We start from the raw sequence: 49644 nt of genomic DNA on the forward strand, positions 1-49644 counted from the left end.
CGTATCCCGCGCTGTGGGAGGCGTGGGTCACGCCGGTTCGTGCCGACCACTGGCTGCTCGACCTCTGGCGCGCGAACGAGACGCTCCTGGCGCGCTCCGGCGTCCCGCCCGCGCAGATCGACAACCCCCGCGTCTGCACGGCCTGTCATCCCGAGCTCTTCTACTCCTATCGCAAGGGCAACCGCGGTCGCCTCGTCACCCTCGCCGCGCTCCCGAGATGACGCGAGGAGACGTCGACGGTGGTCGCAGCGCGCGTCGATGGGGAGGTGTGGCGGGGGGCGCTGATGGCAGCGCGCGTGGATGGGGAGGTTTGGAGGGGGCGCGCCTCGTGCCCCCTCCAATTCAATAATGCTAGAATCGCCGAAGATGGACGAGATTCGCATCAACCTCGAGCGCGTGCGCGAACGGATCGCCCGTGCCGCCGAGCGCGCGGGCCGTCGCCCCGACGACGTGTTGCTGGTCGGCGTCAGCAAGACCGTCGACGTCGGGCGGATCCGGCAGGCCGTGGCCGCCGGCCTGCCGGCGCTCGGCGAGAATCGCGTGCAGGAAGCGCAGGCCAAGATCGCGGCGCTGGGTCGACCGGTGCCCTGGCATCTGATCGGGCACCTGCAAACCAACAAGGTGCGCGCCGCCCTCGAGCTCTTCGACGTGATCCAGTCCCTCGACCGGCTGGAGCTGGCTCGCGAGTGCGATCGTCGCGCCCGCGCGCGCGGACGGCCGGTCGCGGTGCTGATCCAGGTCAACGTGGCCGGCGAGGCCTCCAAGGGGGGCTTCGCTCCGCACGACGTGGGTGCCGCCATCGACGCCATCGGGGCGCTCGAGCACCTGGAGCTGCGCGGGCTCATGGCGATCCCCCCACCGGTGGAGCGCGCCGAGGAGGCTCGGGGCTGGTTCCGGACGCTGGCCCAGCTCGGCAAGCGACACGGCCTCGGCGAGCTCTCGATGGGCATGAGCGCCGATTTCGAGGTGGCCGTCGAGGAAGGCGCCACCATGGTGCGGGTGGGCACGGCCATCTTCGGGGCGCGGCCGCCTCGCGAGGAACGTTCCACCCCATGAGCGTGAAGGGCCAGAAAGTCGGGTTCGTGGGTTCCGGCAACATGGGGGAGGCTCTCATCCGGGGGCTGGTGGCCGCCAACGTCGTGCCGGCCGAGGCGGTGTGGGCCAGCGACGTGCGCGGGGAGCGTCTGGCCGAGCTGGGCGCGAAGTACGGCATTCGGCAGGCCAGCGACAACAGCGAGCTGGTGCGGCAGGTCGACGTCGTGATCCTGGCCGTCAAGCCCCAGATCATGGCCGCGGTGCTTCGCGAGATCGCCCCGGCGCTCACCCGACGGAAGCTCGTCATCTCGCTGGCCGCCGGCGTGTCGACGGCCCGGATCCGATCGGCGCTCGGCCGGGAGGTGCGTCTCATCCGCGTCATGCCGAACACGCCCGCCCTGGTGCTGGAGGGCGCCACCGCGATCGCCCGGGCCGACGGGCTCGAGCCCGACGACCTGGACACCGCCAGCGAGATCTTCAGCGCCGTGGGGCGCGTCGTCGTGCTGGAGGAAGAGCTCATGGACGCGGTGACGGGCCTGTCCGGCTCGGGTCCGGCCTACGTGGCCCTAGTCTTAGAGTCGCTGGCCGACGGCGGCGTGAAGATGGGCCTCGACCGGATCACGGCCATGACCCTGGCGACCCAGACTGTGCTGGGCGCGGCCAAGCTCATCCTCGAGACCGGGATGCATCCCGGCGCGCTCAAGGACATGGTGAGCTCCCCCGGGGGCACGTCCATCGCCGGTATCGCGGCGCTGGAAGAGGGCGGCATCCGGACCACCTTCATCAAGGCGGTCGAGCGGGCCACGCAGCGGTCCAGAGAGCTGGGGCAGGGCGCCGCCTGATGTTCGTCTTCAGCAACCTGGTGCTGGCGGCGGCGCGCATCCTGGAGTTGGTGCTGTGGGCCTACTTCTGGATCATCATCGCCCGGGCCGTGCTGTCGTGGGTCAACCCCGATCCGTTCAACCCCATCGTCCGCTTTCTCTACCGGGCCACCGAGCCCGTGCTGCGGCCGATTCGGCACCGGCTGCCCACTCTGACCATGGGGCTCGATCTGTCCCCCATGGTGGTGCTGCTGGCGATCTATTTCCTGGAATCATTCCTGGTCGGATCGCTGCGCGATCTGGCCATCAGCCTGAGGTAGTCGGAGGACCCGATGCGGCTCACTCCCCTCGATATCCGGCAGCAACAGTTCACGGTCCGGATGTTCCGTGGTCTCGATCCCCAGGAGGTCGACGCGTTTCTGGAGGACGTGGCCGAGGACTACGAGTCGGTGCTCAAGGAGAACGGGCTGCTCCGGGAGCAGCTGAGCGCTCTGGAGGAGCGCAGCCGGGGGCTGGTCGACCGCGAGAAGGCCCTGCAGGACACGCTGCTCACCACCCAGCGGCTGGCCGAGGAGATGAAGGAGAGCGCCCGCCGCGAGGCGCAGCTCATCATGCGGGAGGCCGAGCTCAGGGGCGACAAGTACGTGGAGGATCTCCGCGCCGAGGAGGCGCACATCCGCGGCCAGATCAACGAGCTCAAGCGGGCGCGCCGCCAGGTCGCCGAGGATCTGCGGGCCACGCTCGACCGGTACCACCGGCTGTTCACGCTGGATCTGGCCGACGACGACGCCAAGGATGGCGACGCCCGCTAGCGGCACGCTGGTGCGCGTCCGGGTCCAGCCGCGGGCCGCGCGGAACGAGATCGTGGGCTGGCGGGCCGACGAAGTGCTGGGCGTGAGGGTAACGGCCGCGCCGGTGGAGGGACGGGCCAACGCGGCGGTGACCGAGCTGCTGGCGGCCGCCCTCGGTCTGCCCCGCTCGGCCGTCCGGGTGGCCCGGGGCGAGCGCGGGCGCGACAAGCTCGTACGGGTGCAGGGATTGAGCGCCGGTGAGATCCGGAATCGGCTGGGCGCGGTGGAGGGAAGATCATGAGGGCAACACTGATTGCGGCAGGCCTGGCGATGGCGATGGCGGCCGGCGCGGTGCCGGCGTGGGCCGAGCACGGGGCGGAGTCGAGCTCCGTCGATCTGGACGTCGATCTCCGGGTCGATCGTGACGGCTTTCGCGTGGCTGGACAGCTGCTGGGCCTCGGAAAAGTCTACGGCGCCTGGCTGAACGGGCGGGTGCGCGCCGACGGGTTGAGTCTCGATGGCCGCGTCCAAGAGGGCAGCCGGGCCTTGAACTTCAAGTTGAACGCCGAGATCGCGCGCCGGTGGCTGGACGCCTTCGGACGGAATCCGATCTGACGGCCTCGATCGCTCCCCTCCGCTGGTCCGGCGATCGCCTGGTCCTCCTCGATCAGACCCGGCTTCCCGGCGAAGAGGTGGAGCGCGTCTGCGCCCGCTGGGAAGAGGTCGCCGAGGCGATCCGCGCGCTGGTCGTCCGGGGCGCCCCGGCCATCGGCGTGGCCGCCGCCTTCGGCCTGGTCCTCGCCGCCCGCCAGAGCGCAGCGACCACGTTCGAGGAGCTGCTGGCGGATCTGGAGACGGCGAGCAAAGGGTTGGCCGCCACACGGCCCACCGCCGTGAACTTGTTCTGGGCGCTGGAGCGCATGCGCCGGACGGCGCTGGCCGCCCGGCATGTGCCCCTCGCCGAGGTGCGGACCCGGCTGGAGACCGAGGCGCAGGCCATCCTCGACGAGGACGTCGCCGGCAATCGCGCCATCGGCAGCCACGGCGCCGTGCTGGTTCCGCCGGGAGCCCGCATCCTCACCCACTGCAACGCCGGGGCGCTGGCCACGGCGGGCTACGGCACGGCGCTCGGGGTCGTACGCGCCGCCCACGCCGCCGGCCGGGTGGCGCTGGTGTGGGTGGACGAGACGCGCCCGGTCATGCAAGGCTCGCGGCTCACCGCGTGGGAGTGCGTGCGCGACGGCATTCCTCACCGCCTCGTCGCCGATGTCGTCGCCGCCTCGCTGATGGGCCGCGGCGAGGTCGACCTGGTGGTGACCGGGGCCGATCGCATCGCCGCCAACGGGGACACCGCCAACAAGATCGGGACCTATGCGCTGGCCGTCCTGGCCCGCCACCACGGGGTGCCGTTCTACGTCGCGGCGCCCTGGTCCACCATCGATCCGTCCCTGCCCTCCGGGCTGCAGATCCCGATCGAGGAGCGCGATCCCCGGGAAGTCCGGGGCGTGGCCGATCGGCTCACCGCGCCGGCGGCGTCGCCGGTCTACAATCCGGCCTTCGACGTGACCCCCGGCACGCTGATCACCGCGATCATCACCGAGCGCGGGATCTACCGGCCGCCGTACCGCTTCGCCACATGACTGCCGCGCGATGGTGGCGAACCCCGACATCCACATCGCCCGGCGCTTCCACGACCTGACCACCCACACGCCGCATTCTGTCCGTACCAGCAGTCACACGCTGGACTGGGACATCAAGCCGTTCCCGTTCAAGGTCTACCCCGAGCTGCCGGCGCTGCCGTTGCCCCGCGAGGTGGCTCCCGTCGCGGTCGACACGCTGGCGGCGCTGGACTCGAGCGCAACCCGCCCGGCGTCGGCCATGACGCTCGAGCACCTGAGCACGCTGCTGTACCTGGCGGCAGGCGTGACGAAGAAGAAGACGTACCCGGGCGGCGGCGAGGTACTGTTCCGCGCCGCGGCCTCGACCGGCGCGTTGTATCAGACGGAGGTCTACGTAGCGGCCGGTGCCGTCGAGGGCCTGGACCCCGGCCTCTATCACTTCTGCCCCGGGGACTTCACGCTCCGGCGGCTGCGCGCCGGCGACGTGCGAGCGCCGCTGGGCGAGGCCGCCGCCGACCCTGACGTGGCCAGGCGGGCGGCCACGATCGTGCTGACGGCGATCTACTGGCGCAACACCTGGAAGTACCAGGCCCGGGGCTGGCGCCATCTGTACTGGGATTCGGGAACGATGCTGGCCAACCTGACTGCGGCCGGCCAGGCGCTCGGTCTGACGCCCCGTGTGCTCACCGGGTTCGCCGATCCTCAGGTCAACCACCTGCTCGGCCTCGACGCCGACCGCGAGGCGGCGCTCGAGCTGGTCACCCTCGGTCCCGCCACGGTTCCCGCCGCCCCGCGGCCCGATCTGGACGACATCCGCCACGACGTCATGCCCCTGTCATCTCAAGAGGTCGACTACCCGATCCTGCGGGAAATGCAGCAGGCCTCCATGCTGCAGACGCCGGACGATGTCCGGTCGTGGCGCCGCAGCTCCCCGCCGGCGTCCCGCGCGCCGCGGGGACCGCTCACCGCGCTGCCTGCGGCCCTCCGGGCGGCGGGACGAGCCCTCGACGACACCATCCAGCGCCGCGCCTCGACCCGGCGTTTCGGTCACGCACCTCTGGAGCTGGCGCAACTGGCCACGACGCTCTGGTGGGCCACCCGCCCGGTCCAGATCGACGTGCCGGCGGGCCTCGTGGACGTCTTCCTCGTCGTCAACGCCGTCGACAGTCTGGAGCCAGGGACGTGGCGGTACTGGCCGAACAGCCACGCCCTGGAGCGCCTGGCCGCGGGTGAGTTTCGCCGTCAGTCGGCGTTCCTCACGCTGGAGCAGGCGCTGGGAGGGGACGCGGCGGTCACGCTCTATTTCCTGGCCCCGCTGAACGCGCTGCTGGCGGCGTACGGCAACCGCGGTTACCGGCTGGCCAACCTGGAAGCCGGGCTGATCGGCGGCCGCGCCTACCTGGTCGCCTACGCATCGGGGTTCGGCGCCTCAGGCCTCACCTTCTATGACGGCGAGGTCGTCCGCTTCTTCTCGCCTCACGCCGAGGGGCTCGATGCGATCTTCGTCACCGCGCTGGGCAAGGCCGGCCGCTCGTCGTGTTAGAGTCGGGAGCATGAAGAAATACCAGCTGATGGCGCCCGGCCCCACGCCCGTCCCCAGTCAGGTGCTGCTGGCCATGGCGCAGCCGATGATCCACCATCGGACTCCGGAGTACGAGGCGCTGTTCGCCGAGGTGCGCGAGCAGCTCAAGTGGCTGTTCCAGACGTCGCAGGACGTCGTCCTCCTCACCTGCTCGGGCACAGGGGCGATGGAGGCGGCGGTGGTCAACACGCTGTCGCCCGGGGACACGGTCGCCATCATCCGGGCGGGCAAGTTCGCCGACCGTTGGGCCGAGATCGCCGGGATCTACGGGCTGCAGACGGTGACGCTGGAGGCGGCCTTCGGGGCGACGGTGGCGCCGGGGCGGCTGGGCGAAACGCTGCGCGCGCGGCCCGAGGTCAAGGCGGTGCTCGTTCAGCACAGCGAGACCTCGACCGGCGTGCTGCACGACGTCCGGGGCTACGCCGAGGTCACGCGGGGCACGGGCGCCCTGCTCGTCGTCGATGCGGTGTCCAGCCTGGGCATCGCCGATCTGCCCATGGACGCCTGGGGCGTGGACGTGGTCGTGGCCGGCTCGCAGAAAGGGCTCATGCTGCCTCCGGGGCTGGCTTTCTGCGCGCTGAGCGAGCGGGCCTGGCGCCAGACGGCCCACTCGCGGCTGCCCAAGTACTACTTCGACCTGGTTGCCGAGCGCAAAGCGGGCGCCAAGAACGACGTGCGCTTCACTCCCGCCGTCGGCATCGTCGTCGGCCTGCGCGAGGCGCTGCGGCTGATGCACGCCGAAGGCCTGGGGAACGTGTTCCGGCGCCACGACCGGATGGCCCGGGCCACCCGGGCCGGTGTGGAGGCGCTCGGGCTGCAGCTCTTCGCCCGGGCCACGCCCAGCCCGGCCGTCACCGCGGTCACGGCGCCGGCCGGTATCGACGGCGAAACCATCGTGGCGACCTTCGCGAAGACGCACAACATCACGATCGCCGGCGGGCAGGGAGAGATGAAGGGCAAGCTCTTCCGCCTCGGCCACATGGGGTATGCCGTCGAGTTCGACGTCATCACGGCGCTGGCCGCGCTGGAGCAGGTGCTGGCCGACCTCGGACTGCCCGTCGACTTCGGCGCCAGCGTGCGCGCCGCCCAGAAGGTCTTCGCCGAGAAGGTCTAGGTCCCTGGCGGGCCAGGCGGTAGTGGGCGGTGACGCTCACGGTGATTTCCAGCTGTCCCGGTTCCACTGGTCCCGGCGCCATCGCCGCGCTCACCGTCGCGCCAAACCGCTCCCCCAGCTCGGGCCGGGGTAACGGGCCACCGTCGGTCAGGCTGACGAGCTCGCCGAGACGGAGGCCCGCCGCCTCAGCGAGCTGACCGGCCTTGGTCTGGGCGTCGCGCACGGCGAGGGCGCGGGCCTCGGCTTCGGCCCTGGCGGGGTCGGAGACCCTGAAGCGGACGCCGCGGATCGTGGTGGCGCCGGCGGCCATGGCCGCCTCCACCAGACGCCCCACGGCGGTCAGCTCGCGGATGCGCACCTGCACCACGTTGACCACCCGGTAACCGGCGATGCGGGCGCCCTCGTCTTCGCTCCGCCGCGGGGCCGTCACCGGATCCACCGAGTACGCCACCGTCGTGATGTCGCGCTCGCTCACGCCGAGGGTTTTCAGCCGCTCGAGCACCGCCTGCATCTGCCGCGCCGCCTGCGCCGTCGCGTCGGACAGGCTGGGCGCGCGTAGCTCGACGCCGAGATGTGCCAGCGCGGTGTCCGGCACGACGGCGACCTTGCCGGTGCCCCAGACGGTGATTCCCGCGCCCGGGCGCGCTCGCGGCTCGGACACGTCGACCGCCAGGCAGCCGCCGAACAGGCCGGCGGTGAGCATGAGGCTCCCCACGATCCACGCGCGTGACATGCGCTCCTCCTCGGCGGCGGTGCTCCGGCGCGCCTTCAGGATACCCAGAAAAGGGGCTAGAATGGCGGGGTTGTCATGAGCTTGCGATTGTTCGTCGTACGGCACGGGGCCACCGAATGGTCCAGCGCGCGTCGATTCGCCGGCAGCCGCGACATCCCGCTCAGCGAGGACGGCCGGCGGCAGTGCGAGGCGGTGGCTCGGGCCCTGGCCGAGAGTCGGCCAGCCGCGGTGTGGGCCAGCCCCCTGGAGCGGGCGCGGACCTCGGCCGAGATCCTGACCAGGCCCCACCGGCTGCCCGTGCGCCTGGACGGGGCGTTTCGTGAGATGGGCTTCGGGCAGTGGGAAGGGCTGACGCGCGAGGAGGTCGCCGCCCGCTTCCCCCGCGAGTGGGAGGCCTGGCGGACGAGCCCGACGGCGGTGACCGCACCGGATGGCGAGTCGGTCGCGGCGGTGGCCGCCCGCGTGGCCGCCGGCCTCGAGGCCTTGCGGAGCCAGCACGATGGCCAGACGGTCATTCTGGTATCGCACGCGATGGTCATTCGCCTGCTGGTCCTGGACGCGCTGGGTCTCGACCTCGACCGACTGTGGACGGTCGAGGCCACACCGGGCGGCATCTCCGAGCTGGAGTACCGCAAGGACTGGGTCACCCTGCATCGGATGAACACGCTGGCGCACCTGGAGGAGGCGGAGGTGGCGCCGTGAAGCCGCTGCCCACCCAGCTCCCCAAGGGCACGCGCATCTACCTGCCCGACGAAGCGGCCCGCAAGCGCCACGTCGAGACGCGGTTGTTCGAGGTCTTCGGGCGCTGGGGCTATCGCGAGATCGTCACCCCCACCTTCGAGTTCTTCGACGCCATCGCCAGCGGCACCGACCAGGCGCTCCAGGAGAACATGTTCAAGTTCGTCGACCGCGAGACGGGACGGATGCTCGCGCTGCGGGCGGACATCACGCCCCAGGTGGCCCGCATCGTCGCCACCCGGCTGCGCGACGAGGGCAAGCCGATCCGCCTCTGCTACGTCACCAACGTCTTCCGCTACGACGAGCCCCAGCTGGCGCACTACCGGGAGTTCTCTCAGGCCGGCGTGGAGCTGATCGGCCTGGACAAGCCCGAGGCCGAGGCCGAGCTGATCGCCATGACGGTCGAGGGGCTCCGCGCGCTGGGGCTCAGCCGCTTCCAGATCGACGTGGGCCATCCCGACTTCTTTCGCGGCCTGACGGAGGAGCTGACGGTCGACGGCAGCCGTCTGCGCGAGGTGCGAACGGCCCTCGCCCGGAAGGACGTGTCGTCGTTGGAACGCCTCGTCGGCGCCCTGGCCCCGCCCCCCCACGTCGGCGAAGCCCTGCTGGCGCTGCCGGCTCTGTTCGGTCGGGCCGAGGTCCTGGAGCGGGCGGCGCGCTTCGCCCGCAACGCCCGCTCCGAGCGCGCGCTGGCCAACCTGGGCGAGGTCCATCGGCTGCTGACGATCTACGGGCTGGCCGACGCCGTCCTGCTCGACCTGGGCGAGGTTCGCGGCTTCGATTACTATTCGGGGACGTACTTCGAAGCCTACGTGGCCGACTTCGGGGCCGCCGTGGCCGCGGGCGGGCGGTACGACCAGATGCTGGAACGCTTCGGCTACGCCTGCCCGGCGGTGGGGTTCGCCTTCGACGTGGCCCGGGCGCTGAGCGTCATGGAGGCCCAGGGGGTGACCGTGGAGCTGACCGGCCCCGACTTCTTCATCGTCGATTCCACCCGGGAGAAGACCGCGGCGCTGTCGCTGGCACGCCGGCTGCGGGATTGCGGGGCCTCGGTGGCTCGGGACATCGTCACCCGTGGGCTCGAGGACTCCCTGGCGTACGCCCGGAGCCAGCGCGTGGCCCGCGTGTTGATCGTGGGCAGCCCCGACACGGAGACGGGAGAGATGCTGGTGCTCGACCTCAAGACCGGCGTCCGGGAGCGGCTCGCCATCCGGGCGGCGCTGCAAGATCCGGAGGCGCTCCTGGCCGGCGTACGGGGGGCGCGGCATGCCTAACATCGTCGTGGCCGGCACGCAATGGGGGGACGAGGGCAAGGGTAAGGTCGTGGACGTGCTGGCTCCCCACGTGGATGTCGTGGTCCGGTATCAGGGCGGCAACAACGCCGGCCACACCGTCGTGGTCGGGCGCGAGAAGTACGTCCTGCACTCGATTCCCTCCGGCATCCTGCACCCCGGCTGCCGGTGCGTCATCGGGTGCGGGGTCGTGGTCGATCCCGGCTCGCTCATCGAGGAGATGGAATCGCTGGTGCAGCGCGGCGTCGGGCTCGACGGCACGCTGTTCATCTCCAAGAACGCCCACCTCATCCTGCCGTACCATCCCGCCCTGGACCTGGCCTCCGAGGCCAAGCTGGGCCCGCGGCGGATCGGCACCACCGGCCGCGGCGTCGGGCCGGCCTACGTCGACAAGGCGGCCCGCGTCGGCATTCGCATGGGTGACTTGCTGGACGAGCGGCTGTTCCGGGCCAAGCTCGAATACAACGTCGCCCAGAAGAACCGCCTCCTGCGCGAGCTCTACGACGCGGAGACCTTCACGGTGGAGGCCATCTACCACCAGTATCGGCGCTACGCGGGCTGGCTCGCCCCCTACGTCACCGATACGGCCCTGCTGCTGTCGAACTGGATCGAGCGCGGCTACCAGGTGCTGTTCGAGGGCGCCCAGGGCACGATGCTCGACATCGACCACGGCACCTATCCCTACATCACGTCGTCCTCCACCACGGTGGGCGGGGCGACGACGGGTACGGGGGTGCCCCCCACCCGGATCCACGGGGCGCTCGGCGTGGCCAAGGCCTACACCACGCGGGTGGGCGGCGGACCGCTGCCCACGGAGATGAGCGGCCGCATCGCCGAGGAGATCCGCGCCCGCGGCAACGAGTACGGCGCCACCACGGGGCGGCCGCGACGATGCGGGTGGTTCGATGCCGTGGTCCTGCGCTACGCGGTGCGCGTCAACGGCTTCGACACGGTGGCCCTCACCAAGCTCGACGTGCTCGATCAGTGCGAGACGGTGAAGATCTGCACGGGCTATCGGTATCGGGGGGACGTCCTCACCGATTTTCCGCAGGAAGAGGCGGTCCTGGCCGAGGTGGAGCCGGTCTACGAGGAGGTCTCGGGCTGGCTGACTCCGACGGGCCACGCGAAGCTCGAAGGTGATCTGCCGGCCAAGGCCCGCCGGTACCTCGAGCAGCTTCAGGAGCTGATCGGCGTGCCGTTCTGCATGATCTCCACGGGGCCCCAGCGGGACGACACCATCCTCTGCGAGGATTCGCCGCTGCACCGCTGGTTCCCCTCCGTTCGTACCAGCCTCCTCTGAAGGCTGGCCGCGGCCGGTGGGAAAAACTTTTCCTACGACGCGGAGAGTCGATGGCGACGGGGTCCGGCCCCGCGTATGCTCTTTGGAGCCCTCATGAGCACGTTCCAGGGGCCTACGACGGCGTCCCCCCCAGGCAGCCGGCGGTTGTCGACGCGCGCCTACCTCGTCGTTCTCGTGCTGGCGGCGTTGCTGCCCGTGCTGCTGTTCGCGAGCATCCTGATCGGGTATCGCGCGTACGAAGCGCGGGCGGTCATCGAGGAAGGCACGCGCGATACCGCCGGGGCGCTGGCCACCGCTGTCGACCGCGAGCTGCTCAGCTCGATCACCGCGCTGCGGGCCTTCGCCGCGTCCCAGCATCTGGAGCGCCACGATCTGCGGACGTTCTACGACGACGCTCGCCGGGTCGTGGCCACGCATCCCAACTGGATCGCCGTCGCCGTCTTCTCCCCTTCGGGCGCCCAGCTGCTCAACACCATGTACGACCTGGGCACGCCGCTGCCGTCGCCCGTGGATCAGAAGAGCTTCGATCGGTTGACCGAGAGCCGTCAGCCGGTCGTGGGCAGCCTCGTCCGCGGGCCCGTCACGGGCGTCTGGCACTATCCGGTTCGGGTCCCGGTGATGCGCGATGGACGGCTCGAATACGTCGTCACCGCGGTGGTGTCGACCCAGGCCATCCACGATGTCTTGACGGCCCAGCGCCTGCCCGCCGGCTCGGTGTGCGTCGTCTTCGACGCCCGCGGGCGCATCGTCGCCCGGACCGACGATGGCGATCGATTCCAGGCCATCACGGCGGCGAGCCTCCTCGGCGACGCCTCCGGCCCCGAGGGCTGGGTCCGGGGCGACAACGGGCAGGGGGGCGCGACCTACGCGGCCTACGTGCGGCCGCCCGCCTCGGGCTGGACAGTGGCCCTGGCCACCGACGCCGCGGTCATCGACGGCCGGTTCTGGGGGTCACTGCAGACGGTCGTGATCGGGGGGCTGATCTTCGTGCTGGCCGCGGCGCTCGGCGCCGGGCTCCTGGCCCGTCGCCTGGCCAGATGGCTGGCCGACCTGGCCGCCTCCGCGGAGTCGCTCGGGCGCGGTGAGGCGCCGGCCGTCGCCTCGTCGCCGGTTGTCGAGATGGATGCGCTGGCCCGGGCCATCGCCATGGCCGGGCGCGAACGCCGGGACGCCGAGACGTTGCTGGCCAGTCAGAAGGCGGCCCTGGAGCTGATCGCCACCGGAGCGCCGCTGGCTACGGTGCTGGAGGCGCTGGCCCGGGCCGCCGGGCAGGAGACGCCCGATGCGCTGGTCGCGATCCAGCTCGCGGACCGCGACGGCGGCCGGGCGACGTACGGGTCGGCGCCGAGCGCCTCGGATGGCCCACCGGCGATCGACGTGCCGATCTTCTCCTCGACGGGACAGGTCCTGGGCTCCTTCACCACCTACTTCCGTCTGGCTCGGCCGGCCACCGAGCGCGAGCGCCGCACGGTCGAGATCCTCGCGCGCACGGCGTCGATCGCCATCGAGCGGGCCCAGGGGGAGGTGGCCCTGCAGGAGAGCGAGGAGCGCTACCGGCTCGTCGGCCGGGCCATCAGCGACGTCATCTGGGACTGGAACGTCGTCACCGGAGAATTCGTCTGGAGCGACGCGCTCAAGACGGTGTTCGGGTACGACCCGCAGCTCAGCGTGGGCATCAAAGGCTCCCAGGCCTGGTGGATCGAGCACATCCACCCCGACGACCGTGAGCGCGTTCGCCGATCGCTGCAGACCGCCATCGAGGCCGGAGCCGAGCTGTGGGCCGAGGAGTACCGTTTCCGGAAGGCTGACGGCACTCACGCCGTGGTCACCGACCGCGGCTGCATCCGGCGCGATTCGATGGGGCGCCCCCTGCGCATGGTGGGCTCCATGCTGGACGCCACCGAGCTCAAGCGCGCCGAAGAGGAGCGCGGCCGCCTCTTCGAGCGCGAGCAGACTGCCCGTCGGGACGCCGAGCGGAGGCGGCTCGAGGCCGAGGAGCTCGTCCGCCTGGCCCGTGTCCTGACCGAGGATCTGGATCTCTCGGCCGTGGCCGAGCGTACTGTCCAGAACGTCCCCCGCCTGTTCGAAGTCGAATCGGCCGTGCTGCAGCTCCGGCAGCTCGACGGCTCGCTCGTCGTCGCGGCCTCGGCGGGCCAATCTCCGAACATCTTTCCGCGCGGCCACGTCACCTCCCCGGGCACGGGGCTGGGGGCCCGGGCCATGGCGGAACGCCGGCCGGTCTGGACGTCGGACATCCTGCGCGAGCCCGACGTCGTGCTCAGCGAGGACGTTCGGGCTCGCCTGGCCGCCACCGACCACCATGCGGTGCTGGCCGCCCCGCTGGTGGTCAAGGGCGAGGTGCTCGGCGTGCTCGCCCTCATCGATAACGTGACGCGCCGCTTCTCGCCCGGTGAAGTCGGTCTCCTGCAGGCGCTGGCCGATCAGGCCGGGCTGGCCATCAGAATCGTCCAGCTCTACACGGGAGCCCAGGAGGCCCGGGTGGAGGCCGAGGCGGCCAACCGGGCCAAGGATCAGTTCTTGGCCACGCTCTCCCACGAGCTCCGCACGCCGCTCAACGCGATGGTCGGCTGGCTGCGGATCCTGCGCGGCGGGCAACTCGACGAAGAACGGATGGCCCACGCCCTGGACGTCCTGGACCGCAATACCCAGTTACAGGCGAAGCTGGTGGACGACCTGCTCGACGTGTCCCGGATCATCGCCGGCAAGCTGCAGCTGGAGAAGCGCGTCGTGGAGATGGTGGGCGTGGTGGAGCAGGTGGTCACCTCCCTTGCCGACAGCGCCCAGGCCAAGGGATTACGCCTGCGGCATCGGCTCGATCCCGGGGCGGGGCCAGTGTACGGCGACCCCATGCGGCTACATCAGGTGGTGGCGAATCTGCTGTCTAACGCCATCAAATTCACGCCGGCGGGCGGCGAGGTCGAGGTTGTCCTGGAGCGCCACCAGGCGACCGTGCGCCTGGCCGTGCGCGATACCGGGCAGGGCGTGGAGCCGCAGTTGCTGTCGGACATCTTCGACCGCTTCCGCCAGGCCGACAGCACGAGCACCCGGGCCTACGGCGGTCTGGGGCTGGGGCTAGCGATCGTGCGCCACCTGGTCGAGCTGCACGGGGGGACGGTGCGCGCCCACAGCGAGGGACGTGACCGGGGCGCCACCTTCACCGTGGAGTTGCCGGTGATGCCTCTGCGCGAGGCTATCTTGGAGCACGACGGCGCAGGCCGCGAGCTGCTGGAGCTCAAGACCGTCCCGGGTCACCTGGCCGGGGTGCGGGTCCTGGTGGTCGACGACCATACCGACTCCGGCGAGCTGATCGGGATGGTGCTCGAGCAGGCCGGGGCCGTCGTCCAGCTGGCTCGGTCCGCGGAAGAGGCGCTCGCCTACCTGCGCCAGGCCTCGGTCCATGTCCTGGTCAGCGACCTTTCGATGCCGGGGATGGACGGCTACCAACTTCTCGGCGCAGTCCGCGCCATGGAGCGCATTCGTGGCAGGGACCCGGTCTCGGCCGTCGCCCTCACCGCCTACGCCGGCGGCGAGGATCGAGCCCGCGCCCTCGCCATCGGGTTCCAGGCGTTCGCCTCCAAGCCCATCGAGCCCGCCGAGCTCATCGATCTGGTCGCCAAGACCATGGACGGCCGCGAGCACCGGGTCCCCGACGACCTCTAGCCCGCCACCCCGAGACGATGGCCCGTTCTTCGCATGCGCTCCCGCTCAGGGAGGACAGCCATGCCTCAGTGTGAAGTGTGCGGCAACGTGTACGACAAAGCGTTCGAAGTGATCTCGGGTGGCAACCATCACGTCTTCGACAGCTTCGAGTGCGCGGTCCATCGGCTGGCTCCGGTGTGCGAGCACTGCCAGTGTCGGGTGATCGGCCACGGGATCGAGTCGGAAGGACATTTTTACTGCTGCGCCCATTGCGCCCGCAGCGCCGGTGTCCACGGGGTGAGCGATCGCGCCGGGGAGCGTGCCGCCTGAGCCGCCCAAGGGAGCCGGGGCTGGGCCGTCGGGTAGCCGCGACGCTGATCGGTCTGGTGCTGGCGGCACACGCGGGCTGCGCATCGAAGGAACCCGGCCGCGTGCGTGTCGTCACCGACGCCAGCCTGGTTCAGAGTTGTCAGGTGATCGGCACCGTCGCCGACAACGAGCTGGAGGACCTCCAGCGAAAGGCGGCGCGGGTCGGCGGCAACGTCGCGCTTCTGACACCGGAGCGGAAGTCCAAAGGCGGGTACTTCGGCCTCCAGGACTACATGACGGCCGACGTGTACCGGTGCGAGCAGGCTCGTCGGTGACGTCCCGCTCAGGGCACAAAGCCCTGGCAACGTCCCCGAGCGCCCGGTAAACTCGCCCCGAGCCGTTAGCTCAGTTGGTAGAGCACCTGACTTTTAATCAGGGGGTCCAGGGTTCGAATCCCTGACGGCTCACCAACAACTTCAGTTACTTCACCGACACCCCACTGACCGCGACGGGCTCTTGCGCTGAAACTTTGGTGGGCTCGGACTCTGGAGAGGAGAGAACGCCGTCCAGCACGGCGACGGCCGCGCGGAGGTGATCGGGGGCGAGGTGGCTGTAGCGCATCGCCATGGTGATCGTCTGGTGGCCGAGCGCCTCCTGCACCTCCTTCAGCGTCCGCCCCCGCTGCACGAGCCACGAGGCGAAGGTGTGACGGGCACTTCACGACGCCGGCCGCTCTTGGTGAGCTCCAGCCGGACCACGCCTCGCGACCGGTCGATCCGGTCCCAGGTGGGCCGAGAAGGGGAAGGCGCACTCGCGTCGGCTGCCCGGCGCGCTGCGATCCCTCACGGAGCCCGTCAAGGCCGCGAGCGATCAACTCCTCAATCAGGACTTCGGCCGGCGATTCGAGGAGGAGTGTGAGAAGCTTCGTGCGCCCAGGATTCGTCTCGAATTTCCCGGCCGGCAGGGTCAGGTCGCCAGGCGGAAAGCTGTCGCTCCCGGCCACCGCCGGCCGAGCGAGACGCTCTCTCGGAAGGGGAGCAGAAAGTCATCGCCCTGTTCTTGCCGAGGTGAGGTTGAAGCAACCTCCGCCCCCGTGGTCTTCGACGATCCGATCACGAGCCTCGACTGCCGGTGGATGAGCGAGGTGGTGGGCCGGATCGTGGGGCTCTCCGAAGAGCGGCAGGTCATCGTCTTTACGTACACATCTGGTTTACGACCGAACTCCTCTCACACTTCGAAAAGCGCCCGGCGGAGTGCGCGTTCTATCACGTCCAGAGCGACGGCGAACGCGTCGGCATCGTGAGCAAGGGTACGCATCCGCGGTCGACACGGTTGCTGCCCTGCGGGGCAAGATCAATGACCTGATCCAGCACGCGCGGAAGGCGACGGGAGAAGCGCAGCAGGCGCTCATCGCGAACATGAGGATGACCGAGCTCCCGGAGATCAGATGTGATCGGGCCAAGGCCACCGTGGAGAAGATCATGCCCGTCCACGATCGGTGCTGCCGCTACATCGCCTCCCATTCGCAGCCCCGTGAGACCCTCAACGTTAGGCCCTCGAGGGGGACTGGAAAGCTGTCCAGGAGGCGCGAGAGGCCTACCTGAAGAAGTGAGGCATCCTGCTCCTCGCTTCCGCTCCCTGGTTCCCCGTCAAGCAGGCCCTCTTGCCTTTGGCTCCTGGTTGTGCACAAATATTCGCCTCATGAGCATCCGTTCAACCTCCACCGACGCCGAGCTCCTCGTCCGCGCGAGCCGCCTCTACTACCTCGAGGAACGGGGCCAGGCCGAGATCGCCCGGCTCCTCCGCATCTCCCGGCCCGGCGTGAGCCGGCTCCTGCGGCGGGCGCGCGACTCGAAGATCGTCGAGATACGCGTGCGCGAGACGACCGGGAGCGAGGACTGGAGCGGCCTGCAGCGGCGGCTCGGGGTCAAGGAGCTGCGCGTCGCGGACGAGGGCGGGATCGAGGCCGTGGGCAGCCTCGGCGCGCGGTTCTTCGAGCGCGCGGTCCGACGCGGCGACGTGGTCGGGCTCACGGCCGGCACCACGCTCTCGGCCTTCGTGCAGGCGGTGGCCCCGCCGCGGCCCGTGCCGATCGAGATCGTCCCGCTGGTGGGTGCGCTCTGGGACACCGGCGAGGACTACGACGGCTCGTTCCTCTGCCAGGAGCTGCGGCGGCGCACGGGCGGGACGCATCACGTGCTCAGCGCGCCGGCGGTGGTGCGTACGGAGACGCTCATGCGCTCCCTGCGCGCGGAGCCGCGGGTGCGGAACGTCGTCGAACGGTACGGCGCGCTCGACAGCGCCTACCTGGGGATCGGCATCGTGGCGGAGGATCATCCCATCGTCGCCGCGGCGAGCGCGGGGAAGCGCGCGGTCGTGCCGCGGGGCGCCGTCGCGAGTGTCGGGTGCCTGTTCTTCGACGCCCGGGGCGGGCTCTGCGCGACCGCGCTCGACCGCCGCGTGCTCGGCATCACCCACGACCAGCTCCGCCGGGTCCCGGTGCGGGTGGGCCTGGCCGCGGGCGCGCAGAAGCGCGACTCCGTCCTCGCGGTCGCGCGCGGCGGCCTCCTCGACGTCCTCGTCATCGACGCCCCGCTCGCCCGGAGCCTGAGCGCGGCCACCAATCAAGGATGATCGCCATGTCCACGGAGCTCTTCCAGTTCGCGCCCGGCCGCGAAGGCTACTACGGGGAATTCGGCGGCGCGTTCGTGCCCGAGATCCTCCACGAGACGCTCGCCGAGCTGCGCGCCGCCTTCGACGACGCCCGGAACGATCCCGCGTTCTGGCGCGAGTACGTCGACGTGATGGTCACCTACTCGTGCCGGCCGACGCCGGTGACGTACTGCGAGAACCTGACACGCCTCCTCGGGGGCGCCCGAATCTACGTCAAGCGGGAGGACCTGAACCACACCGGCGCCCACAAGGTGAACAACGTCATGGGCCAGGGGCTGCTCGTCAGGCGCATGGGGAAGCGGCGCGTGATCGCCGAGACCGGGGCCGGGCAGCACGGCGTCGCCACCGCCACCATGGCCGCGCGGCTGGGCCTGGCCTGCACGATCTACATGGGCGAGGACGACATCGCGCGCCAGCGGCCGAACGTCTTCTGGATGGAGCAGCTCGGCGCGGACGTCGTCGCCGTGACGGACGGGACGCGCACGCTGAAGGACGCGATCAACGCGTGTCTTCGCGACTGGGCCGAGTCGATGGCCGACACGCACTACGTCCTGGGGACGGTGTGCGGTCCGCATCCATTTCCCCGGATGGTGACGTACTTCCAGTCGATCATCGGTCAGGAAGCGCGGGCGCAGATGCTGCGGATCACGGGCGCCCTTCCGCGCCGGGTCTACGCCTGCGTGGGCGGGGGCTCGAACGCCTCCGGGATCTTCGCCGGCTTCCTCGACGACGCCTCCGTCGAGCTCGTCGGCGTCGAGGCCGGCGGCAAGGGGGTCGACACGGAACAGCACGCGGCGCGCCTCGCCGGCGGGCGCGGCTGTCCGGGCGTCGCGCAGGGCTACAAGAGCGTGTTCCTCCAGAACCACGAAGGCCTCATGCACGACACGTGCTCCGTGGCCGCGGGCCTCGACTACATCGGTGTCGGCCCGATCCTCGCCCACCTGCACGCGCAGGGCCGGGTGCGCTTCGAGGCCGCCACCGACGCGGAGGTGGTCGAGGCGCTGCGCCTCGTGATCCGGCGCGAGGGGCTCCTGCCCGCGCTCGAGAGCGCGCACGCGTTCGTCACGGCCCTGAAGGAAGCCCCGCACCTCTCCGGCGCCGATGCGATCCTCGTCAACCAGTCCGGTCGCGCCGACAAGGACATCTTCACCGTCGCGGAAGCGCTCGGCGACGAGCGTTGGAAGCGGTTTCTCCGCGAGAAAGCCGCGCGATGACGCGGGTGGACGCCACCGGCCTCGAGCGCGACGTGCGCGACGGGCTCGCGAAGAAGCCGATCCTGCTCATGACGCACCTGGTGGTCGGCTATCCGTCGCTCGACGCCAACTGGACGATGCTCGAGGCGATGGACGCCGCCCGAGTGGACCTGGTCGAGCTGCAGCTTCCGTTCAGCGAGCCGATCGCCGACGGCCCGCGGTTCGTGAAGGCGAACCAGGAGGCGATCCGGGCCGGCACGTCGTGGACCACCTACTTCGACTTCGCGGCGCGCGCCGTGTCCAGGTTCCGCTTCCCGATGCTCTTCATGGGCTACTACAACAGCGTGTTCCGCATGGGCGGTGAGCGCTTCTGCGCGCGCCTGGCGGCGGCCGGGATGCGCGGGTTCATCGTCGCCGACCTGCCGCCGGCGGAAGCGGCCGACCTCAACGCGACGGCGCGCGCGCATGCGCTCGATACCATCCTCCTCATGACGCCGGCGAACTCGACGGAGCGGCTCCGTGAAATCGGCCGGCAGGCGTCGGGGTTCGTCTATTGTCTTGGCCGGAAGGGCGTCACCGGCAAGCAGACCGACCTTTCGCAGGGCGTGGCGGACTTCCTCGGGAGGTGCAGGATGGCGACGTCGCTGCCTCTTGCGCTCGGCTTCGGCATCCGGACTCCCGCGGACGTCTGCGCGCTCCGTGGCCTCGCCGACATCGCGATCGTCGGGAGCGCGTGCCTCGAGACGTGGGAAGCGCGTGGCCCGGACGCGTATCGTGAATTCGTCCAGGCGCTCGCCCGGGAGACCGCGGCATGACGCGCGTGGTGCTCGGCCTCCGTGTTTGCGCTATCTTGCGCTGAACGACCGGCGGAATCTCGGTGATCTCGCGTCCACGCCTATCGCGATAGCTCGTCCGTGTCGCGAGCAATCGTGAGTAAGCGGATAGACGAGCCACGCGGTTACACGTCAAGTGCCCGGAAGGCGAGGAGGGCCGGCTCATCACCGGCCCTCCACTTTTAATCAGGGGGTCCAGGGTTCGGATCCCTGACGGCCAGGCCGCACGAGGTTCCTCAATGCGACAATGCCCTGACGACGGCCGCACGAGGGGCACCGTGACAGGGGGACAGGGGATGCCTGAACAGCGTGGAGCGCAGAAAGGACCGTTCCGCCTCGAAGAGGCGACGATCGACGAGATGCACGCCGCGATCAGGGCGGGAGAGATCACCTGCGTCCAGATCGTCCAGCACTACATCGACCGCGCGCGCGCCTTCAACGGCGTGGCCAGCGCGCTGGTGACCGAGGACGGCGCGCCGGTGCCCCCGGCGACAGGCCCGGTGCGGGCGGGCGCGCCGCTGCGCTTTCCGATCGAGACGGTCAAGGCCTCGACGCTGCTGCCCGAACTCGACAAGTACAAGGGCAAGCCGCTGGAGTACGGCCGCATGGAGGCGACCGCCTCGGACCCGTCGGTGCAGCAGCAGTACGGCATGATCGTCGGGATCCCGAACGCCGGCCAGGTCAACGCGCTGGCGACCCTCAACATCCGAGGCGAGCGATCCGTCACTTGCCGCGGCGATTTCGACCGGCATCCGTCGCAGGGGCCGCTGCCGCCCGGGGCGCCCCCGGTCTGCGAGGTCTTCCGCCACTACCCCGACGCCCTGGAGCGGGCGGCCGAGCTGGATGCGACGTACGGGCGCAATCCGGATCTCGAGAAGATGCCGATGTACGGTGTCGTCTTCTCGTTCAAGGACCCATTCGACACGAAGGACATGCGGAGCACCGGCGGCGGCGACGCCGCCTACGACATCGACGTTCCGGCCCGCGACCACGTGCTGGTCGAGCAATTGCGCAACAAGGGCGCCATCATCTACGCCAAGGCCGTGTGTACCGAGTACAACGGCCGCGCCGGCGTTCCCCACGGCCGCCACGCGCCTGGCACTGTCCTGCCGTCGACCCTCGGTTATCAGCGCGGCAGCTGGGGCGGTAACCCCGCCAACCCCTACGACACCACCCGCTCGGCCTCGCTGGGGTCGAGCTCGGGCTCGGCGGTCTCCGTCAGTGTCAATCTCGTCATGGCCAGTCTCGGGGAGGAAACGCGCGCCTCCACGCGCGGGCCCGCCAACCACAATGCGGTGGCGCTGATCCTGCCCCACAAAGCCGCACTTGGTTTCGTGGGCGGCGCCATCGGGGCCGACGTCTACTGCGATCGCACCGGGATCCTCTGTCGCACGATCGCCGACTGTGCCAAGGTGCTCGACGCCCTGAGAGATCCGGTCGAAGGCTACTACGACCCGCGTGACCCGTTCACGACCGTCCCTCGCTCTTCGATCCTGTCCACGCGCTATAGCAGCCATGCGACGACGCCGGGGACGCCCGACGCCCTGCGGGGCCTGCGCATCGGTGTGATCCGAGAATCGATGGTGTGCCCGCCAGGCTCGTTGACGGAGGTCCCGATCGTCACCGCGGCGGCACGCGAGATCAAATCCGTGCTCGGCACCCTGCTGGGAGCGACGCTGGTCGAGTCGACCGACCCCCACTGGACCCGCGACCCTGAGCTCGAAGTCATGAAGACCGACTTCCGGCGGGCGCTGGCTCGGCTCGTGCCGGTGTTCATGCCCGATCTGCTCTTCCGCCTGGGCCCGGACGGTCACCCCTTGTTCAAGGAGTTCGCGGCCGCGATCGAGCCGACCGAGTTCCTGCCCGGGAAGGTGTTCGGGAGTGGCGGAATGAAGCCGATCGACTACTGCATCGAGCTGGCCGAAGGGCGGATCGAGCCGCCCGCCAACCTCGACATCGCCACCATCCAGGAGCAGGAGCTGGCAACGACCTTCCGCTTCCACCTCCCCCAGTACCTGACACGCCGCGCCGACGACTGGAAGGAGCGCGGCTTCCGGGAGACGCTGATCGACTTCGCCCAGCTCAACGCGCGCTCGAAGTTCTGGGGCGACGACCAGCGCGCCGCCTTCAAGAACTGGGAGGAAATCGCCGACCCGCGCAACCGGCTCGACGGGCGCCAGGGCGTGAACGAGCGCATCATGCTGCGCGAGTTGCTGCGCCGGGTCGACATGATGGTGCTGCTCGAGAACCACCTCGACGCGCTCGTTCGCCTGCACACGCCCTGGCCGCCGGGCAAGATCGGCGGCGCCCATCAACCGCGGGGCGGCCCCTCCAACCTCAGCCGGGAGTCGCTCTATGGCCCGAATGCGGGTCTCACGGAAGTGCTGGTTCCGGCCGGCTACGTCACCACCGTCTACGATCCGGTGTTCGCGCTGTCATCGGATGGCGCGCGGTATGTCCCCGTGCCGTCGAACGTCCCCACGAGCATCCCGCCGCCCGGACTGCCCTTCTCGCTGGTGTTCCGCTGCGAGCCGGGCAAGGAGGACGTGATCTTGAACATCGCCTCGGCCTACGAAGCGGCCTCGCAGCGGCGTATCCCGCCGCCGGCCTTCGGACCCCTGCCGCGGCGTCCGTAACCGGGCGGCCGTTAACAGCCGGCGGTGCACCTCCCGCGACCGTCGAACTCCATCGTCTTGCCGCTGAGCGAGATGTGGACCGGCACCTTGACCGCCTTCATGAAGCGCCATACGAAGTGATTCGTCAGAAATGTCGATCTGCGCCTGACAATCGCTTCCGCCAGGTGATTCCGCTCTCCTAAGACGTTCTCGTCAGCCCGGCGCCGTTCACGATCGGAGCACGTCACCGCGACACGCTCGATCATTCATCGACTTGGGCCGCATAGACGCCGCGCTGGCTTGCTTCTTGCCCCCTCGGTGGAGCGGGAGGTGACGCGACCATGGGAGATTGGTTTGTCGGAGCACGGCGACGGCTCAGGACCGCGCCCCGGCAGCTGCTCGGCCTCGGCGTCGTTCTGGTGACCATCATCCCGGCGTATGCGGCGTCGAGGATGACGACCATCCAGGCGATGCACCCCCCGCGTGTCTCCGAGTCCGAACGCGGTGCGTCGAGCCTCGACGCCGTTGTCGCCGAGGCGGCGGCTCGCCACGGCGTCCCCCCGAACCTCGTCATGGCCGTCATTGCGGCTGAGTCCCAGTTCGACCCGCTGGCCGTTTCCCGCCGGGGCGCCCTCGGTCTCATGCAGCTCATGCCGGCCACGGCTCGTATTCTGAGAGTGAGCGATCCGTTCGACCCGCGAGAGAACATCGAGGCAGGCGTCCGACATCTTCGCGCGATGCTCGACCTGTTCGACGACAATCTTCCGCTGGCCCTCGCCGCCTACAACGCGGGCGCAACCACGGTGATCAGACACCGCGGGGTTCCGCCCTACCGGGAGACGCGACAGTACGTCAGCCGGATCCTTCGCCGCCTCGACAGCGAGCGGGCGACGAGTCCGGCCGAGGGGCGGCGCGGGCGGCGGTCGTAGCGCTCCCGGAGGGAAGCCTCAGTGCGTCGTCCGGGCCAGGGTGGTGACGGGGCTGCCGTCGCGGCACATGCAGTTCGGGCTGAGCCGCCCATCGCAGCACATCACCGGGCCGAACGCGCTGCAGCCACAGACGCCGCCGTTTCCATCGCAGCAGCTGTTCTCCGCTAACCGGGGCTCGGCGTCATCCTCTATGTCGAGGAAGGCCGCATCGTAGCAGTCGGCGATGTTGGAGACGAGGGGGGTGGCCGACTCGGCGAACGCCGACTGGGCGAACCACCAGGTCGCGAAGAACACAGCGATCAGGAGCAATCGGCCAGGGTGCATCGGCTACTCCATATGCGGTCCAGTCCGCGCCGGGCCGTTTCCCAACCTCCACACCCGGAGTAGGCACCTCTTATAGGCGGTCCCCCCGAACGCGTCAATGGGAAATTTTACGGGTCGTGCTCCTGCCAGGTTGGCGCATTCGGCCCAGGAAGGCTTCCCGGGGACGGGGACCAGAAATTGCGCTCGGCGTCCCGGACTGCCGGGCCATCGCCCGGATCAGGTCAACGGTCGCGCGCATTTCGGAGCGTCCCGGGCTTGGTACACCGGTTGCTCTGATCGGACCGCATGCAGCACGCGGCCGACTTCTCCGAGGACCTGTCCATCGACCCGGCCCAGGCCCTGACGATGCTCGAGAGCGAGCTCGCCATGCTGGGTGACGCCGACGGAGCCGAGCTCGACCGGCTCGAGCGCCTGCTGACGGAAACCCGGCAGGCGACGCATGCGGACGCCGGCACCGTATTCCTGCGGGAGGGCGACACGTTGCGCTTCGTCGTCGTACAGAACGAGAGCCTGACCCGGCGCCTGCGTGAGGACGAGATGCGCCGGGGCTTTCAGGGCACGGCGCTGCCGATCGAGGACAACAGCCTCGCCGGATACGTGGCCTTGCGGGGAGAGGCCCTCAACATCGACGACGTCTACACCATCCCGGCCGGTCGGCCCTTCGCATTCAATCCCACCTTCGACGTCCGCCACCGCTACCGGACGCGCTCGGTGATGGCCGTGCCGATCGTGGGCCGGAGCGGCGAGACGATCGGCGTGCTGGAGATGATCAACGCGCTCGACACGCGGGGCCGGATCGTGCCGTTCGACGCCCACGCCGAAGCGGTCATCCGGGATTGTGCCGAACGGATCGGCGCGGCGTGCCCCCAGCCCGAGCGCCTGGTCGACGCGGTTCGTGGGCCGGAGCCGCCGGCTGACACAGCTTCGCAGTCCCAGCGGCCGCCCGCCGAGGCACAAGCGTCGGCCGTCGACTCCTCGATCGGCAGCCTCGTCGACGCCACGCTGCGGGAAGGCATTCGCCGGGGCGCCTCGGGCATCCACCTGGAGCCCCTGGAACAGAGCCTGCGAATCCGTTACCGCATCGACGGGCGGCTCGTCTCGGCCATGTCGCTCCCGAAGCACTGCGAGGCCCCGATGATGGAGCGCCTCAAGACCCTGGCCGGGATGGACACCACCCGGCAGCATCTTCCCCAGGAGGGTCGGATGACCCTCGTTCACGATCAACGCCCGATCGCCCTGCGTGTGTCCGTCGTGCCGATGTTGTGCGGGGACAGCATGAGCCTGCAGGTGCGGGAAGGCGCCGTCCTGCAGCCGAATCTGCCCCAGATCGGCCTGGACGCCGCCGGGCTCAGCGCGGTCCTGAAAGCGATCCACCAGTCCAGCGGCGTGGTGCTGGTCACCGGCCCTGCCGGCGCGGGCAAGACGACCACGCTGTATTCGGCCGTCCACCTGCTCAGCAAGCAGGACCTCAAGGTGGTCACCGTGGAGGACCCGGTGGAGTACGCGCTGGACGGGGTGAGCCAGGTCAACGTGCAGGAGGAGGTCGGCCGAACCTTCGCCGCGACCCTGCGTTCGTTCCTGCGCCACGACCCCGACGTCATCGTGGTCGGGGAGCTGCGAGATACCGAGACCGCACAGACGGCGATCCGGGCCGGGCTCACCGAGCATCTGGTGCTGTCGACGCTGGACACCGCGGACGGCGCCGCCACGATCGCGCGCCTGCTGGACATGACCGTCCCGCCGTTCCTGCTCGCCAGCGCCCTGCGGCTGCTGGTGGCCCAGCGTCTCGTTCGCCGCTTGTGCTCGGAGTGCCGCGAGCCGTACGAGATCGACGAGGAGAGCCTGATCGCCCACGGTCACACAGCGCTGGGACGGGGGCGGTGCACGATCTATCGGGCCACGGGCTGCGCGGCCTGCGACTTCAAGGGCCTGCGCGGACGGGTCGGCATCTTCGAAGTCATGCCGATCACGCCGGACATCGCCGACCTGATCCTCAAGAACGGCACGCCCAAGGACATCCAGGCGGCCGCCCGCGAGCACGGCATGAAGACCCTCCGGGAGGCCGGCCTGCTGCGGGTGCTGGAGGGCGTCACCTCGGTGGAGGAGGTCATTCAGGCGACATCGGGATAGCCGGTTGCATTTCGGCGCTCGCCATCGTACCTTCTCCCCGATCACCGAGCCTGAACGACTTCGATGAAGCGCAAGAAACCGAACCCACGCGTGCGGAACATGGCCGTCACCGATGACGGGCGGGTCATCCACCTGTTGCCGCCGGCCGTCCGCGCGGCCATGGCGTGCAAGCACGTCGACACGCCCGGCGACCGGTGCGGGAAATGCGGCAGCACCTTCATCGCCTACGAGCCGGCGTTCGTCCACTGTTATTGCTGCGGAAACCTGGCGCGTGTCGCCGGCGCCTCCTTGCTGGCTCAGGAGCTGTTCGAGCTGCGCTCGGGGCTCCGACTGGCTTCCTGATTTTTCCGGCGCCTGCTGGCCAAGCTTCCTCCGGAAACGAGCTATGGTGAGAGTGGGAGTCGTCGGCGGGCTGCTGGTCGCGTCCTGCTTGCTGCTGGTTCACGACGTCGCCGCCCAGGACTTCCGCGTGACCTATTCCGTCGACCGCAGCAGGCCGAACCGGGCGCGGGTCACCGGTGAGGTCCTCAACACGGGCCGCGCGGATGCGCTGGACGTCTACGTCACCGCCGAGGCGCTGGATGCCGCCGGCAAGGTCATCGGCCGCGGGATCGCCTTCGTGAGCCACAGCATCGCCCAGGGCATGAGCGCGTCCTTCGACGCCGTCATTCCGGTCAAGACCGCCGCGGCCAGCTTCCGCGTTCGGGTGACGAACTACCGGACGGGACTGGGCGGGCCCCAGGCGCCGTGACCGCCGCCTACGGTCCGGACTCGCGGCGGTAGGCCACGCAGTGCGCGGTCGCCACCAGGCGGCCGTCGCCATCGTTGACCACGACGTTGTAGAACCCCGGTGCGCCGGTGCTGTCGGAGCGCGCTCCCTGGGCCACGAGCTGCCCCCCCGGCGAGGGCGCCTGCACATACCGGGATCCCCTGCCAGTTGCAGGCGGCGCTGAAGGCCGCGTCGGCCAGTGAGAAGATGACCCCGCCATGCGGCGTGTGCTGGTGGTTCACCATGTGCTGCGGCGTCAGGCGCAGGGCGGCGCGACAGCACCCGCGGCGCACTTCGCCGCGGCAGTATCGCGTCGTTCGTTGGTCCCGTCAACGAAACTCGGAGTATCCTGGGACGACTCTTCGGGGAGGAGGCAGTATGAAAACGACGCTGACCCTGATCGCCGCGCTGATGCTCGCCGCGTGTGCCGGGACCGCACCCAGCGCGCCGCCGGCCGGGCAACCGTTCACCGGCGAGGTCTGGGGGTGGGACGAGAAAAACAGCATCGTGACGCTTCGCCAGGGCGGGCAAACGGTCCGGGTCAAGGTCACCCCGGATCAGCTCGTCGGGCTGCGCCTGCACGAGAGGGTGACCGTACGCGGCGAGCTCAGTCCGGCGGAGATCGAGCAGTTCGTGATCCCGGCGGGACGGCTCGTCGCCCGGGGACCGGCGGCGATGGGGGAGACGACCGGTAGCGTGACGCGGATCAGTCCCACCGGCACCGTCGGCATCGACTCGCCGCAGGGACCGGTCACGGTATGGATCGCGACCCCCGGGGCTCAACCGTTTCGGGCGGGAGATCAGGTGCGCGTTCGCCTGCATCTGCAACCGCTCGAGGTGTTGCCGGCAGAGTCCCGGGACGTCACGCGGGCGGCGATGAGCGAGCCGGCGGCGCCCACGGGCTCGGAGCCCGGCGAGTACGCCGTCGTGCGCGGCCGGGTCACCGCCGTCGCCGGCGGTCAGGTCACCGTGGAATCCTCGCGCGGCCCGGTCACGGTCTGGCTGCCCGCCGGCACCACGCTGCGTGTCGGGGACTGGATCGACGTGCAGACCTCGGTGCACCCGATGCGTTAGCCCCTCGGGTATACTGACCAGGGCGACCCCGTCGTCTAGCCTGGCCCAGGACGCGACCCTTTCAAGGTCGAGATCGCGGGTTCGAATCCCGCCGGGGTCACCACCTCGATTTCGTTAGCCCTTTTCGCTCGGATTCTCGACCCCGGGGGCGGGTCGAGAACCACCTGCCTTTTCGTCGCCGTCGAAAGGCCCACGATCCTGCACGATTGTCGGCGTCGAGAAGCACGGCGAGATAGGAACCCCAGCGTAGCACCAGGGCAGCCGCGGCCACGCCCTCGCGGCCGATCGTCGTGCCGAATAGGTGCGCCGGTGCCAGAACCTGGCCCAGGAGGCGTGCGGAGGACGCGGCAAGGCCCTACGCCTTCGAGGTCTTCACGAACGCCATCGCCGTCGAGAGCCCCTTGAGGTAGTCGTCGTACTCGACCGGCGAGCGAACGCCGAGTTCGGCCAGGAGGTCGATCGCTTCGGAGAGCGGGACGTCCAGCTTATGAGCGAACGTGCCGAGAGAGACCCGGCCCGCCCGGTAGTCGCGCAGCATCAGGAAGACCCACCCGTAATCCATGAGCTCCCGCGCCACCGTGGACACTTCCTTCTTCTCCCGCCGAGCGAGTTCTCGAAGCCGGCGCCGCCCCTCCGAACTCACCCGCACGCTCATGACGTTCTTCATGACGGGTTTCCCCCCTTCTTGCTCGACGAAGCGGCTCGGATCCGGCGGGCCACGTCCTCGAGGATTCTCGCGTCATACCTGCCGAACCGTTGCAGCTTGGCGAGGAGCTCCAACGCTAGCGTGGGCTCCACGACGTCCGCCTCAGCCATCGCCGCCAGCAGGCCGATCGCCGAGGTGAACGAGATGCCCAGGGCGCGGCAGCACCGGATCGCCGGTCCGTCATCCGTGGCACAGATCGCACCCGTTTGGCGCGCCACGGCGATCGTCTCGGCCTCGCCGCGGTCGATGCGAAAGTCCCTCATGAGGGCGTCCGCGCCAGCCGGGGCGGCGACCCGCCCGATGCTCTTTTCGTCCAGAAGGTTCCGTATCATCCGGGCATCGTCGGAGTCCCTGGCAAGGGCTTCGTCGACTGCCGTCCCGGCCATGATGACTGCGCCCCGGGAGGTCACCTCGCGCAGGAGATCGACCTTCGCCAGAAGGATGGCGGTCGACGCGTCCACCACGAGCCGCCGGCTCGGCATGTATACATATTACTACGAGCGTAGGAGGCCGACGGTAGTGTGGCCTCCAATCCCCACCGATGCTGGTGACCGCGCTTCGAGCCGACCTCTCTGGGCGAGAGACTCCTCCCGGGCTACAATGCGCCAGACATGCCGGTCCCCCCTCCGGCCGCCGCCACGTTCGCGATCGAGACTGAGGCGTATCAAGCGCTGCTGGCGCGGGCTCAGCGCCGTACCGGACGCGTGCCACCGGAGCTGATCGCTCGCCACATCCTGTCGGTGACCCGCGGAGCCGACTGGCCCGTCCAGCGCGACGCGCTCGAGGCGTTGCTCCGCCGCGTCGCCTTCGGTCGGGCGGATCAGCTCCAGATCGTCGCACGCCCCCCGAAGGGTCGGCGCCTCGGACTCTACGCGACCCGCCGCCCCGGCTCAGCCGCACGCCCGTATCGCACCCTGCTGCGCCGCATCGAGCCCATCGAGGGCAGCTGTGATTGCGCCGATTTCCTCCGGAGTTCCCTCGGGCTCTGCAAGCATCTGCTCACGGTGCTGGAAGATGTCGCCTCCAGGCGCAGCGGCGGCCTCAACGAGACGGGGCGGGAGCCGATCCCGAATTCATCGCCCCTCCGTTGGGGTCCAGTCCGACCGCTGACGGGTTCCGGTGACTGGCTCGCGCGCGTCGGCTGGGTCGGCGGTCCGCCGGACCGGAATCTGCGCCGCTGGTTCCGTCCCGGCGACGGTGACCGCTGGACGCTCGACGTCCCGGCGACGCCCGAAACGCGGCTGGCGGCCGTAGACGCGCTGCTGGGCTTCCTCGGGCACGGACAGGCCGAGCCGGCGCTGCACGCACTGCTCCAGGAAGACCGCCGGCGCCTTGCGCGCGAGATCGAGGGCGCCCGAAGCGTCGCCCGGCTCCGCGAAGCGTTGCGGAGCCTCAAGCATCCGCTCTATCCGTACCAGCGCGAGGGAGTCGGGCGGTTCCTCGTGCGCGGGCGGCTGCTCCTTGCCGACGACATGGGCCTCGGCAAGACGGCGCAAGCGATCGCCGCGTGCCACGTCCTCTGGCGCGCCGGTCGCGTCCGCCGTGGGCTGCTCGTGGTCCCCGCCGCGCTCAAGCCTCAGTGGCTTCGCGAGTGGCAGCTCTTCACGGATGCTCCGGCGACGGTCATCGATGGCGGACCCGCCCAGCGCCGCGCTACGTTCAACGCGTGCCGCCGGGGTTTCCTCCTGGGCAACTACGAGCAACTCATTCGCGACCTCGACGTCGTCCGCACCTGGACCCCGGACATCGTCGTGCTCGACGAGGCCCAGCGGATCAAGAACTGGGCGACCAAGACCGCCCTGACCGTGAAGCGACTGGATCCGCCGTACCGGCTCGTCCTGACAGGCACGCCGATGGAGAACCGGCTCGACGAGCTCGTGTCGATCGTGGAGTGGGTGGACGACCTGGCGCTGGAGCCGAAATGGCGCCTGGCGCCGTGGCACACCACGCCCGTGGACGGGAAGACGGGAGTCGGCGGCGCCCGGAACCTCGACACGTTGCGGACCCGTCTCGCCGGCTGCATGGTCCGGCGCGTCCGTGCCGAGGTGCTGTCCCAGCTGCCGGCGCGGACGGATACCCGGGTCCCTATCGAGATGACCGCCGAGCAAATGGAAGAGCACGACGCGCTCAACATGCCCATCGCGCAGCTCCTCGGGCGCGCCCGCCGGCGTCCGCTGACCCAGGCCGAGTTCCTGCGCCTGATGACGCTCCTCACCACCCAGCGGATCATCTCCAACGGCCTGGCGCAGCTGCGCTTCGAGGACGTCTGGCCAGACCTCTCTCGGATCGAGCGACCCACGGAGTCCACCCTCCGAGGCCTGGCAAGTCCGAAGCTGCTGGAACTGCGCGAGCTGATCGGCCAGCTCGCGCTCGCACAGGCACGCAAGGTTGTCGTGTTCAGCCAGTGGCGACGGATGCTGCGACTGGCGCACTGGGCCACGCGCGACGAGCTCGGACGCGAGCGCGTACAGGCGGCGTTCTTCACCGGGGAGGAGGGGCAGAAGCGACGGACGCAGAACATCGTCGAGTTTCACGACGACCCGGCGTGTCGTGTCCTGTTCGCGACGGACGCCGGCGGGGTCGGCCTGAACCTGCAGCGCGCGGCGAGCGCTTGCATCAACGTCGAGCTGCCGTGGAACCCGGCGGTGCTCGAGCAGCGGATCGGTCGGATCTACCGGTTGGGTCAGCGCCGCCCGATCGACGTCTACAACCTCGTCAGCGAACCCGGAATCGAGTCACGGATCGCCGATCTGGTCGGGTCCAAGCAGGCGCTCTTCACCGGGCTGTTCGACGGGACGACCGACGAGGTGGCGTTCGAGCGGTCGGGGAGCTTCCTCTCTCGGATAGAACGCATCGTGGCGCCGGCCCTCGGGCCCGCGGCGCCGCGCGGCAAGGAGGCCGCCGACGTGGAGGACGACCCGGCCGAGCGCGAGATCGAAGCTCTCGTGACGGCAGGCGACGAGTCGCGTGATGCGCCGGCTCCGACCGCCCCGGAGCCAACGCTGACGCCGTCGGCCGCCGACGTGCAGCGACTCTTCTCGGGCTTGACGGTCCAGCGAACCGGCCGGGGCGGCCTCGTGATCGAGGCGCCTCCCGAGACGGCCTCGACGCTGGCCGCCCTCTTCGGAGGGATGGCGCAGCTCCTCCAGGCTGCGGCAACTCCGGCACCGCCGTCGCTCGCGAAGCAAGATGGAGCCGTGGCCAACACAGGTCGCCGCTCGGCCCGGCCACGCACACGTTGACCGGACACGGGCGCCGACCTTCCGACACCGCCGCGTTGGCCGATGGCCGGCAGGGCGGTTCTGGAGTCTCTCGCACGACAGGCGGCGCGAAAGAAGCTGGGCCAGCTCGACAACCACGAGCAGGAACCCTGGAAGGCGCGCCTCGCGGAGTTCATCGAGCGTCTGTACCTGAAGCGCTTCGGCAGGCGCCGTCCTGACGTTGTCGTGTCGATCGAGGAACGGGCCCGTGTAGAGGAAGACAGGAAGGCGCGGAAGCGCGAGATAAAGGCGCGGGGGCGGTGGTGACGATGTCCAAGGCTAAGGCAGCTCACTGGGAGTTCACGCGCCGGTTCCGGCGGAGCGCCTTCGGCTGGAAGTCCCGGCCGGCGATCACGCGCGTCCGGCAAGCCGTGAGCGAGATCAAGACGGTCGCCCGGTACGATCCGGTTCTGGCCGCGGAGGGTGCGGTGCTGTTCCTGGAACGCGTGTCCCCCGCGCTCGAGCATGTGGATAGCTCCTCGGGCGCCACCGGCACCGCGGTGAACCATGCCGTCGAGGAGCTCGTGGCCGTCATCGCCAGGGCGCCCGCGGACCTGAGGACACGCGAGGGTTGGCTCGACCGCCTCTGGGAGGCTCACGCCAACGACGCGATCCCCTATCTCGAGCGCCTCGGGGACTTCTGGGGCGAGCTCTGCGTGTCGCCGGAGATCGCGTCGGCGTGGGCCGATCAGCTTGTCTCCATCGTCGAGATGGCGTTGAGTCCAGATCCGCAGCGGCGCGGTTTCTTTCACGGCACGACGGCGTGCCTGAGCACGCTCTTCCGCGCGGGGCGCCACGAGGAGATCCTCGCCCTCCTCCAGAAGGACCGACTCCTTTTCTGGCCCTACCGGGGGTGGGGCGTGCGTGCTCTGGCGTCGCTCGGCCGCCCGGACGAGGCGATCGCATACGCCGAGGCGTCGCGCGGGCTCAACACCGGCTCTATCGCGATCGCTGCCGCGTGCGAGGAGGTTCTGCTCGCAGCTGGCCGCGTCGAGGAAGCGTACCGGCGCTACGCGCTCGAGGCGACCCGTGGCGCGTCGTATCTCGCGACGTACCGGGCGCTCGCCCGCAAGTATCCGCACAAGAGGCCTGAGGAGTTGCTCGGCGATCTCGTGGCGACCACGCCCGGCGACGAGGGAAAGTGGTTCGCTACGGCAAAGGAGGTGGGACTCCTCGATGAGGCGGTCTGGCTCGCGAATCGGGCGCCGTGCGATCCGAAGACACTCACGCGGGCCGCCCGGGACTTCGCCCATCGACGTCCCGCCTTCGCGGTCGAGGCGGGACTGACGGCGCTTCGCTGGCTGGTCGAGGGCTACGGCTACGACGTCACGGGCGCCGACGTATGGGCCGCCTACACGAACACGATGACGGCGGCAGAGAAGGCCGGGCGGGCCGGCGAGGTGCGGGATCGGATCCGAACACTCGTGGCGAGCGAGACGTACGGCGAACGCTTCGTCACCCGGATCCTCGGTCGGGAGCTGGGTCTCTGACTTTCGTCACACTGAGGCTGATTCACCGAGAACCGAGATCGTTCCAACACACTACGAGCGACCGCATCGAGTTCTAATCCCCTTTGTTTCCGAGTTTACTCAACATCGCCGAACTTCTCGTCGTTGCGAACAAAGCGCGTGGCGGACCGGAAACGCGGGTTCGAATCCCCCGGGGTCACCATTTCAGGTTGGAGAGCTCCGTCCCTCGTCGAAGGCCTCGCCCTCCAGCCGCCCCACCAGCAGGCGCCGGCAGCCTGCCGGCGACCCGTGAGGACCTCCAGCTCGGCCACCAAGGCGCGCTTGCAGAGGGAGCCGGAGGCTGACCAGCACGCCCCGCAGCCCTCGCGCCACCCCGCAGTGGCGGGACCGAGCCAAGGGGCCGACGGCTTCTTGCTCGCGCAGCTATGGGCGAGGAGTGCCGCGGAGGTGACGTATGAACGGGTATCCTACTGACGGTCTATGGCTTCGGCTGAGTCGAGAAGTATCTTCGACAAGAGCAACCCGGACGGGATCTATCCACAACTTGCGAAGCTCGAGGCCACCCTGAAACTACCAGCAGGATTTTCCGACGCTCTCGTCAAGGAGGACGATTGGTCTTTCATCATCAAGCTCCACGCGCTTCTTGAGACGGCCCTGACTTCACTCCTCGTTACGGCTGTCGGTGACACCAGGCTTCACGACGCCTTTTCCCGCCTTGAGATGAGCCGATCGCAAACAGGCAAGGTCGACTTTGCCAGGGCACTGGAGCTCTTGGACAGGCCGGAGCGCCGATTCATCCGTACCCTATCAGAACTGAGAAATAGGCTCATCCACCGGATCGAGAATGTCACATTCGATCTGAGGCAGTATGTGAAGTCGTTGGACCCGAATAAGAAAGCCGCGTTTCTTGAGTGTGTTGCGCCTTGGTACGGCGAGGAACGGGACGAGAATTACGAGTCCTTCAAAAAATACGCCGCAGCAAACCCCAAGGTCCTGATCTGGCTCAATGGCCTGAGGTTTGTCGCGACGATGATGGTTCACGTCGAGAGTCTACGGTACAAGCGTGAAAATGAGCAGATGCTCGTCGCGGACGCGCGTGCGCAGATTCAGCAGCTGAGAGAAAGTACGACGACACTCCAGCGTCTGATCGAGCACACCCCATCTTCTGAACCAGCATCCGAGACGGAGTAGTTACTTCACTGCGCGGTTGCGCGTGTGTAGTTCATCGCAGCCTGTCGCTGCTTGACCGCCGCCAGGCGACTGAGGCCCGTGGCGGACGAAGACCCGCCTCTGATCTGTCAGAGGGAAGTGATGATCGCCGCCGCCACGCCGCCGGCACCACCGCCACCGTCTCGGCGGCGGACAAACTCCTTCTCAAACGCTACCGGCCAGGAGACCCAGTAGGAGGCCACCTATCATGCCTGCCAGGAGTCCCAGGATCGCACGGTAAGACCGACCCATGGTTTTGGCCCTCCAAAGGGGAGGACCATGCAAGCGGCTGGCCAGCGGAGGTTCCGGCTGGTCAGTTTTCATCCACTATAGGGCGCCTGCGCCACCGCCTCGCCGGCCGTCCCGCCCGGGGTGCCGGTCATCTTCGACCACGGCGACATGGTGCACCTCAGCTGCTACGATCAGAGCGCAGGCGCGGTGGCGCCTCTTTCAGATTTCCTCCGGAGCCGGCGCGGAGACCGCTTCTGCTTCACCTGCCTCTCCCGACAGCTCGGCCACGACCGCCAGGTGATCGAGAACGCGGTGGCGGCACTTCGGCTCGAGGCGAGCTTCGTCGTCTCTCCTGCTTTCTGCTCGATGTGCGCTCACGCGAGGGTCACCGTTCGCCGACACGACGTCTGCAAGTTTTTTCCAGGGGGTGCGTCCACCGGCTGTCGGCACCGCCATTGCTCTACAGAATGCCGTCGTAGTTCTGCGGATGGCGGCCAGGGCCGCCCTTCCGTACCATCCTCGCGGTTTTCAGGATCGCCCGACATCTCGAGAGGAGAGCAGTGGCAATCCGACGCCGGGTGCGACGCCGCCGATCGCTCAGGGTGCTGGTCGCCGACACGCAGACCATCACGCGGCACGCCCTGCGCTGCTGGCTCCACTACGTCAATGGCCTGAACGTCATCGGAGAGGTCAGCGATGGCCTGAAGGTCGCCTCGGTGGTGGCGCGGCTCAGGCCGAACGTCGTGATCGTCGATTTCGAGTTGACGGGCCTCAGTGCCCTCGATGTGCCTCTGGCCGTACGCCGGCGCACACCGCAGGTCGGCGTCGTCATCCTGTCGCAATCCGTGCGTGACCTTCACGTGATCCAGGCGTTGCGTAACGGAGCGGCCGCCTTCGTGGCGAAGCAGGCAAAACCGAAAGAGCTGCGGCTCGCTATCGAGAAGAGCGCGGCCGGCGAGCGGTACGTCAGCGCGCCGCTGTCGCAACGTCCCCTCAGCCACTGGATGGCTCAAGTCCAGTCCCGATCCAGCGATCGCTACGAGACGCTGACCCTCCGCGAGCGCGAAGTTCTCCACCTCGTGTCCCAGGGACTGAGCGCCGCCAGGATCGCCGAGCGGCTGAACGTGAGTCCCCGCACGGTGGAGAGCCACCGGGCGCGCATCAAGGCGAAGCTCGGGCTCCGCAACCACGCGGCCATGGTGCGCTACGCCGTGGAGCGCCAGATGGCGACGCCCGGACGGGCCCCCACCGAGTGACCGCCCGGCAGACGCGTATTCCCGTCCGGAAAACTGGCGAATTCGGCGACAGTGGCTTATTTGATCTATCGACGGGACGCGACGCGAAGGTTCTCGGCTCGACGTCCTCGAGAAGCGCTATCATGCCAGGAGAGGACGCCCGACGATGTCCCGAACACTCTGCGCAGCCATTGTCCTGGCCTTCCTGTGCGCGGAGCCTGCGCTCGCCGGGCCGGCCGACGGCACACCACGCCCGCCGGGGACCGAGCTGGCCGGGGACTATCGGGTCGGCCCCGAGGACGTGCTGGAAGTGAGCGTGTGGAACAACCCCGGTATCAGTCGGGTCGTTACCGTCAGACCGGACGGCATGATCTCGCTGCCCCTCATCAACGACGTCAAGGCCGCCGGCTTGACCCCGGCCCAGGTCCGGCAAGAGGTCGCCCGAAAGCTGAGCGATTACGTGCCCTCGCCGTCCGTTTCCGTGATCGTGAACGACGTCCGCAGCTTCAAGGTCTCGGTGCTCGGCGAGGTCATCCGGCAAGCCCGCTTCGAGCTCAAGAGCCCCACGACGATCCTGGATGTCATCGCCCTGGCTGGCGGCTTCAATCAGTTCGCGGCCCCGGCCCGGATCATCATCCTCCGCCGGGACCTCGACGGGCGGGAGCGGATTCCCTTCAACTACAACAAGGTGATGCAGGGGGCCACCGAGGAGATCCTCTACCTCCAGCCCGGCGACATCATTTTCGTTCCCTAGGATTTTCGCTGCCCGGCAATCATCGGGGACGCAGCGTGGCGTCCACCTCGTGCAGGAGCCCGCTCTCGATGCGCAGGATCCGATCGGCGGCCCGGGCCAGCCGGTCATCGTGCGTGATCATGACGAAGGCCACCCCGCTCTCGCGGTTCATCTGACGCATCAAGGCGAACACCTCGGCGCCCGAGGCGCTGTCCAGGTTGCCGGTGGGCTCGTCGGCCAACACGATGAGGGGCGCGTTGGCCAGGGCCCGGACGACGGCGCAGCGCTGGTTCTCCCCCCCGCTCATCTCGTCGGGATGCTTGTCCAGCATGGTGCCCAGGCCCACCCGCTGCAGCAGGCCGATCACGCGCTGGCGTTGGGCCTCGGTGACGGCCCCTTCGCGGATGCTGATCGGCATGAGGGCGTTCTCCAGGCAGGTGAATTCGTCGAGCAGGTAGTGGGCCTGGAAGATGAACCCGACCTCCTGACTGCGAAGGTCGGCCAGCTCGTCCTCGGTGAGCGTGGCGATGTCCACACCGTTGATCAGGACGGTGCCGCCGGTGGCGACGTCCAGCGCGCCCAGCAAGTTGAGCAGCGTGGACTTGCCGCTGCCCGACTGTCCCATGACGGCCACGAACTCCCCGGCCCGGACGGTGAGATCCACGCCGTGGAGCACCGGCACCGGGACCTTGCCGAGGTACGTCTTCCGCAGCCCCCGCGTTTCGATCACGATCGGGCGTCCGTCGCGGCCGTCCTGGTGGCCGTTGGACGACAGGATGCGCCGGGGATCGGGGGCCCGGGAGCTCATCGCATGACGTCCACGGGGTTCAGGGCCGCCGCCCGGCGGGCCGGCAGGTACGCGGCGATGACGGTCGATGCGATGGCCGCCCCCATGGCCAGGCCGATGTAGAGCGGCAGGATGGCCACGGGGAAGAGCTGCTCGGGTGTCTGGCCCACCCGACGGATCGGTTGTTCGATAAGGCTGAGCGTGTAGATGATCGCCGTGCCGGCGATGGCGCCGGCCAGGCTGCCGAGCAGGGCCACCCCCAGGCCTTCGAAGATGAAGATGGTCTGGATCTGACGACGGCGGGCCCCCATCGCCTTGAGGATGCCGATCTGCTTGGCCTTCTGCAGCACCGACACGATAAGGATCGAGGCGATGGCGAACGACGAGGCGATGAGGCTGAACGCCGAGGTGAGGTAGGCCGCCGCCGATTGGACCTTCAGCGCGTCGAGGAAGCGGGGAAACTCCCGCGACCACGACTTGGCCTCGTAGGGCACCAGCGCCATGATCCGGTCGGCGGCCTGGTCGGCCTGGTAGATGTCGTCCAGCTTGACCTGGATGGCGTTGACCGCGGCGCCCAGCCCGAACAGGCTCTGCGCGGTCCGCAGCGTCACGTAGGCCTCGCCGCGTCCCCGGCCGCGGCTGTAGATCCCGACGACCGTGAAGCTGTCCGAGGCGCCGGTGTTCGAGCTGAGCCGAATGCGCTCGCCCGTCGACACGCTCAGGTCTTCGGCCAACTCGGCGTCGACCACGACTTCCTCGCTGGTCAGCCCCTGGTAGCGGCCGGCGATGAGATGCGGCGTCACCGGAGCCACCTGCTCCTGCAGCGCGGGGTCCACGCCGACCACGGTGACGCCGAGGGGGTTGGCGCCTTTGGAAGCGAACGCCTGCCGCCGCACCACCGGCGCGGCGAGGCGGACGTCGGGCACCGCCCGGATGATGTCGATCACGCGGGGCCAGTCATCGATGGTCTTCTCCTGGGGCGCCTGCTGCTCCAGCCGGCTCGAGCTCGGCCCGGAAACGGCGCCGGGCACGCGCTCGAGCGGCACCGGCTTGACCTCCCCCACCTGGACCGTCACGTGCGCGATGAACTCGGTCAGCACCCGGGCCATGTCCCGGCGCAGCCCGAAGATCAGTCCGGTGATGAAGATCACGATGATGACGCCGGCGGCCACCGCGCTGACCGTGAGCCAGGTCTGTCCCCCGCCGGACCGCAGGTGGCGGATGGCCACCTGGCGCTCGAAGCGCCAGAGGCCGTTCCGGAGTCGTCGGCTGCTCCCGTCGGCCACGGCGCTACCGCCCGAGCACCCGCGTCACGCGGACCCGGTCGCCGGCGTCGATGCCGCGGGGATCCTGGATGACGAGCGCGCCGGCGTCGATCCCGGCCACGACCGGCACGCCGGCCGCCGTCGCCGGGCGCGTGGCGACCGTCTGCACCAGCGCGCGCCCGTCGCGCACCACGAAGACCACGCTGCGGTCGCCCACCCGGCGCACCGCCGTCGCGGGGACCACGAGGCGCGTGGCCGCCCGGTTCGTGACGATGTTGACGTTGACGGTCTGCCCCGGGCGCAGCCAGTCAGGCGGATTCTCGGGGACCACCGTCACTCTCACCGTGCCGCGGGCTTCGTCCACGGCGGCCGCGAGCTCCGAGACGGTGCCGCGGAACGTGCCCTCCGGGAACGTGCTGGAGGAGATGACGGCCGGCTGCCCGAGGGCCAGGTCGGCCAGATTGCCCTCGTCCACGTCGATCCGGATCTCGAGCGCGCTGCTCACGAGGCTCAGCACGCCCTGCGTGCCGACCGTCTGCCCCACCTCGGCGGTGATCCTGGTCACCACGCCGTCGAAGGGCGCCGTCACGACCGCCTCCAGCGCCTGCCGTCGAGCCACGCGAAGCCCCTCCTCGGCCTCCTGGATCCGCTCGCGGGCCACGGCGACGTCCTCCGGACGGGCGCCGGCCTCCAGCGTCCGCAGCCCGGCCTCCTGGGCCAGGACGTTGGCCTCGGCGGCCGCCACTGCGCCGCGCGTGGATTGCACGAACGCCTCCGCCACCGAGACCGCGTGTCGCTGAGCGGCCACCCGCTCCTCGGCCACGCGGGCCCGCGTGCGTGCTTCGTCGTGCTCGGAGCGGGCGATGAGCTCCTGCTGGAGAAGCTCCGTGCTGCGCCAGAGCTGCAGGGCGGCCAGATCCCGCTCCTCCTCGAGCAGCTGAAGCTCGGCGCGGGCCTGCGCGGCCGCCTGCTCGGCCTGCCCGAGCGCGGCGCGCTGCTGGCCGAGCTGGGCTCGCGCCTGCTGCACGCGCGCCCGCGCTGCCGCGAGCTCCGACGGCAGCGCGCCCCGAGCGGCCAGCGTGAGCTGGGCCCTCGCCGTGCGCAGGGCCGCCTCGGCCAGGGCCACCTGGGCTTCCGCCACGTCGTTCTTCAAGATGGCCAGGCGCTGGCCGGCCGCAACCCGATCGCCTTCCTGCACGAACAGCTGCTCGACGATCCCGGCCGCCTGTACCCCCACCGCCGTCTCCACGGCGCCCCCCACGCGGCCGCTGCTGGCGATGGACTCGGTGATCGTCGTCGGAGTCGGATGGATCACCACCACGTTGGCCGGTCGCAGCAGCCACCACACGCCGGCCGCAGCGAGGACCAGCGCGCCCAGGACGGCGGCGATGACCCGCGGGCGGGGGCGCCTGGCCGGCCGGGCCGGTGCAACGGCCTCGTGTGTCGCCGGCGGTGTCGCGGCGCTCGGAGGCCGGGCGGCCTGTTCCCGGGTACGTTCCGTCGACGACATGCTCCAGTCAAGCAAACCATACGCGGCTGGGCCCGTCCACCGGGCGGACGATCACCGGCGCGCCCGGTGCGCTTCCACGAGCAGCACGCAGAGCACCACGATGGCCTGGAACACGAACCCGGCGCTGGCCGGCAGGTTGACGCTGCGCTGCAGCGAGTCGGCGCCGACCATGAGGATGGCGACGAGCACGGCCGCCACGCCGACCCCCACCGGATGCATGCGGCCCAGCACGGCGATGAGGATGGCCATGATCCCGTAGCCGGGCGTGAGGCCGAGGATGAGCCGGTTGTGGTAGCCGACGACCTCGATAGCGCCCGCGACGCCGGCCAGGGCGCCACTCAGGGCCAGCGTCACCAGGGTGGTCCGGCCGAGAGGCACGCCGCCCAGCAGGGCCGCGCGCGGGTTGTTGCCGGCCGCCCGGATCTCGTACCCCAGCACGGTCCGGTGCAGCAGCATGGCGATCCCCGCCGTCACCGCGATGGCGATGAGGATACCGGCGTGCGCGCCGGCGGCGGGCATGAGCATGGGCAGCACGGCGCTGTCGGGGATGACGCGGGTGATCGCCTCGCCGGTGATGGGGTCGTTCCAGGGACCGGTGGCGACCCACTCGGTGAGGTAGAAGGCGACGAAGTTCAGCATGACGGTGACGAAGATCTCGTTGACGCCCCAGCGCGCCCGCAGCGCGCCGGGCACGGCGCCCAGCGCGGCCCCGCCCGCGAACCCGGCCAGCACGGCCAGCGGCAGCATCACCGCCGCGGGCAGCGCCTCACCGAGGGCGAAGGCCGCGCCAGTGGCGACGATGGCGCCCGCGTAGATCTGGCCGTCGACCCCGATGTTGAAGAAGCCGCCCTGCCGCGCCAGCATCACCGCGGTGCTGCCGAGGAGCAGGGGCGAGATCTTGTTCAGGGTCTGCGCGATGCCGGCCAGGCTCCCCAGCGAGCTGGTCACGATGGTCTGGAAGGCGAGGAGGACGTCGCCCCGCATGGCGAGGATGAACAGCGCGCTGACGCCGGCGGCCAGCGCGACGGCGAGGACGTAGGTCAGCCCGGTAGTCACCACACGGGCCCGCTCCGCACGTGGAGCGGGAGCCGCCTCGGCGAGGACGGGGGTCGTTTCCGCGCTCACCTGGCGGCGGCCTCCGGCGTCTCGACGCCGGCCATGAGCCGGCCGATCACGTAGGCGTCGAAGCGCTCGCGCGGCAGGTCGGCGACGATCCGGCCCCGGAACATGACGACGATCCGGTGGCACAGCTGACGTAGCTCGTCCAGGTCCTCCGAGATCAGGAGCACGCCGCCGCCGGCCGCCGCGAAGGCCAGGCATCGGCGGCGCACGAAGTCGGTGGCCCGCACATCGAGACCTCGGGTGGGATTGGTGGCGATGAGCAGCCGGCCTCCGGTGGCCCGGGCCTGAGCCATGGCGCGGGCCACGAGGACCTTCTGGATATTGCCGCCCGAGAGCTCGACGGCGGGGGCGTCGGCGCTCCGGGCGCGGATGGCATATTCCCTGATCGCTTCCCGCGTCAATGCGCGCGCCCGCCCGCGGTCGAAGGCGATCGGGCCCGAGACGAACGGATGCAGGCCCAGGACGAGGTTCTCGGCCACGGACAGCCCGGGCAACAGCCCGTCCTCGATCCGGTCCTCCGGGATGAGAACGAGGCCCGCGGCGATCCGAGCCCGCACCGAGGCGGCCGTCACGTCCCGGCCGCCCAGCCGGATGCGCCCGCCGGTCGGCCGCAGCACCCCGGCCAGGGCGTCCGCGAGCTCTCGCTGGCCGTTGCCGGCGACGCCGGCCACGCCGACGACCTCGCCGGCGTCCACGCGCAGCGAGCATCCGGCCAGGTCGAGCCGCCCCCGCCCGCCCGACACGCTGAGGGCCTCCACCTCGAGGACGCGCCCGCCGCGGGCGGCGTGGCCGACCGCGCTGGCCGCCTGCAGGCGCTCGCCGATCATGAGCTCGACCAGCTCGCCCTCGTCCCTGTCCGCGCGCGCGAGCGTGGCCACGCGGCGGCCGCCCCGCATGACGCTGACGCGGTCGCAGTTGGCCAGGATCTCGCGGATCTTGTGCGTGATGAAGATCACGGTCAGGCCCTGCTCGGCCATGGCGCGCAGGGTCGCAAACAGCGTGTCGACTTCCTGGGGTGTGAGCATGGTCGTCGGCTCGTCGAGGATGAGGACGTCCACGCCCCGGTAGAGCGCCTTGAGGATCTCCACTTTCTGCTGCACGCCGACGGCGAGCTGCCGCACCTCGGCATCGAGGTCCAGGGTGAGTCCGAAGCGCTCGGCGATGGCCTCGACGCCGCGGCGCTGACGCTCCGGGCGAAGCCAGAAGTCGCCGCCCTCGCGTCCGAGCAGGACGTTCTCGAGCACGGTGAAGTTGGCGATGAGCTCGACGTGCTGATGGACCATGCCGATGCCGTGGCCCAGGGCGTCGCTGGGGGACGCGATGGCGGTGGGCACGCCGTCGATGGCGATGGCGCCCCGGTCGGCGCGGTAGAGCCCGCTCAACACGTTCATGAGCGTGGTCTTGCCGGCGCCGTTCTCGCCGAGCAGGCCGTGGATCTCTCCGCGGGCGGCGGCGAAGTCGACGCCGGCCAGGGCGACGGTCTCGCCGAACCGCTTGGCGATCCCCGTCATCTGCACCCGCGCCGCGGTCGTCACCGGCCTGCCCAGGACGCCGGCTTAGGGCGTCCGGTCGAGGATCTCGGGGATCGGTTTGCCGCCGACGACTTCCTTGAAGATGGCCCGCGTCCGGTTGGCGACGTCGGCCGGCACGTTGCGGATGTCCGACAGCTCCATCCCGCTGCCCGGGCGCATCTCGTAGTAGCCGGTCCGCTCGCCCTTCAGGATCTTGCCGACGATCTCGCTGTAGGGCTTGTTGAAGTCGAACACGAGGGAGACGGCCAGGTTCTTGGGAGCGAGATCCCACTTCTCCGTGTAGAACGTGGTCACCAGCACCGGCCGCGGGGCGGCCTTGACGGCCTCGATCACCCCCGACAGCCCGAGGTTCACGAAGACGACGATGAAGTCGGCGCCGGCGGCGATCTGGGCTTCCGCCGTCTGCCGGGCTTTCACCGGGTCGTTGAAGTCGCCGACCCAGTTGTACACGAGCTGGGCCTTCGGGTTGACGTCCTTGATGGCCTGATGGACCGAGTTCACGGACGTCACCACGTCGGGCAGGCGGACGCCCGCCACCATCCCGACCTTGCCGGTCTTGGTGGCCATCGCGCCGAGCGCGCCGAGCACGTAGAAGCCCTGATAGAAGCGGCGGCCGATGTTCCAGAGGTTCGGGGGCAGCTTGGGCAGCCGGCCCGAAGCTTCCTGGATGAAGGAGGCGTCCCGGAACTGCGGCGCCAGCTTGTTCACGATCGGGATGAACTGGCCGCCGTGATTGGCGATGATGTCGTAGCCGGCCGAGATGTATTCGCGGGTGATCCGCTCGGCATCGGCGACGACGACTTGCTCGGAGTGGGAGACCTCGAGGTTGTACTTCTTGGCGACCTGCTGGAGCGCCAGATAGCCGACGGCGTTGAAGTCGGCGTCCTGGATGGGGCCGGGCATGATCATCGCCATCTTGCGCCGGCCCTGGGCCCAGGCGCGGCGGGTGCGGGTGGCGGCAGCGGTGCCGAGCGTCACGGTCGTCAGAAAGCGCCGTCGATCCATGAGAGTCCTCCTGTGCGAGTTCATCCGCGCGCCTCCCGGTCGTAGGGCACGGCCAGCGCCCGGGGGGCGCTGGCCCCCCGGTAGACGCGCACCAGCACCACCAGCGCGAACACGTACGGCAGCATGAGAAGAAACTGGGGCGGCACGGCCTTGCTGACCATGCCGGCCTTGAACTGGAACGCCTCGACGTAGGCGAAGAGCAGGGCGCCGGCCAGCACCGTGACCGGCATCCACCGGCCGAAGATGACCAGCATGAGCGCGAGCCACCCGCGTCCCGCCGTCATGTTGTCGCTGAACGTCCCTGTGAGCACCACCGGCAGGTAGGCGCCGCCCAGCCCGATGAGGAGCCCGCCCACCGCGGCCGCCCCGTAGCGTAGCCCGGCCACGTCGATGCCGAGGGCGTCGACCGCCCGCGGGTTCTCGCCCGTCGCCCGCAGCCGCAGCCCCCACGCCGTGCGGAACAGCGCCAGGTGGACGAGGGGAATCAGCGCGAACGCCGCGTAGGTGAGGATCGTCTGCTGGAAGAACACGGTGCCGACCACCGGCAGGTCGCCCAGGCCGGGCACCGCCACCGGCGACAGCGTGGCGATCTGGGGCGGGCTGGTACGGATCCCGAAGACCATGCGGAAGATCAACGAGGACAGGCCGATGCCCAGCACGTAGAGGCCAAGCCCCACGGTGATCTGCGGCCCGCGCAGCGCCACCGCATAGTAGACGAGCGCCAGCGCCATCGCCGCCGCCGCCAGCATGCCGGCGCCGATGCCGGCCGCGACCATCTGCGTCTGCCAGGTGACCACGAAGCAGGTCACGGCGGCGACCAGCATCATGCCCTCGATGCCGACGTTGAGGACGCCGCTGCGCTCGATGATCAGCTCGCCGAGGGCCGCGATGATGAGGGGGGCGGCGTAGACCAGCGTTTGTTGCCAGAGGTGCGGATCGACGAGGAGGCCGGGGGTCACCGCGCGTCGCAGTGTATCATGCGGGCTCGTGAGCGTGGCGCTCAGGGTTCGGCGTGGCGCGTATGTGGACTCTGTCACCCTCATGCGCGTCGCCGAGGCGGTGCGGCGGCTGCCCGGCGTCGCCGCCGGCGCGCTGCTCATGGCCAGCGAGGCGAACCGGGCCGCGCTACGCGAGGCGGCGCTGTGGACCGCCGAGGCCGACGATGCCGGTCCCGGCGACCTCGTCATCGCCGTCGCCGCGGACGCCGACGAGACGGCTGCGCGCGCCCTGCGTCACGCCGAGGAGCTGCTCGCGGCGCGGCGCGAGAGCGGCGGGGCGCCGGCCGCCGTCCGGCCGCGCTCGCTCGTCCGGGCTGCCCGCGATTTTCCGGACGCCAACCTGGCCGTCATCTCCGTGCCGGGCGTCTGGGCGGTGAACGAGGCCAGCCAGGCTCTGGCCGCGGGTCTGCACGCGTTCATCTTCAGCGACGGCGTGAGCCTGGAGGACGAGATCGCCCTCAAGCGGCGCGCCCGCGAGCGCGGGTTGCTCGTGATGGGGCCCGAGTGTGGGACCAGTCTCCTCAACGGCGTCGGCCTGGGCTTCGCCAACCGCGTCCGCCGCGGTCCCATCGGGCTGGTGGGCGCCTCGGGCACCGGCCTGCAAGAGGTCACGACGCTGCTCCACCGGCTGGGCAGCGGCGTGTCGCACGCGATCGGCACCGGGGGCCGCGATCTCCACGACGGCGTCGACGGCATCACCACGCTGCAGGCGCTCGAGCTCCTCGGCCGCGACGCCGCCACGCGGGCCATCGTGCTCGTCTCCAAGCCGGCGTCCGACCGGGTCGCCGCGCACGTGCTCGCCGCGGCCTCCGGCATCGGCAAGCCCGCGGTCGCGTGCCTGCTCGGATGGCGGGGGCCCACGCCGCCGGGAATTCACACGACGGCGACGCTGGAGGAGGCGGCCGCGGCCGCGGTCCGGGCGGCCGGCGGTCCGGTGGCCCCGCTGCCGGCGCCGTCCCTGCCGCGACGACGTGGCGCCGGGCCAGTGGTCGGGCTCTTCACCGGCGGCACCCTGTGCGAGGAGGCCCGCGCCCTCGTCGGCGACGCGGGCTCGCGGTTCGTCGATTTCGGGGCGGCGGAGTTCACGCAGGGGCGCCCGCACCCGATGATCGATCCCGTGCTGCGCGCGGCCGCCGTCGCGGCCACCGGTGGCGACGGCGCGGCGGGCGTTCTCCTGCTCGACTTCGTCTTGGGTTACTGCGCGCATCCCGACCCGGTCGGCGCCGCGGCGCCGGCGATCCGCGAGGCCCGGGCGCTGGCCGCCCGGGCCGGGCGCGAGCTCACCGTCGTGGCCCACGTGGTCGGCACCGAGGAGGACGTGCCATCGCTGGCGGCGCAGACCCAGGCGCTGCACGCCCTCGACGTCGCCGTCTATCCCTCGAACCGGCTCGCCGCCCTCGCTGCCCGTGAGCTGGCCGGAGGGCCCGGTGGGCGGTGACACGCTGCTCGATCGAGCGCCGGCGGCGATCAACGTGGGGGCCGATCTGTTCGCCGATTCGCTGGCCAGCCAGGGCGCTGGGGTGAGGCGAGTGGACTGGCAGCCGGCGGACGCGCCCCGAGAGCTGGCCCGGGTGTGGACCGCGCGGGTCGAGACGGCGAACCGCCGGGCTGCGGCTGCGCTGCTCGGCGCCCATGCCGTCCTCGTCGACGTCCGTCCCGCCATCGACGTCATCCCCGGCATGACGCCCGACACGATCCTGCACGCCGGACCGCCCGTGGAGTGGACACGGATGAGCGGGCCCCTGCGCGGTGCCGTCATCGGCGCCTTGCTGCTGGAGGCACGCGCCACGTCGGCGGCCGAGGCCGAGCGGCTGGCCGCCAGCGGCGCCGTCGGCTTCGCGCCCTGTCATCACCACGCCTCGGTGGGGCCCATGGCCGGCGTGACGACGGCCTCCATGCCGGTCTTCGTCGTCGAGAACCGCGCCGGCGGCAACCGCGCGTACTCCACCCTGAACGAGGGGCTGGGCAAGGTCCTGCGCTATGGGGCGTTCGCGCCCGAGGTGCTCGACCGGCTGCGCTGGTTTCGCGAGCGACTGGGCCCCGCCCTGGGTGAGGCGATCCGCCGCGCGGGCGGGATCGACGTGCGGGCCATCATCGCCCAGGCCCTGCAGATGGGCGACGAATGCCACAACCGCAACCGCGCGGCCTCGGCGCTGCTCATCAAGGCCCTGGCGCCCCACGTGGCGGCCCTCGACCTGGCGGCCTCGGAGCGCGAGCGCGTGCTGACCTTCGCGGCCGGCAACGAGCATTTCTTCCTGAACGTCGGGATGGCGGCGTGCAAGCTGGCCGCCGACGCCGCGCACGGTGTGCCGGGCTCCACGCTGGTCACCACGATGGCGCGCAACGGCACCGACTTCGGCATCCGCGTCAGCGGCCTGGGCGATCGCTGGTTCACCGCGCCCGCCGACACGCCGGTCGGGCTCTACTTCACCGGGCACGGGCCGGACGACGCCAACCCGGACATCGGCGACAGCGCCATCACCGAGACCGCCGGGCTGGGCGGCTTCGCCATGGCCGCCGCGCCCGCCATCGTGCAGTTCGTCGGGGGCACGCCCGCCGACGCGCTGGCAACCACGCGGTTGATGTACGAGATCACCATGGCCGAGAGCGAGAGCTACCGGGTTCCCGCCCTCGACTTCCGCGGCACCCCCACCGGGATCGACGTGCGCCTGGTCGCCCAGACCGGAGTCCTGCCGCAGATCAACACGGGGATCGCGCACCGGCAGCCGGGCGTCGGCCAGATCGGCGCCGGGCTCGTCAAGCCGCCGCGGGCCTGCTTCGAGGCCGCCCTGAGCGCGCTCGTCCGCGACGCCGGTCATGGCTGAGGCCGCCCGCTTCCGCATCGGGATCGACACCGGCGGCACATTCACCGACGTGGTGGCGGTGAACGAGACCACGGGGGAGATCCTCACCACCAAGGTGCCCTCCGTGCCCCGGGACCCGTCGCTCGCCGTGCTGGATGGCATCCGCAAGGTGATGGCCCGGGCCGGCGCGGGTACGGTCGCGGCCGTCTGCCACGGCACCACGGTGGCCACCAACGCCATCCTGGAGGAGCGCTTCCCCGACCTGGCGCTGGTGACCACGGGAGGGTTCCGGCACGTGCTCGAGATCGCGCGGCAATCGGTGCCCCGCGGGTATGGCAACTCCTACTTCTGGGTCAAGCCGGACCGGATCGTGCCGTTGCATCACGTCCGCGAGGTGCGCGAACGGCTGAACTTCCGCGGGGAGGTGCTGCGCCCGTTCGACGAGACGGGGGCCATCGCGGTCGCGCGGTGGCTCGGGCTGCGCGGTATCCGCTCGGTCGGGATCTGCTTCATCCACGCCTACGCCAACCCGGCGCACGAGCGGCGCATGCGCGACATCATCGAGCGCGAGTGTCCGGGCCTCCACGTGTCGATCTCGTCGGACGTCCTGGCCGAGTACCGTGAGTACGAGCGCGCGGTGACCACGCTGGTCGACGCCTTCGTCAAGTCGCGTGTGGCCGAGTACGTGGCCGCCATCCGAACGCGCCTGGATGCCGCGCTGGGCGCCGGCGTGCCGTTCTACGTCATGAAGTCCAACGGCGGCGTGATCTCGGCGCGCGAGGTGGCCCGGCAGCCGATCACGACACTGCTGAGCGGACCGGCCGCCGGCGCGCTCGGGGCGAGCCTGCTCGCCGCGGCCGCCGGCTTCGACCGCGTCCTCACCGCCGACGCCGGCGGCACCAGCACCGACGTGTGCCTGGTCGAGCACGGAGCGCCGGTGCTGACCACCGAAGGGGTGGTGGGACGGTTTCCCGTGAAGGTGCCGATGATCGACATCGTCACCGTGGGCAGCGGCGGCGGCAGCGTGGCCTGGATCGCGCCGGACGGCGGCCTCAAGGTCGGCCCGCGCAGCGCCGGCGCCGACCCGGGGCCGCTGTGTTACGCGCGCGGCGGAGGCGAGCCGACCGTCACCGACGCGCACCTCGTCCTGGGGCGGGTGCCCCCGCGCCTGCTCGGGGGCGAGATCGCCCTCGACCTCGACGCCGCCCGGACCGGCCTGACCGCGCTGGGACGCCGCCTGGGGCTGTCCACGGCGCAGGTGGCCGAGGGCATCCTGGAGATCGCCGCCTGGAACCAGGCCAACGCCATCCAGCAGGTGAGCGTCAAGCGAGGTCTCGACCCTCGCGACTACACGCTCGTCGCCTTCGGCGGGTCGGGGCCGCTGCTGGCCGGGAGGCTGATCGACCTGCTGCACCTGCGCGCGGCCCTCATCCCGCCCTCGCCGGGCAACGTGTCGGCGCTCGGCCTGCTCGTGGTGGACCTCCGCAACGATTACGTGCAGACGCTGGTGCAGCGCCAGGACCGGCTCGACTTCGCCACCATCAACGCGCATCTGACTCGACTGCAGGCCGAGGCCCGCGACGCGTTACGGCGAGAGGGCTTTTCCGACGAGGCGATGCGGTTCGTGTGCTCGGCCGACATGCGTTACTACGGCCAGGCGTGGGAGGTCCGGGTGGACCTGCCGCCCGGCGAGATCACCCCGGCCACGGCCCCCATCGCTGCCGAGCGCTTCCACGCGGCGCACGAGAAGCGCTACGGCTACGCCTACCGCGCGGCCGCGCCGGGTCCGGGCGGCGCGGCGAACCGTCAGCTGGTCGAGTGGGTGAATCTCCGGGTGACCGGCCTGGGGCCGGTCGAGCGTCCGAAGCTGCGGGAGCTGCCGCCCGGCGACGGCCGGGTCGAGCGGGCCCGCACCGGCCTGCGGGCGGTGGTTTTCGACAGCGTATCCCGGGATTGTCCGGTGTTCGCGCGGGCTCGCCTCGCACCCGGGGACGGCATCGCGGGCCCGGCCGTGGTGGAGGAGTATGGCGCGACGACGGTCCTCTTCCCCGGGCAGCGGGTGGAGGTCGATCGACTGGGCAACATGATCATCACCCGGGCTCGGGCGTGACGGCCGTCGATCCCATCCTGCTCCAGGTGGTGGAGGGCACGCTGGCCTCGGTGGAGGCCGAGGTCGAGGCGGCCATCGAGCGGACATCGCGCTCGCCCATGATCAGGGAAGCCCGGGACTTCCGCGCGGGCATC

General features: G+C 70.3%; 46 protein-coding genes, 2 tRNA genes and 1 pseudogene (1 of these 49 running past the window's edge). 36 read left to right on the forward strand and 13 right to left on the reverse strand.

Annotated elements, in window-relative coordinates; all coding sequences use genetic code 11:
* The 10 genes from VFR64_18960 to VFR64_19005 form a co-directional block, all read left to right on the forward strand.
* Positions 1-221, forward strand: the final stretch of a protein-coding gene (locus VFR64_18960) for a polyphenol oxidase family protein (protein HET9491817.1). 529 nt of this gene lie to the left of the window's left edge; only the last 221 of its 750 coding nucleotides appear in the window; its start codon lies off the left edge, out of view; it ends in the stop codon at positions 219-221.
* Positions 222-366: 145 nt separating this feature from the next.
* Positions 367-1056, forward strand: coding sequence for a YggS family pyridoxal phosphate-dependent enzyme (locus tag VFR64_18965; protein ID HET9491818.1), 690 nt, complete (start codon positions 367-369; stop codon positions 1054-1056).
* Entirely contained in the window at positions 1053-1877 is an 825-nt protein-coding gene (gene proC, locus VFR64_18970; GenBank protein ID HET9491819.1) for a pyrroline-5-carboxylate reductase, read from the forward strand. The genes VFR64_18965 and proC overlap by 4 nt, the downstream gene beginning before the upstream one ends.
* Complete coding sequence (locus VFR64_18975) at positions 1877-2176, forward strand: YggT family protein (GenBank protein HET9491820.1); 300 nt, start codon at positions 1877-1879, stop codon at positions 2174-2176. Before proC ends, VFR64_18975 begins: the two co-directional genes overlap by 1 nt.
* A gap of 12 nt (positions 2177-2188) precedes the next feature.
* Positions 2189-2668 carry a DivIVA domain-containing protein gene (locus VFR64_18980; protein ID HET9491821.1) on the forward strand — a complete coding sequence of 160 codons (480 nt, stop codon included), beginning with the start codon at positions 2189-2191 and terminating at the stop codon, positions 2666-2668.
* Positions 2652-2948 carry a DUF167 domain-containing protein gene (locus tag VFR64_18985; GenBank protein ID HET9491822.1) on the forward strand — a complete coding sequence of 99 codons (297 nt, stop codon included), beginning with the start codon at positions 2652-2654 and terminating at the stop codon, positions 2946-2948. The genes VFR64_18980 and VFR64_18985 overlap by 17 nt, the downstream gene beginning before the upstream one ends.
* Positions 2945-3262, forward strand: a complete 318-nt coding sequence (locus tag VFR64_18990; GenBank protein ID HET9491823.1) for a hypothetical protein — start codon at positions 2945-2947, stop codon at positions 3260-3262. The genes VFR64_18985 and VFR64_18990 overlap by 4 nt, the downstream gene beginning before the upstream one ends.
* Positions 3263-3270: 8 nt before the next feature.
* A complete protein-coding gene (gene mtnA, locus VFR64_18995; GenBank protein HET9491824.1) occupies positions 3271-4287 on the forward strand; it encodes an S-methyl-5-thioribose-1-phosphate isomerase in 1017 nt (338 codons plus the stop codon).
* A gap of 10 nt (positions 4288-4297) precedes the next feature.
* Positions 4298-5809 carry a SagB/ThcOx family dehydrogenase gene (locus VFR64_19000; protein HET9491825.1) on the forward strand — a complete coding sequence of 504 codons (1512 nt, stop codon included), beginning with the start codon at positions 4298-4300 and terminating at the stop codon, positions 5807-5809.
* A 10-nt stretch (positions 5810-5819) separates the two neighbouring features.
* Positions 5820-6962 carry an alanine--glyoxylate aminotransferase family protein gene (locus VFR64_19005; protein HET9491826.1) on the forward strand — a complete coding sequence of 381 codons (1143 nt, stop codon included), beginning with the start codon at positions 5820-5822 and terminating at the stop codon, positions 6960-6962.
* Here VFR64_19005 and VFR64_19010 read toward each other — a convergent pair.
* Positions 6856-7695 carry an SIMPL domain-containing protein gene (locus VFR64_19010; GenBank protein HET9491827.1) on the reverse strand — a complete coding sequence of 280 codons (840 nt, stop codon included), beginning with the start codon at positions 7693-7695 and terminating at the stop codon, positions 6856-6858. The two genes, VFR64_19005 and VFR64_19010, sit on opposite strands and share 107 nt — an antisense overlap.
* A 75-nt stretch (positions 7696-7770) precedes the next feature.
* Here VFR64_19010 and VFR64_19015 point away from each other — a divergent pair, with 75 nt between their 5' ends.
* The 7 genes from VFR64_19015 to VFR64_19045 all read left to right on the forward strand — a co-directional run bounded on the left by VFR64_19015 (position 7771) and on the right by VFR64_19045 (position 15464).
* A complete protein-coding gene (locus tag VFR64_19015; protein HET9491828.1) occupies positions 7771-8397 on the forward strand; it encodes a histidine phosphatase family protein in 627 nt (208 codons plus the stop codon).
* On the forward strand, positions 8394-9707 hold the full coding sequence (gene hisZ, locus VFR64_19020) for an ATP phosphoribosyltransferase regulatory subunit (protein ID HET9491829.1): 1314 nt from the start codon (positions 8394-8396) through the stop codon (positions 9705-9707). The genes VFR64_19015 and hisZ overlap by 4 nt, the downstream gene beginning before the upstream one ends.
* A complete protein-coding gene (locus VFR64_19025) occupies positions 9700-11025 on the forward strand; it encodes an adenylosuccinate synthase (GenBank protein ID HET9491830.1) in 1326 nt (441 codons plus the stop codon). Before hisZ ends, VFR64_19025 begins: the two co-directional genes overlap by 8 nt.
* Positions 11026-11118: 93 nt before the next feature.
* Positions 11119-14706 carry an ATP-binding protein gene (locus VFR64_19030; protein ID HET9491831.1) on the forward strand — a complete coding sequence of 1196 codons (3588 nt, stop codon included), beginning with the start codon at positions 11119-11121 and terminating at the stop codon, positions 14704-14706.
* A gap of 60 nt (positions 14707-14766) precedes the next feature.
* Positions 14767-15015, forward strand: coding sequence for a hypothetical protein (locus VFR64_19035; GenBank protein ID HET9491832.1), 249 nt, complete (start codon positions 14767-14769; stop codon positions 15013-15015).
* A 101-nt stretch (positions 15016-15116) separates the two neighbouring features.
* Complete coding sequence (locus VFR64_19040; protein HET9491833.1) at positions 15117-15329, forward strand: hypothetical protein; 213 nt, start codon at positions 15117-15119, stop codon at positions 15327-15329.
* 59 nt (positions 15330-15388) lie between these two features.
* Positions 15389-15464, forward strand: a tRNA-Lys gene (locus VFR64_19045).
* 10 nt (positions 15465-15474) lie between these two features.
* Here the strand turns inward: VFR64_19045 and VFR64_19050 are convergent.
* Positions 15475-15696 (reverse strand): annotated as a pseudogene (locus tag VFR64_19050) (tyrosine-type recombinase/integrase).
* A 999-nt stretch (positions 15697-16695) separates the two neighbouring features.
* On the opposite strand from VFR64_19050, the gene VFR64_19055 reads away from it, so the two are divergent.
* From VFR64_19055 to VFR64_19075, 5 genes are all read left to right on the forward strand, one after another.
* The gene (locus VFR64_19055; protein HET9491834.1) at positions 16696-17628 is read left to right on the forward strand and encodes a sugar-binding domain-containing protein; all 933 of its coding nucleotides are present in this window, start codon (positions 16696-16698) and stop codon (positions 17626-17628) included.
* The gene (gene trpB / locus VFR64_19060; GenBank protein ID HET9491835.1) at positions 17625-18881 is read left to right on the forward strand and encodes a tryptophan synthase subunit beta; all 1257 of its coding nucleotides are present in this window, start codon (positions 17625-17627) and stop codon (positions 18879-18881) included. Before VFR64_19055 ends, trpB begins: the two co-directional genes overlap by 4 nt.
* Entirely contained in the window at positions 18878-19675 is a 798-nt protein-coding gene (gene trpA / locus VFR64_19065; GenBank protein ID HET9491836.1) for a tryptophan synthase subunit alpha, read from the forward strand. The genes trpB and trpA overlap by 4 nt, the downstream gene beginning before the upstream one ends.
* Before the next feature lie 314 nt (positions 19676-19989).
* Positions 19990-22329: an amidase family protein gene (locus VFR64_19070; protein HET9491837.1), complete on the forward strand. Its 2340-nt coding sequence runs from the start codon at positions 19990-19992 to the stop codon at positions 22327-22329.
* A 320-nt stretch (positions 22330-22649) separates the two neighbouring features.
* Positions 22650-23237, forward strand: coding sequence for a lytic transglycosylase domain-containing protein (locus VFR64_19075; protein ID HET9491838.1), 588 nt, complete (start codon positions 22650-22652; stop codon positions 23235-23237).
* Positions 23238-23255: 18 nt separating this feature from the next.
* Here the strand turns inward: VFR64_19075 and VFR64_19080 are convergent, their stop codons facing one another.
* Positions 23256-23561, reverse strand: a complete 306-nt coding sequence (locus VFR64_19080) for a hypothetical protein (protein HET9491839.1) — start codon at positions 23559-23561, stop codon at positions 23256-23258.
* Positions 23562-23846: 285 nt separating this feature from the next.
* On the opposite strand from VFR64_19080, the gene VFR64_19085 reads away from it, so the two are divergent.
* The 3 genes from VFR64_19085 (at position 23847) to VFR64_19095 (ending at position 26442) form a co-directional block, all read left to right on the forward strand.
* Entirely contained in the window at positions 23847-25691 is a 1845-nt protein-coding gene (locus tag VFR64_19085; protein HET9491840.1) for a GspE/PulE family protein, read from the forward strand.
* Positions 25692-25754: 63 nt separating this feature from the next.
* Positions 25755-26033 carry a hypothetical protein gene (locus VFR64_19090; protein HET9491841.1) on the forward strand — a complete coding sequence of 93 codons (279 nt, stop codon included), beginning with the start codon at positions 25755-25757 and terminating at the stop codon, positions 26031-26033.
* A gap of 43 nt (positions 26034-26076) precedes the next feature.
* A complete protein-coding gene (locus tag VFR64_19095; protein ID HET9491842.1) occupies positions 26077-26442 on the forward strand; it encodes an FxLYD domain-containing protein in 366 nt (121 codons plus the stop codon).
* Between the two features lie 7 nt (positions 26443-26449).
* Here the strand turns inward: VFR64_19095 and VFR64_19100 are convergent, their stop codons facing one another.
* On the reverse strand, positions 26450-26608 hold the full coding sequence (locus VFR64_19100; GenBank protein HET9491843.1) for a hypothetical protein: 159 nt from the start codon (positions 26606-26608) through the stop codon (positions 26450-26452).
* A 230-nt stretch (positions 26609-26838) separates the two neighbouring features.
* Here VFR64_19100 and VFR64_19105 point away from each other — a divergent pair, with 230 nt between their 5' ends.
* Positions 26839-27534, forward strand: a complete 696-nt coding sequence (locus VFR64_19105) for a hypothetical protein (GenBank protein ID HET9491844.1) — start codon at positions 26839-26841, stop codon at positions 27532-27534.
* A 24-nt stretch (positions 27535-27558) separates the two neighbouring features.
* Positions 27559-27637 (forward strand) — tRNA-Glu (locus VFR64_19110).
* Positions 27638-27889: 252 nt separating this feature from the next.
* Here the strand turns inward: VFR64_19110 and VFR64_19115 are convergent.
* Both VFR64_19115 and VFR64_19120 read right to left on the reverse strand, forming a co-directional pair.
* Positions 27890-28201, reverse strand: coding sequence for a hypothetical protein (locus tag VFR64_19115; protein ID HET9491845.1), 312 nt, complete (start codon positions 28199-28201; stop codon positions 27890-27892).
* Entirely contained in the window at positions 28198-28722 is a 525-nt protein-coding gene (locus VFR64_19120; GenBank protein ID HET9491846.1) for a hypothetical protein, read from the reverse strand. The genes VFR64_19115 and VFR64_19120 overlap by 4 nt, the downstream gene beginning before the upstream one ends.
* 129 nt (positions 28723-28851) lie before the next feature.
* On the opposite strand from VFR64_19120, the gene VFR64_19125 reads away from it, so the two are divergent.
* From VFR64_19125 to VFR64_19150, 6 genes are all read left to right on the forward strand, one after another.
* Positions 28852-31482 (forward strand): DEAD/DEAH box helicase, encoded by a 2631-nt coding sequence (locus VFR64_19125; protein ID HET9491847.1) that lies wholly within the window; start codon positions 28852-28854, stop codon positions 31480-31482.
* 42 nt (positions 31483-31524) lie between these two features.
* Positions 31525-31767 carry a hypothetical protein gene (locus tag VFR64_19130; GenBank protein ID HET9491848.1) on the forward strand — a complete coding sequence of 81 codons (243 nt, stop codon included), beginning with the start codon at positions 31525-31527 and terminating at the stop codon, positions 31765-31767.
* Between the two features lie 2 nt (positions 31768-31769).
* A complete protein-coding gene (locus VFR64_19135; protein ID HET9491849.1) occupies positions 31770-32990 on the forward strand; it encodes a hypothetical protein in 1221 nt (406 codons plus the stop codon).
* A 459-nt stretch (positions 32991-33449) separates the two neighbouring features.
* A complete protein-coding gene (locus VFR64_19140; GenBank protein HET9491850.1) occupies positions 33450-34160 on the forward strand; it encodes a hypothetical protein in 711 nt (236 codons plus the stop codon).
* An 809-nt stretch (positions 34161-34969) separates the two neighbouring features.
* A complete protein-coding gene (locus tag VFR64_19145; protein HET9491851.1) occupies positions 34970-35665 on the forward strand; it encodes a response regulator transcription factor in 696 nt (231 codons plus the stop codon).
* A 145-nt stretch (positions 35666-35810) separates the two neighbouring features.
* A complete protein-coding gene (locus VFR64_19150) occupies positions 35811-36398 on the forward strand; it encodes a polysaccharide biosynthesis/export family protein (GenBank protein ID HET9491852.1) in 588 nt (195 codons plus the stop codon).
* Between the two features lie 19 nt (positions 36399-36417).
* On the opposite strand, the gene VFR64_19155 is transcribed toward VFR64_19150, so the two are convergent.
* The 7 genes from VFR64_19155 to VFR64_19185 form a co-directional block, all read right to left on the reverse strand.
* Positions 36418-37185, reverse strand: a complete 768-nt coding sequence (locus VFR64_19155; protein ID HET9491853.1) for an ABC transporter ATP-binding protein — start codon at positions 37183-37185, stop codon at positions 36418-36420.
* A complete protein-coding gene (locus tag VFR64_19160; protein ID HET9491854.1) occupies positions 37182-38450 on the reverse strand; it encodes an ABC transporter permease in 1269 nt (422 codons plus the stop codon). Before VFR64_19160 ends, VFR64_19155 begins: the two co-directional genes overlap by 4 nt.
* A gap of 4 nt (positions 38451-38454) precedes the next feature.
* Positions 38455-39939, reverse strand: a complete 1485-nt coding sequence (locus VFR64_19165) for an efflux RND transporter periplasmic adaptor subunit (GenBank protein HET9491855.1) — start codon at positions 39937-39939, stop codon at positions 38455-38457.
* Positions 39940-39990: 51 nt separating this feature from the next.
* Complete coding sequence (locus VFR64_19170; protein HET9491856.1) at positions 39991-40995, reverse strand: ABC transporter permease; 1005 nt, start codon at positions 40993-40995, stop codon at positions 39991-39993.
* Between the two features lie 65 nt (positions 40996-41060).
* On the reverse strand, positions 41061-42596 hold the full coding sequence (locus VFR64_19175) for an ABC transporter ATP-binding protein (protein HET9491857.1): 1536 nt from the start codon (positions 42594-42596) through the stop codon (positions 41061-41063).
* Positions 42597-42617: 21 nt separating this feature from the next.
* Complete coding sequence (locus tag VFR64_19180; protein HET9491858.1) at positions 42618-43598, reverse strand: BMP family protein; 981 nt, start codon at positions 43596-43598, stop codon at positions 42618-42620.
* A 20-nt stretch (positions 43599-43618) separates the two neighbouring features.
* Positions 43619-44557: an ABC transporter permease gene (locus tag VFR64_19185; protein ID HET9491859.1), complete on the reverse strand. Its 939-nt coding sequence runs from the start codon at positions 44555-44557 to the stop codon at positions 43619-43621.
* Positions 44558-44585: 28 nt separating this feature from the next.
* Here VFR64_19185 and VFR64_19190 point away from each other — a divergent pair, with 28 nt between their 5' ends.
* Genes VFR64_19190 through VFR64_19200 form a run of 3 tightly spaced genes read left to right on the forward strand, consistent with a single transcriptional unit; the run spans position 44586 to position 49510 of the window.
* On the forward strand, positions 44586-46034 hold the full coding sequence (locus tag VFR64_19190; GenBank protein ID HET9491860.1) for a hypothetical protein: 1449 nt from the start codon (positions 44586-44588) through the stop codon (positions 46032-46034).
* On the forward strand, positions 46024-47421 hold the full coding sequence (locus VFR64_19195; GenBank protein ID HET9491861.1) for a DUF1116 domain-containing protein: 1398 nt from the start codon (positions 46024-46026) through the stop codon (positions 47419-47421). The genes VFR64_19190 and VFR64_19195 overlap by 11 nt, the downstream gene beginning before the upstream one ends.
* Entirely contained in the window at positions 47414-49510 is a 2097-nt protein-coding gene (locus VFR64_19200) for a hydantoinase/oxoprolinase family protein (protein HET9491862.1), read from the forward strand. The genes VFR64_19195 and VFR64_19200 overlap by 8 nt, the downstream gene beginning before the upstream one ends.
* Positions 49511-49644 lie beyond the last annotated feature (134 nt).

Source organism: Candidatus Methylomirabilota bacterium, from assembly GCA_035709005.1.
Lineage (GTDB): Bacteria > Methylomirabilota > Methylomirabilia > Rokubacteriales > CSP1-6 > 40CM-4-69-5.

Excerpts from the sequence above, each read along its gene's own strand:
- VFR64_18965 (HET9491818.1), top strand. The coding sequence starts at position 367 with ATGGACGAGATTCGCATCAACCTCGAGCGCGTGCGCGAACGGATCGCC.
- proC (HET9491819.1), top strand. The coding sequence starts at position 1,053 with ATGAGCGTGAAGGGCCAGAAAGTCGGGTTCGTGGGTTCCGGCAACATG.
- VFR64_18975 (HET9491820.1), top strand. The coding sequence starts at position 1,877 with ATGTTCGTCTTCAGCAACCTGGTGCTGGCGGCGGCGCGCATCCTGGAG.
- VFR64_18980 (HET9491821.1), top strand. The coding sequence starts at position 2,189 with ATGCGGCTCACTCCCCTCGATATCCGGCAGCAACAGTTCACGGTCCGG.
- VFR64_18985 (HET9491822.1), top strand. The coding sequence starts at position 2,652 with ATGGCGACGCCCGCTAGCGGCACGCTGGTGCGCGTCCGGGTCCAGCCG.
- VFR64_18990 (HET9491823.1), top strand. The coding sequence starts at position 2,945 with ATGAGGGCAACACTGATTGCGGCAGGCCTGGCGATGGCGATGGCGGCC.
- VFR64_19000 (HET9491825.1), top strand. The coding sequence starts at position 4,298 with ATGGTGGCGAACCCCGACATCCACATCGCCCGGCGCTTCCACGACCTG.
- VFR64_19005 (HET9491826.1), top strand. The coding sequence starts at position 5,820 with ATGAAGAAATACCAGCTGATGGCGCCCGGCCCCACGCCCGTCCCCAGT.
- VFR64_19010 (HET9491827.1), bottom strand. The coding sequence starts at position 7,695 with ATGTCACGCGCGTGGATCGTGGGGAGCCTCATGCTCACCGCCGGCCTG.
- VFR64_19015 (HET9491828.1), top strand. The coding sequence starts at position 7,771 with ATGAGCTTGCGATTGTTCGTCGTACGGCACGGGGCCACCGAATGGTCC.
- VFR64_19025 (HET9491830.1), top strand. The coding sequence starts at position 9,700 with ATGCCTAACATCGTCGTGGCCGGCACGCAATGGGGGGACGAGGGCAAG.
- VFR64_19030 (HET9491831.1), top strand. The coding sequence starts at position 11,119 with ATGAGCACGTTCCAGGGGCCTACGACGGCGTCCCCCCCAGGCAGCCGG.
- VFR64_19035 (HET9491832.1), top strand. The coding sequence starts at position 14,767 with ATGCCTCAGTGTGAAGTGTGCGGCAACGTGTACGACAAAGCGTTCGAA.
- VFR64_19055 (HET9491834.1), top strand. The coding sequence starts at position 16,696 with ATGAGCATCCGTTCAACCTCCACCGACGCCGAGCTCCTCGTCCGCGCG.
- trpB (HET9491835.1), top strand. The coding sequence starts at position 17,625 with ATGATCGCCATGTCCACGGAGCTCTTCCAGTTCGCGCCCGGCCGCGAA.
- trpA (HET9491836.1), top strand. The coding sequence starts at position 18,878 with ATGACGCGGGTGGACGCCACCGGCCTCGAGCGCGACGTGCGCGACGGG.
- VFR64_19070 (HET9491837.1), top strand. The coding sequence starts at position 19,990 with ATGCCTGAACAGCGTGGAGCGCAGAAAGGACCGTTCCGCCTCGAAGAG.
- VFR64_19075 (HET9491838.1), top strand. The coding sequence starts at position 22,650 with ATGGGAGATTGGTTTGTCGGAGCACGGCGACGGCTCAGGACCGCGCCC.
- VFR64_19080 (HET9491839.1), bottom strand. The coding sequence starts at position 23,561 with ATGCACCCTGGCCGATTGCTCCTGATCGCTGTGTTCTTCGCGACCTGG.
- VFR64_19085 (HET9491840.1), top strand. The coding sequence starts at position 23,847 with ATGCAGCACGCGGCCGACTTCTCCGAGGACCTGTCCATCGACCCGGCC.
- VFR64_19090 (HET9491841.1), top strand. The coding sequence starts at position 25,755 with ATGAAGCGCAAGAAACCGAACCCACGCGTGCGGAACATGGCCGTCACC.
- VFR64_19095 (HET9491842.1), top strand. The coding sequence starts at position 26,077 with ATGGTGAGAGTGGGAGTCGTCGGCGGGCTGCTGGTCGCGTCCTGCTTG.
- VFR64_19105 (HET9491844.1), top strand. The coding sequence starts at position 26,839 with ATGAAAACGACGCTGACCCTGATCGCCGCGCTGATGCTCGCCGCGTGT.
- VFR64_19115 (HET9491845.1), bottom strand. The coding sequence starts at position 28,201 with ATGAAGAACGTCATGAGCGTGCGGGTGAGTTCGGAGGGGCGGCGCCGG.
- VFR64_19120 (HET9491846.1), bottom strand. The coding sequence starts at position 28,722 with ATGCCGAGCCGGCGGCTCGTGGTGGACGCGTCGACCGCCATCCTTCTG.
- VFR64_19125 (HET9491847.1), top strand. The coding sequence starts at position 28,852 with ATGCCGGTCCCCCCTCCGGCCGCCGCCACGTTCGCGATCGAGACTGAG.
- VFR64_19130 (HET9491848.1), top strand. The coding sequence starts at position 31,525 with ATGGCCGGCAGGGCGGTTCTGGAGTCTCTCGCACGACAGGCGGCGCGA.
- VFR64_19135 (HET9491849.1), top strand. The coding sequence starts at position 31,770 with ATGTCCAAGGCTAAGGCAGCTCACTGGGAGTTCACGCGCCGGTTCCGG.
- VFR64_19140 (HET9491850.1), top strand. The coding sequence starts at position 33,450 with ATGGCTTCGGCTGAGTCGAGAAGTATCTTCGACAAGAGCAACCCGGAC.
- VFR64_19150 (HET9491852.1), top strand. The coding sequence starts at position 35,811 with ATGTCCCGAACACTCTGCGCAGCCATTGTCCTGGCCTTCCTGTGCGCG.
- VFR64_19155 (HET9491853.1), bottom strand. The coding sequence starts at position 37,185 with ATGAGCTCCCGGGCCCCCGATCCCCGGCGCATCCTGTCGTCCAACGGC.
- VFR64_19165 (HET9491855.1), bottom strand. The coding sequence starts at position 39,939 with ATGTCGTCGACGGAACGTACCCGGGAACAGGCCGCCCGGCCTCCGAGC.
- VFR64_19180 (HET9491858.1), bottom strand. The coding sequence starts at position 43,598 with ATGGATCGACGGCGCTTTCTGACGACCGTGACGCTCGGCACCGCTGCC.
- VFR64_19200 (HET9491862.1), top strand. The coding sequence starts at position 47,414 with ATGGCTGAGGCCGCCCGCTTCCGCATCGGGATCGACACCGGCGGCACA.